At 64.2% G+C, this 57671-nt stretch carries 49 protein-coding genes, 1 tRNA gene and 2 pseudogenes (2 of these 52 only partly in view); 37 read left to right on the top strand and 15 right to left on the bottom strand.

The window, feature by feature from the left end:
* Positions 1-895, top strand: partial view of a LysR family transcriptional regulator gene (locus X742_RS157960; RefSeq protein ID WP_023771774.1) — the 3' portion only. Its footprint begins 11 nt before the window's first position; 895 of the gene's 906 nt are visible here — the last part of the coding sequence; its start codon lies off the left edge, out of view; the stop codon is at positions 893-895.
* A 62-nt stretch (positions 896-957) separates the two neighbouring features.
* On the opposite strand, the gene X742_RS157965 is transcribed toward X742_RS157960, so the two are convergent.
* The 4 genes from X742_RS157965 to X742_RS157980 all read right to left on the bottom strand — a co-directional run bounded on the left by X742_RS157965 (position 958) and on the right by X742_RS157980 (position 3548).
* On the bottom strand, positions 958-2007 hold the full coding sequence (locus tag X742_RS157965; RefSeq protein ID WP_023771773.1) for an aldo/keto reductase: 1050 nt from the start codon (positions 2005-2007) through the stop codon (positions 958-960).
* A gap of 155 nt (positions 2008-2162) precedes the next feature.
* Entirely contained in the window at positions 2163-2564 is a 402-nt protein-coding gene (locus X742_RS157970) for a type II toxin-antitoxin system VapC family toxin (RefSeq protein WP_023771772.1), read from the bottom strand.
* A complete protein-coding gene (locus X742_RS157975; protein WP_023771771.1) occupies positions 2564-2818 on the bottom strand; it encodes a type II toxin-antitoxin system Phd/YefM family antitoxin in 255 nt (84 codons plus the stop codon). Before X742_RS157975 ends, X742_RS157970 begins: the two co-directional genes overlap by 1 nt.
* A gap of 67 nt (positions 2819-2885) precedes the next feature.
* The gene (locus X742_RS157980) at positions 2886-3548 is read right to left on the bottom strand and encodes a YggS family pyridoxal phosphate-dependent enzyme (protein WP_023771770.1); all 663 of its coding nucleotides are present in this window, start codon (positions 3546-3548) and stop codon (positions 2886-2888) included.
* Between the two features lie 153 nt (positions 3549-3701).
* Between X742_RS157980 and leuS the strand changes: the two genes are divergently transcribed.
* From leuS to X742_RS157995, 3 genes are all read left to right on the top strand, one after another.
* A complete protein-coding gene (gene leuS, locus X742_RS157985) occupies positions 3702-6326 on the top strand; it encodes a leucine--tRNA ligase (protein ID WP_023771769.1) in 2625 nt (874 codons plus the stop codon).
* The gene (gene lptE, locus X742_RS157990) at positions 6313-6891 is read left to right on the top strand and encodes an LPS assembly lipoprotein LptE (RefSeq protein WP_023771768.1); all 579 of its coding nucleotides are present in this window, start codon (positions 6313-6315) and stop codon (positions 6889-6891) included. The genes leuS and lptE overlap by 14 nt, the downstream gene beginning before the upstream one ends.
* 274 nt (positions 6892-7165) lie before the next feature.
* Positions 7166-9622 (top strand): DNA translocase FtsK, encoded by a 2457-nt coding sequence (locus X742_RS157995; protein WP_023771767.1) that lies wholly within the window; start codon positions 7166-7168, stop codon positions 9620-9622.
* 67 nt (positions 9623-9689) lie between these two features.
* On the opposite strand, the gene fsa is transcribed toward X742_RS157995, so the two are convergent.
* Positions 9690-10346, bottom strand: coding sequence for a fructose-6-phosphate aldolase (gene fsa, locus X742_RS158000; protein ID WP_023771766.1), 657 nt, complete (start codon positions 10344-10346; stop codon positions 9690-9692).
* A 2424-nt stretch (positions 10347-12770) separates the two neighbouring features.
* Here fsa and X742_RS158005 point away from each other — a divergent pair.
* The 7 genes from X742_RS158005 to X742_RS158035 all read left to right on the top strand — a co-directional run bounded on the left by X742_RS158005 (position 12771) and on the right by X742_RS158035 (position 19407).
* Positions 12771-13466: an aspartate/glutamate racemase family protein gene (locus tag X742_RS158005; protein WP_023771765.1), complete on the top strand. Its 696-nt coding sequence runs from the start codon at positions 12771-12773 to the stop codon at positions 13464-13466.
* A gap of 96 nt (positions 13467-13562) precedes the next feature.
* The gene (locus X742_RS158010; protein WP_023771764.1) at positions 13563-13958 is read left to right on the top strand and encodes a DUF4345 family protein; all 396 of its coding nucleotides are present in this window, start codon (positions 13563-13565) and stop codon (positions 13956-13958) included.
* A gap of 246 nt (positions 13959-14204) precedes the next feature.
* On the top strand, positions 14205-14765 hold the full coding sequence (locus X742_RS158015; protein ID WP_023771763.1) for a F0F1 ATP synthase subunit delta: 561 nt from the start codon (positions 14205-14207) through the stop codon (positions 14763-14765).
* Positions 14765-16294 (top strand): F0F1 ATP synthase subunit alpha, encoded by a 1530-nt coding sequence (gene atpA, locus X742_RS158020; RefSeq protein WP_015315171.1) that lies wholly within the window; start codon positions 14765-14767, stop codon positions 16292-16294. Before X742_RS158015 ends, atpA begins: the two co-directional genes overlap by 1 nt.
* A 46-nt stretch (positions 16295-16340) precedes the next feature.
* Positions 16341-17225, top strand: coding sequence for a F0F1 ATP synthase subunit gamma (locus X742_RS158025; protein WP_023771762.1), 885 nt, complete (start codon positions 16341-16343; stop codon positions 17223-17225).
* 70 nt (positions 17226-17295) lie between these two features.
* On the top strand, positions 17296-18888 hold the full coding sequence (atpD, locus tag X742_RS158030; protein WP_023771761.1) for a F0F1 ATP synthase subunit beta: 1593 nt from the start codon (positions 17296-17298) through the stop codon (positions 18886-18888).
* Between the two features lie 111 nt (positions 18889-18999).
* Positions 19000-19407, top strand: coding sequence for a F0F1 ATP synthase subunit epsilon (locus X742_RS158035; protein WP_023771760.1), 408 nt, complete (start codon positions 19000-19002; stop codon positions 19405-19407).
* Between the two features lie 112 nt (positions 19408-19519).
* Here X742_RS158035 and X742_RS158040 read toward each other — a convergent pair whose 3' ends face one another.
* The gene (locus tag X742_RS158040; RefSeq protein ID WP_023771759.1) at positions 19520-21052 is read right to left on the bottom strand and encodes a mannitol dehydrogenase family protein; all 1533 of its coding nucleotides are present in this window, start codon (positions 21050-21052) and stop codon (positions 19520-19522) included.
* 301 nt (positions 21053-21353) lie between these two features.
* On the opposite strand from X742_RS158040, the gene uxaC reads away from it, so the two are divergent.
* From uxaC to X742_RS158080, 8 genes and pseudogenes are all read left to right on the top strand, one after another.
* Positions 21354-22766, top strand: a complete 1413-nt coding sequence (gene uxaC, locus X742_RS158045; RefSeq protein ID WP_031247835.1) for a glucuronate isomerase — start codon at positions 21354-21356, stop codon at positions 22764-22766.
* Positions 22767-22799: 33 nt separating this feature from the next.
* Positions 22800-23777, top strand: a complete 978-nt coding sequence (locus X742_RS158050) for a TRAP transporter substrate-binding protein (RefSeq protein WP_023771757.1) — start codon at positions 22800-22802, stop codon at positions 23775-23777.
* Positions 23778-23839: 62 nt separating this feature from the next.
* Positions 23840-24364, top strand: a complete 525-nt coding sequence (locus tag X742_RS158055; protein WP_023771756.1) for a TRAP transporter small permease — start codon at positions 23840-23842, stop codon at positions 24362-24364.
* Between the two features lie 3 nt (positions 24365-24367).
* Positions 24368-25602: pseudogene (locus X742_RS158060) on the top strand (TRAP transporter large permease); the annotation flags it as partial.
* Positions 25603-25677: 75 nt separating this feature from the next.
* Positions 25678-26391 carry a FadR/GntR family transcriptional regulator gene (locus X742_RS158065; RefSeq protein ID WP_245273870.1) on the top strand — a complete coding sequence of 238 codons (714 nt, stop codon included), beginning with the start codon at positions 25678-25680 and terminating at the stop codon, positions 26389-26391.
* A 22-nt stretch (positions 26392-26413) separates the two neighbouring features.
* The gene (gene kduI / locus X742_RS158070; RefSeq protein WP_023771753.1) at positions 26414-27265 is read left to right on the top strand and encodes a 5-dehydro-4-deoxy-D-glucuronate isomerase; all 852 of its coding nucleotides are present in this window, start codon (positions 26414-26416) and stop codon (positions 27263-27265) included.
* Positions 27262-28026 (top strand): 2-dehydro-3-deoxy-D-gluconate 5-dehydrogenase KduD, encoded by a 765-nt coding sequence (kduD, locus tag X742_RS158075; RefSeq protein WP_023771752.1) that lies wholly within the window; start codon positions 27262-27264, stop codon positions 28024-28026. Before kduI ends, kduD begins: the two co-directional genes overlap by 4 nt.
* 10 nt (positions 28027-28036) lie before the next feature.
* Positions 28037-28375, top strand: coding sequence for a cupin domain-containing protein (locus X742_RS158080; RefSeq protein WP_023771751.1), 339 nt, complete (start codon positions 28037-28039; stop codon positions 28373-28375).
* Positions 28376-28529: 154 nt separating this feature from the next.
* On the opposite strand, the gene X742_RS158085 is transcribed toward X742_RS158080, so the two are convergent.
* Positions 28530-29951, bottom strand: a complete 1422-nt coding sequence (locus tag X742_RS158085) for a coniferyl aldehyde dehydrogenase (protein ID WP_023771750.1) — start codon at positions 29949-29951, stop codon at positions 28530-28532.
* A 237-nt stretch (positions 29952-30188) separates the two neighbouring features.
* Here X742_RS158085 and recQ point away from each other — a divergent pair, with 237 nt between their 5' ends.
* Positions 30189-32024, top strand: coding sequence for a DNA helicase RecQ (gene recQ, locus X742_RS158090; protein ID WP_023771749.1), 1836 nt, complete (start codon positions 30189-30191; stop codon positions 32022-32024).
* Between the two features lie 56 nt (positions 32025-32080).
* Here recQ and X742_RS158095 read toward each other — a convergent pair whose 3' ends face one another.
* The 3 genes from X742_RS158095 to X742_RS158110 all read right to left on the bottom strand — a co-directional run bounded on the left by X742_RS158095 (position 32081) and on the right by X742_RS158110 (position 34446).
* Positions 32081-33424 carry a phospholipase D-like domain-containing protein gene (locus X742_RS158095; RefSeq protein ID WP_023771748.1) on the bottom strand — a complete coding sequence of 448 codons (1344 nt, stop codon included), beginning with the start codon at positions 33422-33424 and terminating at the stop codon, positions 32081-32083.
* 1 nt (position 33425) lies between these two features.
* A complete protein-coding gene (locus X742_RS158100) occupies positions 33426-33869 on the bottom strand; it encodes a low affinity iron permease family protein (RefSeq protein WP_348524172.1) in 444 nt (147 codons plus the stop codon).
* Between the two features lie 487 nt (positions 33870-34356).
* Positions 34357-34446, bottom strand: a tRNA-Ser gene (locus X742_RS158110).
* A gap of 402 nt (positions 34447-34848) precedes the next feature.
* On the opposite strand from X742_RS158110, the gene X742_RS158115 reads away from it, so the two are divergent.
* The 3 genes from X742_RS158115 (at position 34849) to X742_RS158125 (ending at position 36597) form a co-directional block, all read left to right on the top strand.
* The gene (locus X742_RS158115) at positions 34849-35520 is read left to right on the top strand and encodes a 50S ribosomal protein L21 (RefSeq protein WP_023771745.1); all 672 of its coding nucleotides are present in this window, start codon (positions 34849-34851) and stop codon (positions 35518-35520) included.
* Positions 35521-35620: 100 nt separating this feature from the next.
* On the top strand, positions 35621-35890 hold the full coding sequence (gene rpmA, locus X742_RS158120; protein WP_015315190.1) for a 50S ribosomal protein L27: 270 nt from the start codon (positions 35621-35623) through the stop codon (positions 35888-35890).
* A 119-nt stretch (positions 35891-36009) separates the two neighbouring features.
* Positions 36010-36597, top strand: a complete 588-nt coding sequence (locus tag X742_RS158125) for a GNAT family protein (protein WP_023771744.1) — start codon at positions 36010-36012, stop codon at positions 36595-36597.
* A gap of 99 nt (positions 36598-36696) precedes the next feature.
* Here X742_RS158125 and X742_RS158130 read toward each other — a convergent pair whose 3' ends face one another.
* Positions 36697-37566, bottom strand: a complete 870-nt coding sequence (locus X742_RS158130) for an endonuclease/exonuclease/phosphatase family protein (RefSeq protein WP_023771743.1) — start codon at positions 37564-37566, stop codon at positions 36697-36699.
* Between the two features lie 132 nt (positions 37567-37698).
* Here X742_RS158130 and obgE point away from each other — a divergent pair, with 132 nt between their 5' ends.
* From obgE to X742_RS158155, 5 genes are all read left to right on the top strand, one after another.
* Positions 37699-38730, top strand: coding sequence for a GTPase ObgE (obgE, locus tag X742_RS158135; protein WP_023771742.1), 1032 nt, complete (start codon positions 37699-37701; stop codon positions 38728-38730).
* Positions 38731-38734: 4 nt separating this feature from the next.
* Entirely contained in the window at positions 38735-39871 is a 1137-nt protein-coding gene (gene proB, locus X742_RS158140; RefSeq protein ID WP_023771741.1) for a glutamate 5-kinase, read from the top strand.
* Positions 39872-39874: 3 nt separating this feature from the next.
* Positions 39875-41161: a glutamate-5-semialdehyde dehydrogenase gene (locus X742_RS158145; RefSeq protein ID WP_023771740.1), complete on the top strand. Its 1287-nt coding sequence runs from the start codon at positions 39875-39877 to the stop codon at positions 41159-41161.
* A gap of 27 nt (positions 41162-41188) precedes the next feature.
* Positions 41189-41821, top strand: a complete 633-nt coding sequence (locus X742_RS158150) for a nicotinate-nucleotide adenylyltransferase (RefSeq protein WP_023771739.1) — start codon at positions 41189-41191, stop codon at positions 41819-41821.
* A 71-nt stretch (positions 41822-41892) separates the two neighbouring features.
* The gene (locus tag X742_RS158155) at positions 41893-43191 is read left to right on the top strand and encodes an MFS transporter (protein WP_023771738.1); all 1299 of its coding nucleotides are present in this window, start codon (positions 41893-41895) and stop codon (positions 43189-43191) included.
* Here X742_RS158155 and X742_RS158160 read toward each other — a convergent pair whose 3' ends face one another.
* Complete coding sequence (locus X742_RS158160) at positions 43192-44037, bottom strand: mechanosensitive ion channel domain-containing protein (protein ID WP_023771737.1); 846 nt, start codon at positions 44035-44037, stop codon at positions 43192-43194. It lies immediately after the preceding gene.
* A gap of 242 nt (positions 44038-44279) precedes the next feature.
* Here X742_RS158160 and rsfS point away from each other — a divergent pair, with 242 nt between their 5' ends.
* From rsfS to X742_RS158200, 8 genes are all read left to right on the top strand, one after another.
* Positions 44280-44657: a ribosome silencing factor gene (gene rsfS / locus X742_RS158165; protein ID WP_015315198.1), complete on the top strand. Its 378-nt coding sequence runs from the start codon at positions 44280-44282 to the stop codon at positions 44655-44657.
* Between the two features lie 82 nt (positions 44658-44739).
* Positions 44740-45222: a 23S rRNA (pseudouridine(1915)-N(3))-methyltransferase RlmH gene (gene rlmH, locus X742_RS158170; RefSeq protein WP_023771736.1), complete on the top strand. Its 483-nt coding sequence runs from the start codon at positions 44740-44742 to the stop codon at positions 45220-45222.
* Positions 45223-45379: 157 nt separating this feature from the next.
* Positions 45380-46729: a murein hydrolase activator EnvC gene (locus X742_RS158175; RefSeq protein WP_023771735.1), complete on the top strand. Its 1350-nt coding sequence runs from the start codon at positions 45380-45382 to the stop codon at positions 46727-46729.
* Position 46730: 1 nt separating this feature from the next.
* A complete protein-coding gene (locus X742_RS158180; RefSeq protein WP_015315201.1) occupies positions 46731-48062 on the top strand; it encodes a S41 family peptidase in 1332 nt (443 codons plus the stop codon).
* 184 nt (positions 48063-48246) lie between these two features.
* The gene (locus tag X742_RS158185) at positions 48247-49428 is read left to right on the top strand and encodes a divergent polysaccharide deacetylase family protein (RefSeq protein ID WP_023771734.1); all 1182 of its coding nucleotides are present in this window, start codon (positions 48247-48249) and stop codon (positions 49426-49428) included.
* Positions 49429-49465: 37 nt separating this feature from the next.
* Positions 49466-49987, top strand: a complete 522-nt coding sequence (locus tag X742_RS158190) for an RNA pyrophosphohydrolase (RefSeq protein WP_023771733.1) — start codon at positions 49466-49468, stop codon at positions 49985-49987.
* 72 nt (positions 49988-50059) lie between these two features.
* Positions 50060-51205 (top strand): alanine racemase, encoded by a 1146-nt coding sequence (gene alr / locus X742_RS158195; RefSeq protein ID WP_023771732.1) that lies wholly within the window; start codon positions 50060-50062, stop codon positions 51203-51205.
* 91 nt (positions 51206-51296) lie between these two features.
* The gene (locus X742_RS158200) at positions 51297-52553 is read left to right on the top strand and encodes a D-amino acid dehydrogenase (protein WP_023771731.1); all 1257 of its coding nucleotides are present in this window, start codon (positions 51297-51299) and stop codon (positions 52551-52553) included.
* 48 nt (positions 52554-52601) lie between these two features.
* Here X742_RS158200 and X742_RS158205 read toward each other — a convergent pair whose 3' ends face one another.
* The 3 genes and pseudogenes from X742_RS158205 to X742_RS01000000169975 form a co-directional block, all read right to left on the bottom strand.
* Positions 52602-54746, bottom strand: a complete 2145-nt coding sequence (locus X742_RS158205) for a phosphatidylserine/phosphatidylglycerophosphate/cardiolipin synthase family protein (protein WP_023771730.1) — start codon at positions 54744-54746, stop codon at positions 52602-52604.
* Complete coding sequence (locus tag X742_RS158210) at positions 54743-55186, bottom strand: hypothetical protein (protein WP_023771729.1); 444 nt, start codon at positions 55184-55186, stop codon at positions 54743-54745. Before X742_RS158210 ends, X742_RS158205 begins: the two co-directional genes overlap by 4 nt.
* Positions 55187-55374: 188 nt before the next feature.
* A pseudogene (locus tag X742_RS01000000169975) lies at positions 55375-56332 on the bottom strand (LysR family transcriptional regulator).
* A gap of 159 nt (positions 56333-56491) precedes the next feature.
* Between X742_RS01000000169975 and X742_RS158215 the strand changes: the two are divergent.
* Positions 56492-57671: the 5' portion of a CoA-acylating methylmalonate-semialdehyde dehydrogenase gene (locus tag X742_RS158215; RefSeq protein WP_023771728.1), read on the top strand. 317 nt of this gene lie beyond the right edge of the window; the window shows 1180 of its 1497 coding nt (coding positions 1-1180); its start codon is at positions 56492-56494; the stop codon falls past the right edge of the window.

The following is a 57671-nucleotide window of genomic DNA, read 5'->3' as shown; positions in this document are numbered from 1 at the left end:
CGAAATCAACCGTTCCGGCGAGATCGAAGTCTTCGTGCGCGTCGTCGAGGCAGGCAGTTTTTCGGCCGCGGCGCGGCGGTTGCGGATGACGCCATCGGCGGTGAGCAAGCTGATAGCGCGGCTCGAAACCCGGCTTGGGGCGCGGCTTGTCAGCCGCTCGACGCGCAAACTCCAGCTCACGCCGGAAGGGACGGCGTTCTACGACAGCGGCGTGCGCGTGCTCGCCGACATGGATAAGGCCGAGCGAGAAGCCGCGGCAGGAGCCGCGCCGCGCGGCAGGCTGAGGGTTAACAGCTACGTGCCGTTCGGCCAACACCGGCTGATGGACCTGCTGCCGCGCTTTCTGGAGCGCTATCCCGAAATTTTCGTCGAGGCTGTGCTGACCGACAGCGTGATCGACCTGCTGGAAGAGCGGGCCGACGTCGCGATCCGCGCCGGGCCGCTGCGCGAATCGAGGCTGGTGGCGCGCAAGCTCGGTCAAAGCCGAATGGTGGTGGTCGCGGCACCTTCCTATCTCGAAGCACACGGCACGCCGCGCACGCTGTCCGATCTCGGGCGTCACAACATGCTCGCTTTCGGTTTCGCGCGGCATATCGACGGCTGGCCCTTTATCGATACGGCAGGCGCGCCGGTGATCACCCCGGTTGTCGGAAACCTGACGTTGACCGATGGCGAGGCGATGCGCCAAACGACCGTCGCCGGGGCCGGCATTGCCCGACTGGCGCGCTGGCATGTCGAGCCCGACATTGCCGCCGGCCGGCTGGTGCCGCTGCTGGAAGATTTCAACCCCGGCGACGAAGAGCCGACGCATGCCGTCTATGTCGGCCAGGGCAAACACCTGCCGGCACGTGTGCGGGCTTTTCTCGACTTTCTTGCCGAGACCGTTCGGCTGTAATCGAAGCCGCGCGTCGATGCGACGCGCGGCGTTGAAAAGGACTGGCTTGCCAGCGGTACGAGTTATGCCTTCGGCACGAAAGGCGCCGGACGACGGCCGGCGCCCTGGCGTTCGACCATCCAGCCGGGATATTCGGCGGGTAGTGCGCTCACTTCGTCAAGCTTGGCGAGATCGTCGGCATCGAGCTTGAGGCTGGTGGCGGCAAGGTTCTGCTCGAGCTGGTCCATGCGGCTGGCGCCGATGATCACGCTCATCACGAAAGGCTTGGCCAGGACATAGCCGAGCGCCACGGTCGCGACGCCGACATCATGCTTCTCGGCGACCTCGCGCATGACGGCGACCGCCGCCCAGGCACGCTCCTCGTTGACCGGCGGGAAGTTGAAGGACGCGCGGCGGCCCTCGCCATTGCCCGGCGCGCCGGGCCCGTATTTGCCGGAAAGCAGCCCGCCGGCCATCGGCGACCACACCATCAGGCCGAGCTTCTCCTCGTTGATCAGCGGCACGATCTCGCGTTCGAGGTCGCGGCCGGCGATCGAATAATAGGACTGGATAGTTTCGAAGCGGGCAAAGCCCTTGCGGTCAGCGATGCCTAGCGCCTTGGCGATGCGCCAGGCCTGCCAGTTGGAGACACCGACATAGCGGACCTTGCCGCTGCAGACGAGATCATCAAGTGCCCGCAGTGTCTCGTCGATCGGCGTCACCGCGTCGGTGCCGTGCAACTGATAGAGATCGATATGGTCGAGCTGCAGCCGCTCCAAGCTGGCGTCGACCGAATCCATGATATGGCCGCGCGAGGAGCCGCGCTGGTTTGGTCCCTCACCCACGGCGCCGTGGACCTTGGTGGCGATGACTACGTTTGACCGGGCAACACCGAGATCCCTAAGCGACTGACCAAGCAGACGTTCGGACCCACCGACGGAATAGACGTCGGCCGTGTCGAAGAAGTTGACGCCGACGGCGATCGAGCGGCCGACGATCTCGTTGACGCCCTTCTGGTCGAGGCTGGCGATCAGGCCCCATTGGGTGTTTTGGCCGGCGGCGCCGAAGGTCATGGTGCCGAGGCAAAGTTCGGAGACGAATAACCCCGTGTTTCCAAGCTGATTGTAACGCATCTGAGACTCCAAGAGGCTGTGTGGCGACATCAAAGCAAATGGGAACGGTACGTTTCGTTTCAAGTGCTGGTATAGCGCTGGTATAATGGCGCTTGTGGATCAGGCCCAGCGATATGCCATGGCGAAAATGGCGCGCTCCGGGCAGATAGGGACGCTTAGACGGCCCAGGGGTTGAGCACCGTCAAGCCAATGTCTTCAAAGTCGGCGACATTGCGAGTCACCAGAATGAGATCATGGACAAGTGCGGTTGCCGCGATGAGCGTGTCAGCGCTGCCTCGTGTTCGGCCGGCGGTGATGCGGCCCCAAGTGAGTGCCACATCTTCCGTGACAGCAAGAATACGGTCGGCGTTGTCATGCCGAAGCTCCCGTAGCCAGAGATCGAGGCGTGCCGCCTTTCCGGGGTCGACCTTGCCCAGCTTGACGATCCCACGCTCGATCTCACCAAGGGTAATGACGCTGAGGTTCACTGATGTTGGATCCACCGAAGCCAGCCATTCAGTCGGCCTGGGTTGCTGCCTCCGCAGATCGGAAATAATGTTCGTGTCGAGCAGATACATCAGAGATCGACGTTCCGGATCATCGTTTCCGGACGCCGGTTGACCTCCTCGGCGAAATCATCGTCCCAAACCGGACCTGTCAAAAGATATTCGGCCAAGGATTTCTTCTTTCCAGCCAGGCGGTCGTAATCCTCGGCGGAGAGTACCACCGCGGCACGCTCGCCGCGCAGCGTTACCGTCTGCGGTCCCTCGCTGCGCGCGCGTTGGACCAGCTTGGAGAAATTGTTTTTTGCGTCCTGAAGGTGCCAGTTCATGGAATGCTCCTAGCTAGCCTGGCTAGATATAGTATTGACGCATGACGCGGCAAGCTTGAAATTCGGGCTACCGGCTTCCAAAAATCGCCGAACCCACCCTGACGCTGGTGGCGCCAAAGGCGATCGCGGTCTCGTAGTCGCCGGACATGCCCATCGACAGCTTGGCGACACCGGCTTCCTCGCCGAGTTTCTCCAACAAGGCGAAGTGGGGGCCGGGGTTCTCGTCCGCGGGCGGGATGCACATCAGGCCTTCGATGCCGAGGCCGTGCACTTCCCGGCAGCGTCTGACGAAGGCGACCGCCTCGCGCGGTTCGATGCCGGCTTTCTGCGGTTCGGAACCGGTGTTCACCTGGACATAGAGTTTTGGCGCACGGCCTTGCCGGATAATTTCCTTGGCGAGCTCCACGGCGATCTTGTCGCGGTCAACCGTCTCGATGACCTCGAACAGCGCCACCGCTTCCTTCGCCTTGTTCGACTGCAGCGGGCCGATCAGGTGCAGTTCGATGTCGGGGAAAGCTTCCTTCAGGTCAGGCCATTTGCCTTGCGCTTCCTGCACGCGGTTTTCGCCGAAGACGCGCTGGCCGGCCTCGATGACCGGGCCTATGTCGGCGGCGTCGAAGGTCTTGGAGACCGCCACCAGCGTCACCGCGCCGGCTTCACGGCCCGCCTCCCGCTCGGCGGCGGCGATCTTCGCCTTGACCGTGAAAAACTGCTGAACGGTGTCGCCCATATGCAAATCCCGCTGTTTTGACCCGCGTTTTTGTCAGCCGCGATGTCCATATGGTTGACGGGTTTGCCAAACCATGGTGAACACCCGGACCACATTTCATGAACTGCCGGGCTCTTGCCCGCAGTCCGCATGCTTTTAAGTGAAAAACGTCCCATGGCAACCGAACGATACAACCCGCGCGCGTCAGAACCCAAATGGCAGAAGGCCTGGGCCGAGAAGAAGCTTTTCGAAGCGCACAATGACGATCCGCGCCCGAAATACTACGTGCTGGAAATGTTCCCCTATCCGTCGGGTCGCATCCATATCGGCCATACCCGCAATTACACGATGGGCGACGTGGTGGCCCGCTACAAGCGCGCCAAGGGTTTCAACGTGCTGCACCCGATGGGCTGGGACGCCTTCGGCATGCCGGCTGAGAACGCCGCGATGCAGAACAAGGTGCATCCCAAGGAATGGACCTACCAGAACATCGCCGCCATGCGCGAGCAGCTCAAGGTGATGGGCCTGTCGCTGGACTGGGCGCGCGAATTCGCCACGTGCGACGTCGACTACTACCACCGCCAGCAGATGCTGTTCCTCGACTTCGTCGAGAAGGGGCTGGTGACGCGCAAATCCTCCAAGGTCAACTGGGATCCGGAGGACATGACGGTGCTCGCCAACGAGCAGGTCATCGACGGGCGCGGCTGGCGCTCCGGCGCGCTGGTGGAACAGCGCGAGCTGACGCAATGGTTCTTCAAGATCACCGACTTTGCCCAAGACTTGCTGGATTCGTTGGACGGTCTCGACGAGTGGCCCGAAAAAGTGAAGCTGATGCAGCAGAACTGGATCGGCCGTTCGGAAGGCCTGCTGATCCGTTGGCCGCTGGCCTCGGAAATCGCCGGCGAGCATGAGCTGGAAGTCTACACGACAAGGCCCGACACCATTTTCGGTGCCTCGTTCATGGCAATCGCCGCCGATCATCCGCTGGCCAAGAAGGCCGCGGAGACCAATCCGGCCCTGGCGAAGTTCATTGACGAAGTACGCCATATGGGCACTTCGGTGGCGGCGCTCGAGACGGCCGAGAAGAAAGGCTTCGACACCGGCATCCGCGTTGTCCATCCTTTCGACGATAGTTGGACGCTGCCTGTCTACGTCGCCAATTTCGTGCTGATGGAATACGGCACCGGCGCCATCTTCGGCTGCCCGGCGCATGACCAGCGCGACCTCGATTTCGCCAACAAATACGGCCTGCCGGTGGTGCCAGTGGTGATGCCTGACGGAGCCGATCCCAAGACGTTCCAGATCGTCGACGAGGCCTATGTCGACGATGGCGCGATGATCAATTCGCGCTTCCTCGACGGCATGCCGCCGGACAGCGCTTTCGATGAAGTCGCCAGGCTGCTGGAGCAAAAGACCATCGGCAACCGGCCGATGGCCGAGCGCAAGGTGAATTTCCGCCTGCGCGACTGGGGCATTTCGCGCCAGCGCTACTGGGGCTGCCCGATCCCGATGATCCATTGCGAGGATTGCGGTGTGGTGCCGGTGCCGAAGGCCGATCTGCCGGTCAAGCTGCCCGACGATGTCGATTTCGACCGGCCAGGCAATCCGCTCGACCGTCACCCGACCTGGCGGCATGTGAAGTGCCCGCAATGCGGCAAGGACGCGCGGCGCGAAACCGACACGATGGATACGTTCGTGGATTCGTCCTGGTATTTTGCCCGCTTCACCGCGCCCTGGGCGCATGAGCCGACCGATCCTAAGGCAGCGAACGAGTGGCTGGCGGTCGACCAATATATTGGCGGCATCGAGCATGCGATCCTGCATCTGCTCTATTCGCGCTTCTTCACCCGCGCCATGCGCGAGACCGGCCATGTTGCCTTGGCCGAGCCGTTCAAGGGCCTGTTCACGCAAGGCATGGTGGTCCACGAAACCTACCGTGTCGGCTCGGCGTCGAATGGGCGCTGGCTGGCGCCGACCGAGGTGCGTCTGGAAGACGTCGACGGCAAGCGCCGCGCCATCGACGTCGCCACCGGCGAGGCGGTCACCATCGGGCCGCTCGAGAAGATGTCGAAGTCGAAGAAGAACACGGTGAGCCCGGAAGACATCACCGATGGCTACGGCGCCGACACGGCGCGCTGGTTCATGCTGTCGGATTCGCCGCCCGAGCGCGATGTCGAGTGGACCGACGACGGTGCCGCCGGCGCGCATCGTTTCATGCAGCGCATCTGGCGGTTGGTGTCGACGGCGGCCGAGACGCTGGCAGGGGTCACGCCCAAGGCGGCCAATGATGGCGAGGCCGGGGCGGTTTCCAAGGCCGCGCACAAGATCCTGAAGGCGGTTGGCGAAGACATCGAGAAGCTCGCCTTCAACCGCGCCATTGCTCGCATCTATGAACTGGCCAACGCGCTGACAGCCCCGCTTAACGAAGTGGCGGAAGGCAAGGCCGTTCCGGCGCTGAAAAGCGCCTGCCGCGAGGCCGTGGAGATCATGGTGCATCTGATCGCGCCCGTGATGCCGCACCTGGCTGAAGAGTGCTGGGAGACGCTGGGCGGCGTCGATCTGGTGGCCGAACGGCCCTGGCCGGTCTTCGATCCGGCGCTGGTCGTGGACAACGAAGTCACCTATCCGGTGCAGGTCAACGGCAAGAAGCGGGGGGATTTGACAATTGCCCGCGACGCGGACCAAGGTGCGGTCGAAAAAGCGGTCTTGGCTCTCGACTTCGTGCAGAAAGCACTTGAAGGTAAGGCTCCGCGCAAGGTGATCATCGTGCCGCAGAGGATCGTCAATGTCGTTGCCTGACCGGGAAAAGACAGAGCTGGGCCGTCTGCTGCGCCGCATCGCGCTTGCCGGCCTCGTCGGGTCGCTGGCGTTCATTTCGGCCTGCCAGGTGCGGCCGCTCTATTCGAGCGCGCCGTTGTCGACGGGCTCGACCGCCAATGCGGAGATGGCATCGATCGCCGTCAAGCCGGTCCGGACGCGCTATGCCCAGCAGGTGCGTAACAATCTGATCTTCGGGTTCGGGCGCGGCGCCGGCGAGCCAGCCTCGCCGCTTTATTCGCTCGACCTCGGCGTGACCGAAGGCGTTGAATCCTCGGCGCTGGTACAGAATGGAACCGATCAAGACGAGCCGACGGCTGGGTCGGTGACACTGACCGCGGGCTACACACTGACCGATGCGAAAACCGGCGCGGTGATCGCCGTCGGCAAGCGGGCGATCACCTCGTCCTTCGACAGGCCGCGTCAGGAGTTTGCCTCCTACCGGGCGCAGATCGACGCCGAGAACCGCGCCGCGCGCGAGCTGGCTGAAGCCCTGCAGCTGTCGATCGCCCAGGATCTGGCCCGGCACGGCAAGGCGGCCAGCTAGCACGGTCGCCGTCTCAAAAGAGGGCCGAACGCCCTCTCTCATTCTCTCGATATCCCTATCCTGTGTCAGGGTGATGGAAACGCGCCGGCAGCCGGGCTTTGGTGCCATGCGAAGCCTGACCGCGGGTTTTCACGTGGCCAGGGTTAGCCCGCTTTTCAGCCAAGCGCTTCGCCGCGAAAGATGTGCCTCGATCGCTCCAGCGACGCTGACAGGAAGCAACTGTTAACCACTCGCTCCCTATTGCTCGGCAGTCGTTTCACAGTGAGTCTTGAGCATGGAAGCCAGGCGTTTTTCTCGGATCAATTCGTTGCACACAGCTGCGCCCGATGACCCCCAAGGAGAGCGTTCCGGCGGCCCGCGCGGCAAGGTCGACGTCCGCCAGTCCGGCGCTTCTTTCCCGCAGGGTGGCGACACCGAAAGCCCTGCCTGGCAAGAGTATTTTTTCCTTGCACCCAATGTGCGTTTTACACGCACGCCGGACTATGAGCCAAAGCACCGCCAACCGCAGGACGAAGTTGCCGGGCAGGACGACCCGCTGGCGCTCCCGACGCAGCAGGTCGGTCCTGGCGTCATGCATCGCGGACCGGCATCGGCCGGGCCCGCTCAGCCGGCGCGTAGCGGGGAGACGGCGAAAGGCGTTGCGCCGGCGGCTCTAAAGGCGCCAGCAACGGCACGAGCGGCCACGCGCCCGGCGCCCGTTGTCGGGAATGGCGCGCCGGTCAAAGCAGCCCCCGCTGAAAAAGCCCGGCGGCCCTATCTTTCGGATCATGCTTTCTTCGAGGGCTTGGCGCCGCTTCTGGTCGACGTGACACCGGCCCGCCAAGTCAGCCCGGTCCCACGTGCACCGGTCACGGCTCCGCCGGTTGCCGCCGTGCGGGCCGGTGACTCCGGACCGGCGGTGGCCGATGTCACCGCCTTGTTCCGTGTCATCGAATGCCTTCCTGGCCAGGTTCCACCCGCCCTGCCGGACGTCTTTCCGGCCAACTCCAACAAGGTCGTGGTCGAGCCGTCCGTCCCGGCAGGCAGGACCGTCCGGCTGGCTCGGACAACGGCCGCGACGGCGCCTGCCGCAGCCAGCGCCGCCCGGGCGCCATTTGCGCAACGTGTGGAGGAAACCAATCTCGCCGTGCGTCCGTCGCTGCCCATGGCTGGCAAGGTTGTGCAGCCGGTGACGGGCGAAGGCTACGAGCTTCCCTCGGAGGAGCTGCTGCAGCAGCCGCCGGAAGGGCAGGGCTTCTACATGTCGCAGGAGCGGCTCGAGCAGAATGCAGATCTCCTGGAAAGCGTGCTGGAGGATTTCGGCGTGCGAGGCGAGATCATCCATGTTCGCCCTGGTCCGGTCGTTACCCTCTACGAGTTCGAGCCGGCGCCCGGCGTCAAATCCTCCCGTGTCATTGGTCTCGCCGACGATATCGCTCGCTCCATGTCGGCGGTCTCGGCGCGCGTCGCCGTGGTGCCCGGCCGCAACGTCATCGGCATCGAGCTGCCGAACGAGACCCGCGAGACCGTCTATTTCCGTGAACTGATCGAATCGCAGGGCTTCCGCAAGACCAGCTGCAAGCTGGCGCTTTGCCTTGGCAAGACGATCGGCGGCGAACCTGTCATCGCCGAGCTGGCGAAGATGCCGCATCTGCTTGTCGCCGGCACCACGGGATCCGGCAAGTCGGTCGCCATCAACACCATGATCCTGTCGCTGCTCTACCGGCTGAAACCGGAAGAATGCCGGCTGATCATGGTCGACCCGAAGATGCTCGAACTGTCGGTCTATTACGGTATCCCGCACCTTCTGACGCCCGTCGTCACCGATCCGAAGAAGGCGGTCACCGCGCTCAAATGGGCGGTGCGCGAGATGGAGGACCGCTATCGCAAGATGGCGCGGCTCGGCGTGCGCAACATCGACGGCTACAACGAGCGCGCCGCCACCGCCCGCGACAAGGGCGAGACGGTCGTCATGACCGTGCAGGCCGGCTTCGAGAAGGGCACCGGCGAGCCGTTGTTCGAACAGCAGGAGATCGACCTCGCGCCGATGCCCTATATCGTCGTCATCGTCGACGAGATGGCCGACCTGATGATGGTCGCCGGCAAGGAGATCGAAGGCGCCATCCAACGCCTGGCGCAGATGGCGCGCGCCGCCGGCATCCACCTGATCATGGCCACGCAGCGGCCTTCCGTCGACGTCATCACCGGCACTATCAAGGCCAACTTCCCGACCCGAATCTCATTCCAGGTCACCTCCAAGATCGACAGCCGCACCATTTTGGGCGAGCAGGGTGCCGAGCAGCTGCTCGGCCAGGGCGACATGCTGCACATGATGGGCGGCGGGCGCATCGCCCGCGTGCACGGCCCCTTCGTGTCCGACGCAGAGGTCGAGCATGTCGTGGCGCATCTGAAGGCGCAGGGCCGCCCGGAATATCTGGAGACCGTTACGGCCGACGAGGATGAAGAGGAAGAGGAAGACGACCAGGGAGCGGTCTTCGACAAGGGAGCCGTTGCCGCGGAGGATGGCGATTCCAGCTATGACGAGGCGGTCAAGGTGGTGTTGCGCGACAAGAAATGTTCGACGTCCTACATCCAGCGCCGCCTCGGCATAGGCTACAACCGCGCCGCTTCACTGGTCGAGCGGATGGAGAAGGAAGGTCTGGTCGGCGCACCGAACCATGTCGGCAAGCGCGAGATCATGGCGGGCAAACGCCAGCCGGCGGCGGTGCCTGACACTGACGACGCGGATTGAGCGGAGGCTGTCATGACGCCAACAAAAAGGCCGGTTGCCCGGCCTTTTTCATTGGAGCTGAATAGTCTCAGCCGATTTTCTGGCCGGTCTTGGCCCAGTCGGCGGTGAACTGCTCCAGACCCTTGTCCGTAAGCGGGTGCTTCACCAATGCCTTCAGTGTCGCCGGCGGTGCGGTCACGACGTCGGCGCCGATGAGCGCCGCCTGCTTGATATGGTTCACCGTGCGCACCGAGGCGACAAGGATCTCGGTCTGGAAATCGTAATTGTCGTAGATCTGGCGGATCTCCTGGATCAGTTCCATGCCGTCCGCGCCGGTATCGTCGACGCGGCCGACGAAAGGCGAGATGAAGGATGCGCCGGCCTTGGCCGCGAGCAGCGCCTGATTGGCCGAGAAGCACAGCGTGACATTGACCATTCGGTTCATCTCGGTGCGGATCGTCTTGCAGGCTCTCAAGCCGTCCAGCGTCAGCGGCACCTTGATGCACACATTGGGCGCGATCTTGGACAGCACCTCGGCCTCGGCCATCATCTGCTTGTACTCGCTCGCCACGACTTCCGCCGAGACCGGACCTTTGACGATGTCGCAGATCTGCTTGGTGACCTCGGCGATCTTGCCGCCGGATTTCAGGATCAGCGACGGATTGGTGGTGACGCCATCGAGCAGCCCCAGATCGTTCAGCTCACGGATATCCTTGACGTCGGCGGTGTCGACAAAAAATTTCATGGCGGGTCTCCTGACGATTTCGTCGTGCTTGGGAAGGCACGTTCAGCCTTGCTCTTTGATCTAGACCAAAGTCGGGGCAAGGTCACGCCTCATGATCGAAGATTCGCCCTTTGTCGCAGCCGCACCGGTGCTGGTGCCGATGCCGGCCGAACGCCCCTACACTTATGCCGTGCCGGCCGGCATGCGGGTGGTGCCGGGCTCGATCGTGCGCGTGCCGCTTGGGCCGCGCCAGGTCGCCGGCATCGTCTGGGACGGCGTGGTCGAGCAGGTCGATGCCAGGAAATTGCGCCCGATCGAACAGGTTTTCGACTGTCCGCCGATCGACCGCGCCATGCGCCGCTTCGTCGACTGGGTGGCGCAATACACGCTGTCGGCGCCGGGCATGGTGGCGCGCATGCTGTTGCGTGCGCCGGAAGCTTTCGATCCCGAACCCTGGATCGAAGGGCTGCAGCGGACACTCGTCATGCCGGATCGGATGACCGATGCGAGGACGCGGGTGCTGGAGACAGCCGAAGGAGGGCTTGCCTGGACGCGCTCGGGGCTGGCGCACGCCGCCGGCGTGTCGTCGACCGTAATCGAGGGGCTGAAAGCGCAAGGCGTGTTCGAAACGGTGATGATCCCGCCGCGCCCTGTGGTGGCCGCACCCGACCCAAGCTATGCCCTGCCGGACCTGATGCCGGACCAGAACGACGCCGCGTCGATGCTGCGCGCCAATGTCGCGGCCGGCGCGTTCAATGTCTCGCTGCTCGATGGTGTTACCGGTTCGGGCAAGACCGAGGTCTATTTCGAGGCGGTGGCCGCCGCGCTCGATCAGGGCAAACAGGTGCTGATCCTGCTGCCGGAAATCGCGCTGACGCATGCTTTCCTCGAACGGTTCCAGGGGCGCTTTGGCGCCAAGCCGGCCGAGTGGCATTCCGACCTGCCGCCCAGGATGCGCGAAAAAGTCTGGCGGCAAGTGGCGGAAGGGGGCGTGCGTGTCGTCGCCGGCGCGCGCTCGGCGCTCTTCCTGCCGTTCAAGCAGCTCGGCCTGATCGTCGTCGACGAGGAGCACGACCCGGCCTACAAGCAGGAAGACCGCGTTTTCTACAATGCGCGCGACATGGCTGTCGTGCGCGGCCATATTGGCGGCTTTCCCATCGTGCTGGCGTCGGCAACGCCTTCGGTCGAGAGCCGGGTCAACGCCAGCCAGGGCCGCTATGCCAGGGCTGTGCTTTCCGCCCGCTTCGCCGAGGCGGCACTTCCCGATCTCAAGTCGATCGACATGCGCCGCGCGCCGCCGGCGCGTGGCGGCTTCCTGTCGCCGGTGCTGATCGACCATATGCGCAAGACGCTGGAGAAGAAGGAGCAATCGCTGCTGTTCCTCAACCGGCGGGGCTATGCGCCGCTGACGCTATGCCGGGTCTGCGGCCACCGTTTCGGCTGCCCGGTGTGCTCGGCCTGGCTGGTCGAACACCGCTTTCGCGGCCAGTTGGTGTGTCATCACTGCGGTCACAATGAGCGCCGGCCGGAAGCCTGCCCCGAATGCGGCACGCTCGACCATCTGGTCGCTTGCGGGCCGGGGGTGGAGCGCATCGCCGAAGAGGTCGTCACGCATTTCCCGGACGCGCGCACCATCGTGCTGTCGTCGGATATCATGGGGGGTGTACGGCGGTTGCGGCTGGAACTGGAGGCTATCGCCAATGGCGAGGCCGATATCGTCATCGGCACGCAACTGGTCGCCAAGGGTCACAATTTCCCGAACATGACGCTGGTCGGCGTCGTCGATGCCGACCTAGGCCTTGCCAATGGCGATCCGCGTGCCGCCGAGCGCACCTTCCAGCTGCTCAGCCAGGTGACCGGCCGTGCCGGCCGCACCGGCAAGAAGAGCCTTGGCCTGCTGCAGACCTTCCAAGATCGGAAGAGCGTCGTGTAGGGAAANGCTGCTCAGCCAGGTGACCGGCCGTGCCGGCCGCACCGGCAAGAAGAGCCTTGGCCTGCTGCAGACCTTCCAGCCCGACCATCCGGTGATGCGGGCGATCGTCTCCGGCGATGCCGAGTCTTTCTACCAGCGCGAGATTTCAGAGCGCGAACGCGCTGCCTTGCCGCCCTTCGGCCGGCTGGCAGGCGTCATCGTCAGCGCGGTGACGCGGGCGGAAGCGGAAGCCCATGCACGCGGCCTGCGCCGCTCCGCACCGGAGGCGTCGGATCTGTTCGTGCTAGGGCCGGCGGAAGCGCCATTATCGTTGCTCGGCGGTCGCCACCGCTTCCGCCTGCTGATCCAGGGCGAACGGCGCGCCGACATGCAGGGGTTCATCCGCACCATGCTGGCCAACGGTCCGAAACAGCGCGGCTCGGTTCGGGTGCAGGTCGACATCGACCCGCAGAGCTTTTTGTAGGAACACAAATTCAGCTCCAGCTGTCACGACGAGAGAAACGGAAGATCTGATGAAAACCTTAGGCCTGCTCGGCGGCATGAGTTGGGAATCGACCGCCATCTACTACCGCCTGCTCAACGAGATCGTGCGCGAGCGGCTGGGCGGCCTGCATTCGGCGAGGCTGCTGCTCTGGTCGTTCGATTTCGCCGAGATTGCCGAACGGCAGCATGATGGCGACTGGGACGGTGCCGGCGCGCTGCTGATCGATGCCGCGCACAAACTTGAGGCCGGCGGTGCGGAGGGCCTGCTTCTGTGCACCAACACCATGCACAGACTGGCCGACCAGGTGCAGGCGGCTGTGTCGATCCCGCTCATCCATATCGCCGACGCAACCGCGGCCACGGTCAGGCAGGCCGGCCTGCGGCGGCCAGCGCTGCTGGCAACGCGGTTCACCATGGAGCAGGACTTCTACAAGGGCCGGCTTGCCGACAAATATGGCTTGTCGCCAGTGGTGCCAAATTCGGCCGGGCGCGACATGGTGCATCGCGTCATCTACGAAGAACTCTGTCAGGGCATCGTCACAGAAGCCTCGAAGGCGGCCTATGTCGCCGAGGCAAACCGCTTGCGCCGCGACGAAGCCGCCGACAGCCTGATCATGGGCTGCACCGAGATCACCATGCTCATCGGCCAGGAGGATTTCGACATTCCGGTTTTCGACACGACGCGCATCCATGCCGAGGCGGCGGTGGAATTCGCACTGAGTTGATGCGCGTCTCCTAAAGTGGCTGAAGCCATCTGGCGCCGGGTCTTTCCTTCGCTAGAATGTCGGTGATTTTCAAAACAGGGCATTTCGAGGGACACGATGGATTTTGCGCTTCCATGGCCGACGAGCCAGGGCGAATGGCTGGCCTGGTCGAGCGCGGTCTTCACCGTGCTGCTCGGCCTTCTGTTTTTCCTGGCGCCGGGGCTGGCGTTCCGTATCCTGCGCCTGCAGGCGAAACCCGAGAAGGCGGCGGCGATCGCCGAGGGGCGCGGCCGCATGTCGGGCTTTTATCTCGGAGTCGGCCTGTGCTGCATCCTGCTCGCGCAGCCGCTGGTCTACATGGCGCTCGGATTTTCATGGCTGTTCACTGCCTTCGGCCGGCTGCTGTCGATGATGTCGGATGGCGCCAATACACCTTTCAATTGGATTTCCATTGTGGTGGAATTGGCGCTCGCGGCCTTGCCGCTCGCCTTTGCCTTCGGCTTTGTGCCCTGAATCCTGGGGTATTCAGGCGCGCGGGACGCTGATCTTTCGCCGGATGCGACAATAGTGCCTGAAAACCATGCGGAACGACGCATTGCGGTCTTAAAATGCCTGTGCTAGACGGCAATCGACTTTCGGCCGGGGATAGCGGAAGCCGCGCCTCCGTGCTTGAAAAAATGCAGTAAGGTCAAAGATTTAGCCAGAGTTTTTGCTCGCGCCAACAATCTGCGGCCTGTCAGACAAGAGAAAAGACGGTCCGTGGCTCAATCGTCATCGCCAATCTCAGGTGTCGCAGAACGCTATGCCGGTTCGCTGTTCGAACTGGCATCGCAGGCAAATTCCGTCGCCAAGGTCGAGGCCGATCTCACCAGTTTCGAGGCCATGCTCGCGGGCAGTGGCGACCTCACCCGGCTGATCAACAGCCCGGTATTCTCCAGCGAGGACCAGGCCAAGGCCATCGGGGCGATCGCCGACAGGGCCGGCATCATCGGTCTGACCGGCAATTTCCTGCGCGTCGTCGCCAAGAACCGCCGCCTGTTCGCGGTGCCCGGCATGATCAAGGCATTCCGCCAGATCGCCGCTGAGCACCGTGGCGAGGCTGCCGCCGAGGTGACGTCGGCTCATGAGCTGACCGCGGCCCAGCAGACCGAACTCAAGGCCGCGCTGAAGGGCGTTGCCGGCAAGGACGTGGCCATTTCCGTCACCGTCGATCCATCGCTGCTCGGCGGGTTGGTGGTCAAGATGGGCTCGCGCCAGATCGATACGTCGCTCAAAACCAAACTCAATTCGCTCAAGCTTGCACTGAAAGAGGTCGGCTGATGGACATCCGCGCCGCGGAAATTTCCGCAATTCTGAAAGATCAGATCAAGAATTTCGGCAAGGAGGCCGAGGTCTCCGAAGTCGGACAGGTGCTGTCCGTCGGTGACGGTATCGCCCGCGTCTATGGCCTCGACAATGTCCAGGCCGGCGAAATGGTCGAATTCCCAGGCGGCATCCGCGGCATGGCGCTCAACCTCGAAGCCGACAATGTCGGCGTCGTCATCTTCGGCGCCGACCGCGACATCAAGGAAGGCGACATCGTCAAGCGCACCGGCGCCATCGTCGACGTTCCTGTCGGCCCCGGCCTGCTCGGCCGCGTCGTCGACGCGCTTGGCAACCCGATCGACGGCAAGGGCCCGATCAAGGCGACCGAACGCAAGCGCGTCGACGTCAAGGCACCAGGCATCATTCCGCGCAAATCGGTCAACGAGCCGATGTCAACCGGCCTCAAGGCCATCGACGCCCTGATCCCGGTCGGCCGCGGCCAGCGCGAGCTGGTCATCGGTGACCGCCAGACCGGCAAGACCGCCATCATCCTCGACACGATGCTCAACCAGAAGTCGGTGCACGATAACGGCCCGGAAAAGGAAAAGCTCTACTGCGTCTACGTCGCCGTCGGCCAGAAGCGTTCGACCGTCGCGCAGTTCGTCAAGGTTCTGGAAGAGCGCGGCGCGCTCGAATACTCGATCATCATCGCCGCCACCGCTTCCGACCCGGCGCCGATGCAGTTCCTGGCGCCGTTCGCCGGCTGCACCATGGGCGAATATTTCCGCGACAACGGCATGCATGCGCTGATCAGCTATGATGATCTGTCGAAGCAGGCCGTCGCTTATCGCCAGATGTCGTTGTTGCTGCGCCGCCCGCCAGGCCGCGAAGCCTATCCCGGCGACGTCTTCTACCTGCACTCGCGCTTGCTCGAGCGCGCCGCGAAGCTCAACGACGATCTGGGCGGCGGATCGCTGACCGCCCTGCCGATCATCGAGACGCAGGCCAACGACGTGTCGGCCTATATCCCGACCAATGTGATCTCGATCACCGACGGCCAGATCTTCCTCGAAACCAACCTGTTCTTCCAGGGCATCCGTCCGGCCGTCAACGTCGGCCTCTCGGTCAGCCGCGTCGGCTCGGCCGCGCAGATCAAAGCGATGAAGCAGGTTGCCGGCTCGATCAAGGGCGAGCTCGCGCAGTACCGCGAAATGGCGGCCTTCGCGCAGTTCGGCTCGGATCTCGATGCCGCCACGCAGCGCCTGCTCAACCGCGGATCGCGCCTGACCGAACTCCTGAAGCAGCCGCAGTTCTCGCCGCTGAAGACGGAAGAGCAGGTCGCGGTGATCTTCGCCGGCGTCAACGGCTATCTCGACAAGCTGCCGGTCAACCAGGTCGGCAAGTTCGAGCACGGCCTGCTCAGCCACATGCGTGCGGCGGGCAAGGACGTTCTCGACGCCATCCGCAAGGAAAAGGCGCTTTCGGACGATCTGCGCGCCAAGCTCAAGGCCGAGATCGACGCCTTCGCCAAGACCTTCGCCTGAGCGAAGCGCCAGTCCGGATGAGACAAGACGGGATCAGGTTTGAAGCATGCCTTCATTAAAAGACCTTCGTAACCGTATCGCCTCGGTCAAGGCGACGCAGAAGATCACCAAGGCGATGCAGATGGTCGCCGCGGCGAAGCTGCGCCGTGCGCAAGAGGCGGCGGAAGCGGCGCGCCCCTATTCGGAGCGCATGGGTTCCGTGCTGGCCAACATCACCCAAGCGATCGGCGGTGGCGGCGATGCGCCGGCGCTGATGACGGGCACCGGTAAGGACGCCGTGCATCTGCTCGTGGTCTGCACCGCCGAGCGCGGCCTGTGCGGCGGTTTCAATTCGCAGATCGCCCGTCTTGCCCGCGATCACATCCGCCGGCTTCTGGCCGATGGCAAGCAGGTCAAGATCATCTGCGTCGGCAAGAAGGGTTTCGACATCCTGCGCCGCGACTATGCATCGATGATCATCGACCGCGTCGATTTGCGCGAGGTCAAGACGCTCGGCTTCGTCAATGCCGACGCGATCGCCAAGAAGGTCATTCATCTGTTCAACGAGGGCGCCTTCGACATCTGCACGCTGTTCTATTCGCAGTTCAAGTCGGTGATCAGCCAGATCCCGACCGCGCAGCAGATCATCCCGGCCGGCGTCGCTTCGGCTCCGGCCGCGGCGGTGGATGGCGGCAGCGCCGTCTATGAATATGAGCCGGAGCCGGGCGAAATCCTCTCCGACCTCATCCCGCGCAACATCTCCGTGCAGGTTTTCCGGGCGCTGCTCGAAAACGCCGCCGGCGAAATGGGCGCCAAGATGAGCGCCATGGACAATGCGACGCGCAACGCCGGCGAGATGATCAACAAGCTGTCGATCACCTACAACCGCCAGCGGCAGGCGCAGATCACCAAGGAACTGATCGAAATTATTTCGGGCGCCGAGGCGCTCTAGGCGCGGTCCGCGGGTGACTTTCCCGCGAACCGGACCGCGTGAGAAACAAAGGACGAAAAGGGTAAAGACGATGGCGAAAGCAGCGACCCCCCAGAAGGCAACTCCGAAGACGGCAGCCCCCAAGGCAGCAGCCCCCGTGAAGGCGGCCAGGGCTCCGGCGGCGGCAAAAGCTGCTCCGGCCAAGGCAGCAGCAGCGCCGGCCAAGGCCGTGGTTGCCAAGACGCAGGCCGTGGTCACGAAAGCCACCGGCGTTGTCGGCAGGGTTCGGCAGGTCATCGGCGCCGTTGTCGACGTGCAATTCGGCGATCACCTGCCGGCGATCCTGAACGCGCTCGAGACGACCAATGTCGGCAACCGCCTGGTGCTCGAAGTTGCCCAGCATCTGGGTGAAAACACCGTGCGCTGCATCGCGATGGACTCCACCGAAGGTCTGGTGCGCGGCCAGGAAGTGCGCGACACCGGCGCTCCGATCACCGTGCCGGTCGGCCCGGGCATGCTCGGCCGCATCATCAACGTCATCGGCGAACCGGTCGACGAAGAAGGCCCGGTCGACGCAATCGAAATGCGCTCGATCCATCAGCCGGCGCCGACCTATGTCGAGCAGTCGACGGAAGCCCAGATCCTGATCACCGGCATCAAGGTGCTCGACCTCTTGGCGCCTTACGCCAAGGGCGGCAAGATCGGCCTGTTCGGCGGCGCCGGCGTCGGCAAGACCGTGCTGATCCAGGAACTGATCAACAACATCGCCAAGGCGCATGGCGGCTACTCGGTGTTCGCCGGCGTCGGCGAGCGCACCCGCGAAGGCAACGATCTCTATCACGAGTTCATCGAATCCGGCGTCAACAAGAAGGGCGGCGGCGAAGGCTCCAAGGCAGCGCTGGTGTACGGCCAGATGAACGAGCCGCCGGGCGCGCGCGCCCGTGTCGGCCTGACCGGCTTGACGGTCGCCGAATATTTCCGCGACCAGGGCCAGGACGTGCTGTTCTTCGTCGACAACATCTTCCGCTTCACGCAGGCGGGTTCCGAAGTGTCGGCGCTGCTCGGCCGCATCCCGTCGGCCGTGGGCTACCAGCCGACGCTCGCCACCGACATGGGCGCGCTTCAGGAACGCATCACCACCACCACCAAGGGCTCGATCACCTCGGTGCAGGCGATCTACGTGCCGGCCGACGACTTGACCGATCCGGCACCGGCGACCTCGTTCGCTCACCTTGACGCGACGACGACGCTCAACCGTTCGATCGCCGAGAAGGGCATCTATCCGGCCGTCGATCCGCTGGACTCGACTTCGCGCATGCTCGACCCGCTGGTCGTCGGCGACGAGCATTATGGCGTCGCCCGCCAGGTGCAGTCGATCCTCCAGCGCTACAAGTCGCTGCAGGACATCATCGCCATCCTCGGCATGGATGAGCTCTCGGAAGAGGACAAGCAGACGGTGGCCCGCGCCCGCAAGATCGAGCGCTTCCTGTCACAGCCCTTCTTCGTCGCCGAAGTGTTCACCGGCGCGCCTGGCAAGCTCGTCGACCTCGCCGACACCATCAAGGGCTTCAAGGGCCTCTGCAACGGCGACTACGACCACCTGCCGGAAGCCGCCTTCTACATGGTCGGCGGCATCGAGGAAGCGGTCGAGAAGGCACAGCGCCTCGCGGCAGAAGCGGCGTAAATCAAGCGAATAGGGAGTAGTGGGCAGCGAGAAGAGAATAGCGGCGTGACCTGGGCGTTTCGTGCTCCCATCACTATCGACTACTCACTATTCCCTACCCGCTAAATTGACATGGCTGAAGCTTTCAAGTTCGAACTGGTTTCGCCGGAACGCCTGCTGGTTTCCGCCGAGGTCGAATCCGTCGTTATTCCAGGCGCCGAAGGCGAGATGACCGTCATGGCTCATCACGCGCCGGTCATGACCACGATCAAGCCGGGTGTCGTCACGGTGAAGAGCGCCTCGGGGAGCGAGGAACGCTATGTCGTGTTCGGCGGCTTCGCCGACATCGTCCCGGCCGGCTGCACGCTGCTGGCGGAATCGGCTGTCGCGGTGAAGGACGTCGACCGCGCCGATCTCACCCGCCGCATCCAGGAAGCCAGGGAAGATGCCGCGGACGCCAAGGACGATCAGTCGCGCAGCAAGGCCGAACAATTCCTTAGCCAGCTCACCACGCTGGAAGGCGCGATCCTGCCGGCCTGAAACTCGTCTCAAGGTGACGGATTGGAGCGGGGCCTTGCCCCGCTTTTTTTGTTTGTCGGGCTATTGTGGCGTGAGAGTTGGTGTGGCGGCGGTGCTGGAGGTGCACGACGAATCAAGGTTCTGTACCGCTCGCGCCTTGCTGTCCTTCAGCTTCTATGCCGAGCGCGGCGAAGGCCAAAGTCGGGCCGTCTCGTCGCAGGTGGACGAGATGGACGGCCACGAGTTCCATCAGCGTCTGGCGCTCGGCGTGATCCCGGGCGAAGCCGGCCATGTCAAACACCGCCGTCACGGTTTCGTTCGCCGGCAGCTGCTGGTCCAAAAGCGCGGTCATCGGCGCATCGAGCGGATCGGTGAAATGGCCTTCCGGCAACGCCTTTCCGCGCGCCGCGCAGGCGGCGATCCAGGCAGCCACCACCAGCGTGAGATGGACCAGCTCGGTGCCGGCTTCGAGGCACTCGACAGCCGAGGCGATAATGCGCTGCGGCAGTTTCTGGCTGCCGTCATTGGCGATCTGCGCCGTGCGGTGGGCAAGTGCCGTGTTTGAAAAACGCTCCGCAAGCTCAGCCGTATACGCTGATGGGTCGAGGCCGGCATCGTCCGGCAACGTTGTTATGGCCTCTTGCCATAGCGCGTCGACGAACCGCCGGATCGCCGGATCGGCGAAGGCGCTGTCGACCGTCGCGTGGCCGCTGAGCAGGCCGAGATAGGCGATGCCCGAATGCGCGCCGTTGAGCAGCCTCAGCTTCATGTCCTCGAAGGGAGCGACATCCCCAACCATGGTGACGCCGAATTTTTCCCAGGCCGGACGGCCCGTCGGGAAATCGTCCTCGATCACCCACTGGCGGAAGGGTTCCGTCATCACCGGCCAGGCGTCGTCGACACCAAGTTCGCCCGCTATCCGCGCCCTGCCGGCATCGGTCGTGGCTGGCACGATGCGGTCGACCATGCTTGACGGAAATGCGACGTGACCGGCGATGTGGTCGGCCATTCCGGCATCGGCCGCCGAACCGGCACCGGCATCGCGCCGCGTGGCGAATTCGATCAGCAGCCGGTGCAAGGTGGCGCCGTTGGCCGGCAGGTTGTCGCAACAAAGCACGGTAAAGGGCGGTGTGCCAGCAGCCAGCCTCCGGGCGAGCGCTTCGGTCAGAAAACCATGCGCCGTCTTCGGTGTTCGCGGGTTGTCAAGGTCGTGGACGATGTCGGCATGCGCCGCGTCCAATCCGCCTCCGGCCGCCCGCAAATAGGCTTTCTCGGTGATCGTCAGCGTCACGATGCGGGTCCGCGGATCGGCCAGCACCGCCAGAACCGCTTCCGGGTCTTCCGGCGCCACCAGCAGCGAGCCGATCGAGCCGATGACATGCAGCTTCTCGCCGCCGCTGCCGCGCACCGCCAAGGTGTATAGCCCGTCCTGCGGCGCCAGCGCGTCGCGCGTATCGGCGCTGCGCAGCGACACGCCTGATATGCCCCAGTCCGTTTCGCCGGCCGCCAGGCATTCATCGATATAAGCGGCCTGGTGGGCGCGGTGAAAGGCGCCGACGCCCAGATGAACGATGCCCGGCGTGATCGCGCCACGATCATATCGAGGCGCGGCGACCTTGACCGGCAATGCCTGCGCCGTGCGGTTGGAAAGGCGGCGGTCTGTCATCAATTCGGCACTCATCTCATGGAACGGTTTGCGGGGTAACACTGACGGCGTCCGCCGACAATGCTTAGCTTCGCTTAGGAGTCATCATACAACANCGACCTTGACCGGCAATGCCTGCGCCGTGCGGTTGGAAAGGCGGCGGTCTGTCATCAATTCGGCACTCATCTCGTGGAACGGTTTGCGGGGTAACACTGACGGCGTCCGCCGACAATGCTTAGCTTCGCTTAGGAGTCATCATACAACAACCAGATTTTTGTATGTTGACATTATTTCTGACCGATCCTACCCATGGAGCCGGAGGATGGCCGTGGCACTGACCAATGCGGATTTGCTGTTTTCAGCCGAGGCGCGTCCGCTGTCGATCGCCCGCGCTCTCTACGCCGGCATCAAGGACCTGCCGATCATCAGTCCTCACGGCCATACCGACCCGCGCTGGTATGCGTTGAACGAGCCGTTCCCCGATCCCGCGCAACTGCTCATCGTGCCGGACCACTATATTTTTCGCATGCTGTTCAGTCAGGGCGTGCGGCTGGAGGCTCTCGGCGTGCCGACCCTCGATGGTGCGCCCGTCGAGACCGACGGCAGGGCGATCTGGCGGCTGTTCGGCGAACACTATTACCTCTTCCGTGGCACGCCGACCCGGTTGTGGTTCGACCATGTCCTTGCGCATCTGTTCGGCATCGAAGAGCCTTTGAGCGCCGCGACCGCCGACCGTCATTACGATACGATCGCAACGCTGCTGCAGTGGGAGAACTTCCGCCCTCGGGCGCTGTTCGAGCGCTTCAACATCGAGGTCATCGCGACGACCGAAGGCGCGCTCGACGATCTCAAATGGCACCAGATGATCCGCGACAGCGGCTGGGAGGGCCGTGTTGTCACCGCCTATCGGCCGGACGCCGTCGTCGATCCGGATTTCGAAGGCTTTTCGGCCAATCTCGATCGGCTCGGCGAGATCACCGGCTGCGACACCGGGACCTGGGCCGGTTATCTCGACGCGCATCGCCAGCGGCGCGCCTTCTTCAGGAGCTTCGGCGCGACGTCGTCGGATCACGGTCATCCGACGGCGGAGACCGCCAATCTTTCCGACGCGGCGGCGCAGGAGCTGTTCAACCGGGTCCGCGCCGGCTCGCAGGATGAGCGCGAGCGAAAATTGTTTCGCGCGCAGATGCTGACCGAGATGGCCAAGATGAGCCGGGACGACGGGCTGGTCATGCAGATCCATCCCGGCTCCATGCGCAATCATTCGGCTTCTGCTTTCCAGAAATTCGGCAGGGACAAGGGTTTCGATATCCCGGCCCGGACCGACTATGTAACGGCATTGAAGCCATTGCTGGACTGCGTCGGGCTGGAGCGTGACCTGACCGTCATCCTGTTCACGCTGGATGAGACCAGCTATGCGCGCGAACTGGCGCCGTTGGCCGGCGTCTATCCGGCGCTGAAGCTCGGGCCGGCCTGGTGGTTCCACGACAGCCCGGAAGGCATGCGCCGGTTCCGCGAGATGACCACCGAGACCGCCGGCTTCTACAACACGGTCGGCTTCAACGACGACACCCGCGCCTTTCCGTCGATCCCGGCCCGCCATGACGTGGCACGGCGGGTCGACTGTGCGTTCCTGGCGCGTCTCGTCGCCGAGCACAGGCTGCGTGAGGAGGAGGCGCATGAACTCGCGAAGGAGCTTGCCTACACGCTTGCCAAGAATGCGTACCGGCTCTGAGCCGGGCGTTTCGATTTTCAATGGGAGGAAGTCATGTTGCATTTTTCGAAATTGACGGCCGCGACATTCGCCATCGGTTCGCTGCTGATCGGCGCTGCCAACGCCGAAACCGTGCTGCGATCCTCGGATACCCATCCAGACGGCTACCCGACCGTCGAGGCGGTCAAGTACATGGGCGACCTGCTCAAGCAGCGCACCGCCGGCCGCTATTCGATCGAGGTCTATCACTCGGCGCAACTCGGCGAGGAAAAGGACACGATCGAGCAGACCCAGGCCGGCGTCATCGACCTCGACCGTGTCTCGATGGGACCGTTCAACGGCATCGTGCCGGAGACCGCCGTGCCGTCGCTGCCCTACATGTTCCGCTCCGTCGAGCACATGCGCCACGTCATGGACGGCGGTGTCGGCGACCAGATCCTGAAGGCCTTCGAGGCGCATGATCTCGTCGGCCTCGCCTTCTACGATTCCGGTGCTCGGTCCTTCTACAACACCAAGAAGGACATTACCTCGATGGCGGACATGAAAGGCATGAAGTTCCGCGTCATCCAGTCCGATGTGTTCGTCGACATGGTCAACGCGCTAGGTGCCAACGCCACGCCGATGGCCTATGGCGAAGTCTATTCGGCGCTGCAGACCGGCGTCATCGACGGCGCCGAAAACAACTGGCCGAGCTTCGAATCCGCCAAGCACTACGAAGTGGCCAAGCATTACACGATGGACGAACACCAGATCGTGCCGGAAGTGCTGGTCATGTCGAAGGCAAGCTGGGACAAGCTCTCGCCCGAAGACCAGGCGATCGTGCGTCAGGCAGCCAAGGACAGCGTCGTCAAGATGCGCGAACTGTGGGACGCGCAGGAGAAGAAGTCGCGCGGCATCGTCGAGGCCGCGGGCGTCAAGGTCAGCCAGATCGACAAGCAGCCGCTGATCGACGCGATGAAGCCCGTCTACGACAAGTACTTGTCGACGCCTGAATTGAAGGACCTGGCCGCCCGCATACAGGCCGAGAAATGAACGGCAGGGGCAATGGATCGAGCGGCGCGGAGACCTCCGCGCTGCCTTCGGACGCGTCGGCCATGCGAGGATTCTGGCTGGGTGCGGAGCGGGTCCTGTCGGGACTTGCCAGGCTGGCGCTTTGGATCAGCGGCGCCGGCTTGACGCTGATGACGATCATCATCTTCTGGCAGGTCTTCTCGCGTTATGTGCTGAACCGTTCGCCAAGCTGGACGGAACCCTTCTCGGTACTGCTGATGGGCTGGTTCATTTTTCTCGGCGCCGCCGTCGGCGTGCGCGAACGCACCCATCTCGGCTTCGACGTGCTGCTCTATGTCCTGCCTGTTTCGGCCAAGGCGGTGCTGCGCAGCATTTCCGACCTTGTCGTGCTGGCCTTCGGCGCCGGCATGATCGTCTATGGCGTGCAATTGGCCAGGCTAACCTGGAACACGGTCATGCCGTCACTTGCCCTGCCGGGCGGCGCCAGCTTCCTGCCGGTCATCCTGGGTGGGGCGCTGGTCTGCCTGTTTTCGCTGGAACGGCTGGCCGGGCGCTTTGCCGGCCTGCCCGTCGACGCCGACATTCATGCAACCGGCGAGGAGCCCTGAACCATGGCCCTGATCGTCCTGTTCGGCACCTTCGTGTTCCTGCTGGTCATCGGCACGCCGATCGCCTTCTGTCTCGGCGTCGCCAGCTTCGCCACGATCCTCACGCTTGGCCTGCCGCCGGTCGTCGTGTTCCAGCGGCTCAATTCCGGCGTCGCCGTGTTTTCGCTGATGGCCATCCCGTTCTTCATCTTCGCCGGCGACCTGATGGTGCGCGGTGGTATCGCCGCTCGGCTGGTCGCGCTGGCAGGCTCCCTGGTCGGTCATTTGCGCGGCGGTCTGGGGCAGGTCAACATCGCCGCATCGACCATGTTCGGTGGCATCTCCGGCTCGGCCGTGGCGGATGCGTCGGCGGTCGGCGGGCTGATGATTCCGCAGATGAAGGCGCGCGGCTACGGCATCGACTATGCCGTCAACATCACCTCTGTCGGGGCCATCATCGCCCTTCTCATTCCACCGTCCCACAACATGATCATCTATTCGATCTCCGCCGGCGGCCGTATCTCGATCGCCGACCTGTTCACGGCTGGCGTGCTACCGGGTCTGCTGCTGGCGCTGTCGCTGATGATAACGGCCTATTGGGTCGCCAGCCGCCGGGGATATCCGACGGAGCCCTTCGCCGGCTTCGGCCGGGCCTTGCAGCTCCTTGTCGCCGCCATTCCCGGGCTCATCCTGATCGCCATCATCTTCGGCGGCGTCAGGTCCGGTGTCTTCACCGCGACCGAGAGCTCCTGCATTGCCATCGTCTACGCGTTCCTGGTGACGCTGATCATCTACCGCTCGATGAGCTGGGGCGATTTCGTCGCGGCGACGACGGCCTCGGTGCGCACCACGGCCATGGTGCTGATGATCATCGGCTGCGCGGCGGCCTTCGGCTGGCTGCTCGCCTATCTCAGGGTGCCGGCGGCGCTGGTCGCCTTTCTGCAGTCGGTGTCCGACAACAAGCTGGTGATCCTGCTGCTGATCAACGTCGTCCTGCTCATCCTCGGCACCTTCATGGACATGTCGCCGCTGATCATCATCACGACACCGATCTTCCTGCCGGTGGTCATGGCCTATGGCGTCGATCCCGTGCATTTCGGCGTCATCCTCATCCTCAATCTCGGCATCGGGCTTTGCACGCCACCGGTCGGCGCGGTTCTATTCGTCAGCTGCGCGATCGGCCGCATTCCGATCTGGACCGCGATGCGCTCGATCTGGCCATTCTACGGCGCCGCCTTCGCCGTGCTGATGCTTGTCACNAGGAGGTCACCGAGGTGTCCGATACCGCAAACGACCTCAGGGTCGAGAGAAAACCCAAGCTGTCGGAAACCGTCATGGGGGCGATCCGCAAGCAGCTGCAGGCGGGCGAGATCCTGCCCGGCCACAAGCTGCCGACCGAGGGCCAGCTGACCGAAACCTTCGGCGTCAGCCGCACAGTCATCCGCGAGGCGCTGGCCAAGCTTGCCGCCGACGGTCTGGTCGAGCCGCGGCAGGGCGCCGGGGTGTTCGTCACCGAGCATATTTCGACCATGTTCGGGGCGCTGGCCGCCGACATGGGAGCCAAGGATTCGGTCGCGCTCAACGTGCTCGAGGTGCGGCTGGCGATCGAGATCGAATCGGCTGGGCTCGCCGCCATCCGCCGCAACGCCGCGCAGGAGGCGGCGATCCAGGAAGCCTTCTTCGAGTTCGAGCGGCTGCTGCTCGGCAGCCAGCCGACCGGCCCGGCCGACCTGGCCTTCCATCGCGCCATCGCCAGCGCCACCAACAACCCGTTCTATGTCGAGATGCTCGACGTGCTCGGCCGGCGCGCCATTCCATGCGACGTGACCTCGCCCTGGTCGACCGAACTGGCGCAGTCCGACAGCTACCAGCGCGGGCTACAGCGCGAGCATCTGGTGATCCTGAACGCGATCACGGCCGGCGATGCCGAAGCCGCGCGCGAGGCGATGCGCGCCCATCTCGGCGCCAGCCAGCAGCGTTATCGCGCGCGCCTGCAGGCGCGACAGGCCTATTACGCCAGTTCGGTCAAGGCGGCCGCGGGCGAATGATCCACCGAAAGCCAGGACAGAGATGAGCCAGAACCACATCGACTATACATCGCGCTTCGCCATCGACCCGGCGGCCGCCGCCGCCATGGGAACGGACGAGCTGCGCCATAATTTCCATATCGAGGACCTCTTCCAGCCCGGCCGCATCAGCCTGACCTACACGCACTACGACCGCATGATCGTCGGCGGCGCCATGCCCGTGGGAACGGCATTGCCATTGGAAGCGATCAAGCCGACCGGCACCAACGGGTTTCTCGACCGGCGCGAATTGATCGCCGCCAACATCGGCGGCGCCGGCACGATCGAAGCCGGCGGCCAGTCCTTCGACCTGCGGGCGCGCGACATGCTCTATCTCGGCATGGGCGCTGACACGGTTTCCTTCGCTTCCGCCGATAAGAACGACCCCGCCAAGTTCTATCTGCTCAGCGCGCCGGCGCATCAGGCTCATCCGAGCCGGCTGATCCGCCTCGATGACGCCAAGCGCCTCGATCTCGGCAGCAAGGAGGCCTGCAACGAGCGCTCGATCTTCCAGTTCATCCATGCCGGGGGAACAAAAACCTGCCAGCTCGTCGTCGGCATGACCCAGCTGGCGCCGGGCTCCATCTGGAACACCATGCCGTGCCATGTGCATGACCGGCGCATGGAGGCCTACCTCTATTTCGACCTGCCCGAGGCGGCGCGCGTCTTCCACTTCATGGGCGAGCCGGACGAGACACGCCACATCGTCATGCGCAACGAGGAGGCGGTGCTGTCGCCGGGCTGGTCGATCCACTCTGGCGCCGGCACCTCCAACTATGCCTTTATCTGGGCGATGGCCGGCGACAATGTCGACTACACCGATCTCGATCCGGTGGCGATGGACATGCTGCGGTGAGCGACCTCACAGCCTTCAGCCTGGCCGGCAAGCGCATCCTGGTGACCGGCGCCAACACCGGCATCGGCCAAGGCATCGCGGTCTCGATCGCGCGCGCCGGTGGCGCCGTGATCGGCGTCGGCCGCTCGTCGATGGACGACACCGTGAGCAAGGTCGGCGCGGTGGGCGGCCAATTCGAGGCGATGAGCATCGATCTTGCCGACACGGCAGCAGTCGGACCGATGCTGGACCGCGTCTGGGACCAAAACGGTCCGATCGACGGGCTGGTCAACAATGCCGGCATCATCCGGCGAGCCGATGCCGTCGATCTCGGCGAAGCCGACTGGGACGACGTGATCGACGTCAATTTGAAGTCCGTCTTCCTGCTGTGTCAGTCCTTTGCGCGGCGCGTCCTTGCCGGTGGACGCCAGGGCAAGATCGTCAACATCGCCTCGGTGCTGAGTTTCCAGGGCGGCATCCGCGTCGCGTCCTACACGGCCTCCAAGCATGGCGTGCTCGGCCTCACTAGGCTGCTCGCCTGCGAGTGGGGGGCGAAGGGCATCAACGTCAACGGCATAGCGCCGGGCTATATCGACACCAACAACACACAGGCGCTGCGCGCCGATCCCGACCGCAGCGCGGCCATCCTTGGGCGCATTCCCGCCGGCCGCTGGGGCGAGCCCGGAGACATTGGCGATGCCGCCGTCTTCCTGCTGGCGCCGGCCTCGAACTATATGCATGGCGCGGTGGTGCCGGTGGACGGGGGATGGCTTGCGCGATGAGGAGAAGACAATGACCGAGCCGAAGATGTTCGCGCATGCCGGCCAGGGTGCCTGGACCCCGACCCCGGACGGCAATCGCCGGCGGGTTCTCCTCTCCACCGACGAACTGATGATGGTCGAATTCGGTTTCGATAAGGGTGGTGTCGGCGCCCTGCATTCGCATCCGCATGTGCAGGCGAGCTATGTCGCCGAAGGCCGCTTTGAGGTGACCATCGACGGCCGGACCGAAATCGTCGAGACCGGCGGCAGCTTCATCGTGCCGTCCGGCCTGGTGCACGGCGTCAAGGCGCTCGAGGCGGGGCGGCTGGTCGACAGTTTTACGCCGCACCGCGCCGATTTCCTCGCCTGACCGCGTCGCCGACGATTTCTCGGCCAACGAAAAAACCCGCGCCTCCAAGGAAGCGCGGGTTTGTTGCCTGGGCGCCAACGGAGCCCGCGGTACTCCAAACATCACCGCAGGTGCGAAAGCTACCGCATCATGGTGAAGATAGACTTAATGAACGTCAGGTGATGCGCCTGAGCAGGCCGAAAAGCCGTTCGAACGTCTTGCCATAGGGCGGCCGCAGAAGGCTCCCCGCGCTCAAGCGCGACTGCAGGAACACCGGTTTCTCCTTGCTGAAGGTGCGGAAACCCCATTCGCCGTGATAGGCGCCCATGCCGCTGGCGCCGACGCCGCCAAAGGGCTGGTTCTCCTGCACCAGATGCAGCATGCAGTCGTTGATGGTGACGCCACCGGCGACCGTCTCACGCAGGATGCGCTGGCGGTTGCCGCTGTCGTTGCCGAACCAGTAGAGCGCCAGCGGCCGGTCGGCCCGGTTCACATGGCCGATCGCATCGTCGACCGTGGCGTATTCGACGATCGGCAGCACCGGGCCGAAAATCTCCTCGCGCATCAGCCGCAGATCGGGGCCGGCGTTGCTGACCAGGGTCGGCAGGAGCTTCCGGCTCGTGGCGCCGAACGCTTCGCCGGCCGGATTTATTTCGGTGACGTCGGCGCCGGCCTCGCGGGCTTCCGCGACCATGGCGCGCAGGCGCTGGTAATGCCGGTCGCTGATGATGGCGGTATAGTCGGGGTTGTCGCGCAGCGAGGGGTAGAGCCGCGCCATGGCGATGGCGAGCTTCGCGGCGACCGTACCGGCTTGTCCCTTCGGCACCAGCAAATAGTCCGGCGCGATGCAGGTCTGCCCGGCATTCAACAACTTGCCATAGGCGACGCTGGCGACCGCAGTGTCGAGATCGCAGGAGGGATCGAGGATCGCCGGCGACTTGCCGCCGAGTTCGAGTGTGACGGGGGTCAGGTTGGCGGCGGCGGCGATCGCGACCTGGCGGCCGACCGCGGTCGAACCGGTGAACAGCAGATGATCGAACGGCATCGAGACGAAGGCCTTCCCCGTATCGGCATCACCGGAAATGACGCTGAGTTCGTCCGGAGCGAAATGTTCGCCGGCCAGCTTGGCCAGCAACCCAGAGAAGGCCGGCGTCAGTTCGGACGGCTTGACCAGCACGCGGTTGCCGGCGGCAAGCGCTGCCGTAACCGGCGCGACGGCGAGCTGGAAGGGATAGTTCCAGGGCGACACGATGCCGACGACCCCGAGCGGCTGCGGCACGAGGCGGTTCCTGCCTGGCAGGAACGGCAAGGTGGTGGCAATCCGGCGCTCCCGCATCCAGCCGCCGACATGGGCGAGCGCATGGCGAATGCCTGCGCGCACGACGAACAGTTCGGCCAGGCGGGTTTCATGCGCCGAGCGGCCGCCGAAGTCGGCGTCGATCGCCGCGCAGATTTCAGTCTCGTGCCGCTCGGTCAGCGCCAGCAGGCGCCTCAGCCGATCCTTGCGGACGCCAAGGTCGGGAAATGGTTGTGCCTTGAAGGCGGCGCGCTGCAGCCGGAACCGTTCGTCCAGCAAATCCTGTCTCACCTGCAGCATCGCGCCCCTCCTGGCGTGTCGGCGAAGGCAAGCTTACATCGCAACGCGGCGGAATCCATCAGGGGTGCGTTTGCCGCTGGGGAAGGCGGCGCCGGCAGTGTTGCCGAGGGCATTGAAAGGGCGGTTGTGATGGGATGAGCGGTGGGCTACTCCAATGCCTCACAAGGAGTTGCCCTTGACCATCTTCCCCGATCTCTCCCGTACGCGAAATATCGCTTGCCGCCAGGTGGCCGCCTGATGCCGGCACAGGCGGCGAGCATGCTGGCCGGCGATTCCAAGCGGCGCGTCCTGAAGGACGTGTTCGGCTTCGACGATTTTCGTCCCGGCCAGGCCGACGTGATGGATGCGCTGCTGGCCGGGCGGCATGTGCTGGCCGTCATGCCGACGGGCGCGGGCAAATCGCTCTGCTACCAGGTTCCGGCGCTGGTTTTGGGCGGGCTCACTCTCGTCGTCTCGCCGCTGGTGGCTCTGATGCAGGACCAGGTCGCGGCGCTGCGGCTTGCCGGCGTGGCGGCCGATACGATCAATTCCTCGCTCGACCGCGAGGCCAACGTCGCCGCCTGGCGCCGTGTGGCATCTGGCCAGACGCGGCTGCTCTATCTGGCGCCGGAGCGGCTGATGACCGAGCGCATGCTGGACGCCCTCTCCAGGCTCCACGTCAGCTTGATCGCCATCGACGAGGCGCATTGCATCTCGCAATGGGGTCCGGCGTTCCGGCCCGAGTATGAGGATCTCTCCCGGTTGCGCGGTATCTTTGCCAATGTGCCGATCGTCGCGGTGACGGCGACGGCCGATGAGAGTACGCGCACCGACATCGCCGCCCGCCTGTTCGCCGAGCAGGTCGAAACGCTGGTGCTGGGTTTCGACCGGCCCAACATCAAGCTGGCCATCGCGCCCAAGCAGGACAGCAAGCGCCAGCTGCTCGGCTTCATCGAGCGCCATGCGGGCAAGAGCGGCATCATCTATTGCTTGTCGCGCAAGAAAACCGAAGAGATGGCGGCCTTTCTGAAGCGCAACGGCGTCACCGCGCTCGCCTATCACGCCGGCATGAACAAGGAGGCGCGTGAAGCCAATCAAAACGCCTTCATGACCTTGTCCGGCGTCGTCATGGTGGCGACCATCGCGTTCGGCATGGGCATCGACAAGCCTGACGTCGCCTATGTCTTCCACACCGATATGCCGGGCAGCTTGGAAGCCTACTATCAGGAAATCGGCCGAGCCGGCCGCGACGGACGCGAGGCCGAGGCGCATATGCTTTACGGCCTTGGCGACATCCGCATGCGCCGGCTGTTCATCGACGACGAGGATGCCTCGTCAGAGCACAAGAGGCGGTCGCACCGCCGGTTGGACACGCTGATCGGCTATTGCGAGACCGCGCAATGCCGCCGCCAGGTGCTGCTCGGTTATTTCGGCGAAGAGGCTCAAGCCTGCGGCAATTGCGACAACTGCCTCGATCAGGCGCCGCGCGCCGATGGCAGTACCGAAGCACGGAAGATCCTCGCGGCAATTGCAGAGAGCGGTGAGCGCTTCGGCGCGTCCCATGTCACCGATATCCTGCTTGGCCACGAGACCGAGAAGGTGCTGGCGAGAGCTCATCAAACACTCAGCAGTTTTGGCGCCGGCGCCGCGCACAGGAAAACAGTGTGGCTGTCGCTGATCCGGCAACTGGTGGCCGGCGGGTTCCTCATGCCGGATCCCGAGGGCCATGGCGGTCTCGCCATCTCCGAAAGCGGCCGCGCGCTCGGCCGTGGCGAGATTGCATTCCAGTATCGCGTCGAGGCGCGGGATCCTTTCGTGCGGGGCAGGAAGCGTCCCGGGGAAGGCGCCGCCGCGGAAGCCGAGGGCGTCGATGCTTCGCTGCTGGCGGCGCTCAAGTCGCTGCGGCTGCGGCTCGCCAAGGAGCGCCAGGTGCCGGCCTATGTGGTGTTTTCCGACCGCACGCTCATCGACATGGCCGCCCGCCGCCCGCGCGACCTCGATGCGTTTGCCGAAGTGAATGGCGTGGGAGGGGCGAAGCTCAAGGAGTTTGGCGCGATTTTTCTGGCCGCGATCGCGGCGCAACAGGCTGGTTGAAAGCTTGACGGCGAGGGCTGATCTGGCTGATCCAACGAGCAGTATAGGCTAGGTTATCAAAGTTGGGAGCGCAGCCTGCTGGCCAGCCAGTCCGAAATTTTTTCCCGCAGGGGACGCGCTTCCCATTCAGCCAGGGTGATCCGCCGGGATCTCCCAAGGTCCTGGTTGAACAGGTCGATCTGCGTGTTTGCGAAATCCCTGCCGTAGACGTTCAGACTGGCTTCATCGTTCAGCCGCAAGGAGCGTTCGTCCAGATTGGTGGAACCAAAGCTCGTCCAGACGTCGTCAACGATCAGCAGCTTGGGATGATACATGGTGGGCTGAAACTCGTAGATATGCACACCGGCCCTAAGCAAGTCGCCCCAGAAATAGCGCGAGCCCTTCCGAACCAATGGCACGTCCGTCAGCGCGTTCGGAACGATCACATCGACAGACACGTCTCGCTTCCTGGCGTCCAGAATCTGCTGGAGGGCGATGTCGTCGGGGACGAAATAGGCCATTCCGATCCGCAGGTGATCCTTGGCGGCGGCTATCGCGGCCAGCATCATCAATTCCATGTTCTCCGAGCCATTTGGCTGCGAAGAAAGTATCAGCTGGGCGCCGAGCGACCCCGCGGGTTCGGGCGGAGGGTAGAACTTTTGACCTTGCAATGCCTCACCGGTCGTCTCCAACCAATTTTCGGCAAAAGCCGCCTGGAAAGCAGGCACGGCGGTCCCTTCGATCCGATAGTGCGTATCGCGCCATTCATCCGGATTGCGGGCGTCTCCGCGCCAATTGTCGGCGATGCCGACGCCACCCGTAAAAGCCACCCGTCCGTCGACGATGAGCAGTTTGCGATGGGTCCGGTTGTTCACACGGTCCAACGTATACCAATGGATCGGCCGGTAGCGTTGGAACCTCACGCCGGCTCCTGTCATGATGTGGATGAGATCTTCATCGAAAGGCAGACTGCCGACCCAGTCGACAAGCACCCGGACCTCGACACCTTGCCGCGCCTTGGCCGCCAAGGCTTGTGCGAATTCATTTCCGACGTCCCCAGACCAATATATATAGGTCTCAAAATCGATGGTGGACCGGGCCGCGCCGATCGCCTGGAGCATCGAAGGAAAAATCTCGTCGCCGTTCACAAGGGTCTGCACCGCGTTCGCGTTTGACATCTGTCCCAGCGAGTAGCTGCTCATCGACCTGGCGAACTGGGGGTCCGATGCGTCGAAACGATGCGCGACGATCGTCCGCAAAACGCGCGGTTCAGGGGTCAGGTTTATGGCCGCCAACGTGACCAGACCGGCGACAACCGCAACGGCCACATAGCTTAGTGTCTTGAGCAGCGGGCTGAACTTTCGGCCCAACCGCGTTGGCTTCGCGCCTCTCAGCAACGCCACGAAACCGGTAGCGCGCATGTCAGTCGCCCTGCTGCTTGCGATCGCGATGTTTTTCGATGTCCTCGGGCTCTTCATCGTCGATGCGGGTGATGGTCGAAGCAGAATTGTTTGATCTCAGCATTTCGTCCAACTTGGCATGAATGGCCTGGGTATCGCGATGTTCAGCCCGCTGAATGAAGAGCGTCATGGCCCAGGTGAGGAGTGTGGCCGCGCCATGCCAGTTCAAGCTTTGCCGATCGAAAACGATCCAGAAGATCGCATAGGCCAGCAGAACCAGGAATGCTGCCGGACGGGAGGTCCACGTGCCGATCGAGGTGAGGGCGCCGGTAATGGGGTGATTTGCCATCAGCAGGAACTTTCCACGGTAACGCAGGTTCCCGCGAGCGCGTCGGCGAAGGCTGCCGTGCAGCACGGTTGTCTGGCGGGAGCCATCAGGCCCTGACCATCCGTATTGGTTGGGCATTGTCTCGAATGGCTGAAGCGTCAGAGGTTGCAATGGGAGCCTTGCGATCGCGGGCCTTTCTCGGAGCGCCCCAGCGTCGGGACGTTCTCAAGGCAGCCCGGCGAGTACTGCGCCAATACCCTTTCCAGACGCGCGAGCAGAACTTTCCTGGACTTTATCTCGTACCCCAACCGCAATGTGCCTCCCACGCTTTTGCGGTTGGTGGTCAGCTCCTGCTGCAGAATGCCGATGTGGAGGCGAACCTCATCGGCCTGTGCTCGAAGTGCTGCCTTGATTGGCCCTCGACCTTGCATGCTGAACTCGATCTCCGTGGAAACGGATATCGAACTTGAGGGACATGCTTTGGTTCCTCGGCATCGCTTCTTATTTTCCGATCCGCGACAGCCGGTCGCGTCCCGCCGCACGCATGCCAGCGCCTGTCTCCAATCGGGGACAAGCCAGCGAATTGGCGTGAGCCGATGCCGGCGGCATTTTTAACTTGGGGGAATGGCGGAGAGGGAGGGATTCGAACCCCCGATGGGCTTGCACCCATGCCGCATTTCGAGTGCGGTGCATTCGACCACTCTGCCACCTCTCCGCGGTCATGGTCGGCCGTTGCCGGCGCGGCGCACTAGATAACGGCTGAACGGGCAGGTTACAAGGCCAAATCCGTGAGTTATTTGGCTTCCCGGAAAAGCCGCGGATTCACAGCGGTGCTTGCGGCGGGGCCGGTGCGGATTTCCCGCCGTCCCGCATCCTCGCGCTGCTGGCGACGGGAGCGTCGTGCGGTCTTCTCGACCCGGCCCGTGCTTGGCCGCCAATAACAGTTCCGCGCGGCTGTCTGCCTTGACTCCCACGCAACCTTCGGTTAGGGACAGCGCGCAATCGGCGTGGAGGGTTCTTCCACGCCGCTTGTTTTTTGAACCCGCAGACTGACAAAAAGACGGCCGAACCGCTAGAGGCGGTTCATCAAGGCCGACCGAACAGCGAAAGGCAAAAAATGTTCGCAGTCATTAAAACGGGCGGTAAGCAGTATCGCGTTGCCGCCAACGATCTCCTGAAGATCGAAAAAGTCGAAGCCAATGTCGGCGACATCGTCGAGATCGGCCACGTGCTCGCCCATGGCGAGGGCGAGAATGTCACGTTCGGCGCGCCGTTCGTCGATGGCGCCCTGGTGACCGCCGAAGTCGTGGAGCAGGGCAAGAACCGCACGGTCATCGCTTTCAAGAAGCGTCGCCGCCAGAATTCGCGCCGCAAGATCGGCCATCGCCAGCTTTTGACCACCGTGCGGATCTCCGAGATCCTGCTGGGTGGCGCCAAGCCCGCCAAGAAGGCGGCCGTCAAGGCGGAAGCCAAGGCTGAGGTCGCTCCCGAGGCGGCGCCGAAGGAAGCCAAGGCCAAGAAGGACGCCGCCCCCAAGGAAGACGCGAAGGCCGAGGCCGTCGCCGCGCCGCTGTTCAAGGCGCCGAAGGGGGAACCGGACGACCTGACCGTGATCAAGGGCATCGGCCCGGTCGCCGCCAAGGATCTCGCCGAGCAGGGCATCATCACCTTCGCGCAGCTCGCCAAGCTGACCGAGAAGGACGTTGCCAAGATCGACGAGAACATGCCGTTCAGCACCGACCAGATCAAGGACTGGCGCGAGCAGGCCAAGGAACTGGCTAAGAAGTAAGGCGAACCGGCGCGAAACGTCGCCGGATCGGACTTGAAACGGAACGCGAACGCGTTCATAAGACCATTCAAGCGCCCATGGGCGCATCGGAGTTAGTTAGATGGCACACAAGAAAGCTGGCGGCTCGTCGCGCAACGGTCGCGACTCGCATTCCAAGCGTCTGGGCGTGAAAAAGTTCGGCGGCGAAGCCGTCATCCCGGGCAACATCATCATTCGTCAACGCGGCACCACCTGGCATCCCGGCGTCAATGTCGGCATGGGCACGGACCACACCCTTTTCGCGCTCGAAACCGGCGCCGTGACGTTCAACAAAAAAGCCAACGGCCGAACCTACGTATCGGTCAACCCGATTACCAAAGCCGCGGAGTAGCCGGTTCCGCACTAGAAACACCGGCGCCCATCTCGGGACCGGTGTCTGGCAAAACCAGGAAAAGGATCAGGGGAGATGGGTTTCCATCTCCCCTTTTTCTTGTGCCTGGAGGACTTCAAATGGTTGCCGAAGCGGAAGACTCAGAAGACGAAAGTTACGCGATAGATTGCCCGGTGCTGGTCACCGAGCGGCTGGTGATGCGCGCTCCCGATGAGCGGGATATCGCGCAACTGGTCGAGCTTGCCGACAACCGTCACGTTGCCGAGATGCTGGCGCGCATGCCGCACCCCTATGGGGAGGCCGAGGGACGTGCTTTCCTCGCCATGACCAAGGCGCGGCGCGCCGGCATCGCCTATGCGCTGACGCTGGCAGGCACCGACACTTTCGTCGGCTGCGCCGGGCTGAACACCACCGATCGCGGCCTTGAGCTCGGCTACTGGATCGGCGAGCCCCACTGGAAGAAGGGCTACGCGACGGAGGCAGCGCACGCACTGGTCGACCTCGCCTTCCAGAAGACGTCGATCCAGGTGCTGCAGGCCTCGACGAGGGTCATCAATCCGGCTTCACGCCGCGTCATCCACAAATGCGGTTTCCAATATGCCGGCCAGGGCATGCTGAATTCGATCGTTGCCGGCCAGGTGCCCGTCGAGCGTTATCGGCTCGACAGGAAAACCTGGACGAGCCTGCGCAATTGGATCCACTTCTAGGTGCGTCGATATTCAGGTGAGGCCGGCCTGACCTGAATCTCGGCACTCTTGGCACATGGGGCGGAACAGGACAAAATCAGCTGGGGAGCAGACTTGGGCTTAGCCCAGTTCGACCCAGACCGGCCGGTGGTCGGAACCGACTGACTGCCTGTCGACCCACAGGCGCTTCAGCGACCGAGCAAGCGATGCGCTGGTGAAGACGTAGTCGATGCGCTTGTGGCGGCTGGCGTTGGTGGGGTCCTTGGGATCGACCCAAGAGACGAGATCGTCGCCAGCGACATCGAGGCGCAGGGCGGCATCGACGGCGAAATCGGCGGTCAGCGGCATGCCGAATTCATGGTCGGGCCGGCCGGCAAGTTCGACATATTCGGGCGAGCCAGCCAGCATGTTGAAATCGCCCATGCCGACAAAGGCTTCCGGATGCGGCAGTTCCGGCAGGCCGATCTCGGCAACGCCGGACAGCGCGCCGCCTTCGAGCGCGTAGTTCAACAGGCGCCGGCGCAGGAACTGGATCTGGCTGGCGCGTTCGATCGGGCTGCGGTGATCGAGATGGATGGAATAGAAGCGGATGAACCCAAGCGGCGTCTCGATCAGGGCTTCCAGCGCGCCGCGCTGGAAGTTCATCATCTCGAAGCTGCGGCTGCGCGGCAACAACAGGTTGCGCGACAGATGAATGGGCGTTTTCGACAAGACCATGTTGCCGAGCTGGAAGGTCGTGGTGATGGCGCGGCCGTCCTCGATGCCCGAGCCGATATTGGCCTCGAAATTGCTGCCATAGACGGCGAAATAATCGGGCAGCGCCTCGCCGATCTCGGCCACCATGTCGCGGCTGCCGTTCCGGGGATTGTTGCGGGTGACCTCCTGCAGCGCGATGACGTCGGCGCCGCGCACCGCGTCGGCGATGCGCCCGACATCGTAGCGTCCATCGAGACCGATGCCGTACTGGATGTTGTAGGTTACAAGCTTCATTCCGACGTCTCTCCGGCCAACCCCGCGCGGCCATCGTCACAAAACGGCCTCGCCCTTCGCCGCGCCTTGGTTTAGAGCAAGGCCCAAGGTTTAGAGCAATGCCGCAAGGCCAATAAAAGAAACCGCAGTCCCATGAAATTTCTCGATCAAGCCAAGGTCTATGTCCGCTCCGGTGACGGGGGCGCCGGTTCGGTGTCGTTCCGGCGCGAGAAGTTCATCGAGTTCGGTGGGCCGGATGGCGGCGATGGCGGCCGCGGCGGCGATGTCTGGCTGGAAGCGGTCGACGGGCTGAACACGCTGATCGACTATCGCTACCAGCAGCATTTCAAGGCCAAGACCGGAGTCCACGGCATGGGCCGCAACATGACCGGCGCCAAGGGCGCCGATGTCACGCTGAAAGTGCCGGCCGGAACGCAGGTCTTCGAAGAGGACAATGAGACGCTGATCTGCGACCTCACCGTCGTCGGCCAGCGCTTTCTCCTGGCCAAGGGCGGCAATGGCGGCTTCGGCAACCAGCATTTCAAGACCTCGACCAACCAGGCGCCGCGACGCGCCAATCCCGGCCTTCCCGGCGAAGAACTCAATATCTGGCTCAGGCTGAAGCTGATCGCCGATGCCGGGCTGGTCGGGCTGCCGAATGCCGGCAAGTCGACATTCCTGGCCGCGGTCACCGCGGCCAAGCCGAAGATCGCGGACTATCCGTTCACGACCCTGCATCCGGGCCTCGGTGTCGCCCGCATCGATGCGCGCGAATTCGTCATCGCCGACATTCCAGGTCTGATCGAAGGCGCGCATGAGGGCGTCGGCATCGGCGACCGCTTCCTCGGCCATGTCGAGCGCACGCGCGTGCTTTTGCACCTGGTTTCGGCGCAGGAGGAGAATCCGGGCAAGGCCTACAAGACCGTGCGGGCCGAGCTCGACGCCTACGGCCATGGCTTGACCGATAAGGCCGAGATCCTGGCGCTGAGCCAGGTGGACACGCTCGACGCAGACGCGCGCAAGAAGAAAGTCGCCTCGCTGAAGCGTGCCGCCGGCCGCGCGCCGATGCTGCTGTCGGCGGTCACCGGCGAAGGCGTCGAGGCGGTGCAGCGGGCGTTGATGGCTGTCATCGCGGAGGCGCGCGCGCAGACCACACCCGTGGTCGAGACGCGCTGGGAAAAGTAAGGTCATGCAGCCGCTCAGGAAATACCGGCGCATCACCGTCAAGATCGGCTCGGCGTTGCTCGTCGACCGCGCGAGCGGCCTGAAGCGCGACTGGCTGGCCTCGCTCGCCGACGACATCGCGGTGCTTGCCCAGGGAGGAGCCGAAATCCTCGTCGTGTCGTCGGGCGCCATCGCGCTCGGCCGCACCATCCTTGGCCTTGGCAAGCGCGCCCTGAAGCTCGAGGAGAGCCAGGCCGCCGCCGCCGTCGGCCAGATCGCGCTCGCCGGCGCATGGTCGGACGCGCTCGGCAAGGGTGCCTTGAAATCGGGCCAGATCCTTTTGACGCTTGGCGATACCGAGGAGCGCCGGCGTTATCTCAACGCGCGGGCCACCATATCGACGTTGCTCAAGATGAAGGCGGTGCCGGTCATCAACGAGAACGACACGGTGGCGACCTCCGAAATCCGCTATGGCGACAATGACCGGCTGGCGGCCCGTGTCGCCACCATGATGGGCGCGGACCTTTTGGTGCTGCTCTCCGACATTGACGGGCTCTACACCGCGCCGCCAGCATTGGACCCCGGTGCGAAGTTCATTCCGGTGGTCGAGCGCATCACATCAGACATCGAAGCGATGGCCGGAGCCGCCGCGTCCGAGCTGTCGCGCGGCGGCATGCGTACCAAGCTCGATGCGGGCAAGATCGCCACCGCGGCGGGCACGGCGATGATCATCACCTCCGGCACAAGGCTGTCGCCGCTGATGGCGATCGAGCGCGGCGAGCGCGCGACATTCTTCAAGCCCAGCGCCAATCCGGTGAAGGGCTACAAGACCTGGATCGCCGGCCAGCTCGAACCGGCCGGGCGGCTGACCGTCGATGCCGGCGCCATCGGCGCGCTAATTTCGGGCAAGTCGCTGCTGCCGGCCGGGGTCAAGCTGGTCAGCGGCAATTTCTCCCGCGGCGACACGGTGGCGATCCTGTCGCCCGAGGGCCGCGAGATCGCGCGCGGGCTGGTTGCCTACGATGCCACCGATGCCGTAAGGATCGCAGGCCTGAAGACGGGCGAGATCGAGACCGTGCTCGGTTACGAGGCGCGTTCGGCGATGATCCACCGCGACGATCTCGTCGTAAGTCACGCCGGCGACGACACAGGCGGAGGATGAGCCATGCTGAAGCTGCATGAAAAATCCGGGGACGACACCGTGGCGCTGATGGCCGATATCGGCCGCCGCGCTCGCGCTGCCGCCCGACCGCTGGCCATCGCCACCGCCGCCGGCAAGAACGCCGCGCTTGTCGCTATGGCCGACGCGATCATTTCCCGCGAGCGGGACATTCTCGACGCCAACGCCATCGATGTCTCGAATGGCCACGAATCCGGACTTTCCGGCTCCTTCATGGATCGGCTGAAGCTCGATCCGGCACGCATCCGCGCGATGGCGGACGGCATTCGCGAAATCGCTGCCCTGCCCGATCCAGTCGGTGATGTCATCGCCGCGTGGGAGCGGCCGAACGGTCTGCACATAGAGCGCGTGCGCACGCCGCTCGGTGTCGTCGGCGTGATCTATGAAAGCCGGCCGAACGTGACGGCGGATGCCGGCGCGCTCTGCCTCAAGGCTGGCAATCCGGTGATCCTGCGCGGCGGCTCGGATTCGCTCAATTCCTCCTCGGCGATCCATGCGTGCCTTGTCGAAGGACTGAAGGCGGCCGGTATGCCTGAGGATGCCATCCAGCTGGTGCCGACCACCGATCGCGCCGCGGTCGGCGAGATGCTCAAGGGCCTTGGCGGCACGCTCGACGTGATCATCCCGCGCGGCGGCAAAAGCCTTGTCGGACGGGTGCAGGGCGAGGCACGGGTGCCGGTCTTCGCCCATCTCGAAGGCATCTGCCATCTCTATATCGACCGCTCCGCCGAGCTCGACATGGCGGTGCGGGTCGCCGTCAACGCCAAGATGCGGCGCACCGGCGTCTGCGGTGCCGCCGAAACGCTGCTGGTCGACCGTGCGGTCGCCGCCACCCATCTGATGCCGATCCTCGACGCGCTTCGCGCCGCCGGCTGCGAGATCCATGCCGATGCCGAAGTGATGAAAATGTTTTTCGACGCCAAGCCGGCGACCGATGCCGACTGGGTGACCGAATATCTCGACGCCATCATCGCGGTGAAGCTGGTCGACGGCATCGGTGGCGCGATCGAGCATATCGAAACTTTCTCCTCGCATCACACGGAGGCGATCGTCGCCGAGAATGCCAACACCGTTGAGCGCTTCTTCAACGAGATCGATTCGGCGATCCTGCTGCACAATGCCTCGACGCAGTTCGCCGATGGCGGCGAGTTCGGCATGGGTGCCGAAATCGGCATCGCCACCGGCAAGATGCACGCGCGCGGGCCCGTCGGCGTCGAGCAATTGACCTCGTTCAAATACCGCGTGCGCGGGTCGGGACAGGTGAGGCCTTGACGTCTTTCGTTGCTAGAGCCTGAGGCGATGCTGGCGTCTTCTGAACCGGCAATATCCTCCGCTTATCTGAAAATGCCGCATGCCGAGAAGGGCCTTGCCGTCGGCCTGTTCGGCGGTTCGTTCAACCCGCCTCATGCCGGCCACGCATTGGTCGCCGAAATCGCTTTGCGGCGTCTGGGGCTGGACCAGCTTTGGTGGATGGTGACCCCAGGCAATCCGCTGAAGAGCACACGCGAGCTGGCGCCGCTGGGCGAGCGCATCGCGTTTTCCGAGAAGGTCGCCAAGAACCCGAAGATCAAGGTCACAGCCTTCGAGGCGGCACACAATGTGCGCTACACCGCCGACACGCTGGCGCTGGTCAAGGCGCGCAATCCCGGCGTCGACTTCGTCTGGATCATGGGGGCCGATTCCCTGCGGGACTTCCATCGCTGGCAGCGCTGGCGCGAGATCGTCATGACCTTTCCGATCGCGGTCATCGACCGACCGGGCGCCACGCTGTCCTTTCTGTCGTCGGTTGTCGCCAAGACCTTCGATTACGCCCGCATCGACGAAGGCGACGCGCCAAGGCTGGCGCGGATGAAGGCGCCGGCCTGGACCTTCATTCACGGGCCGCGTTCCTCGCTGTCGTCGAGCGCCATTCGGCAAATGACGAAGGGTTGAGCGTCTCGTCCATCCGGCCATGTCGTTTTTACAGCGGCGTCCGCCTGACCCATGGGCGATGCTGATCAGCCATGGCGATTCAGAAGCAAACCCATCCCACGATCGGCCCCGACCAGGGCAACACGCCTGCGCCGCTGATCGCGATTGCCAGTGTCATCGTGTCGATGGCGCTGATTGCTATCGGCAACGGGCTGATGTTCGCCTATATCCCCGTCCGGCTCGGCATCGAGGGATTCGATCCAGTCTGGGCAGGGCTGATCGTCACCGGCCTGTCGGCCGGCGGCCTCGCCGGCTGTATCCTGACCGGCCCGCTGGTGCGCAGGGGCGGCCACGCACGTGCCTTCATGGTGTTGTCGGCGCTGATCGCGCTGTCCAATGCCGCCATCGGCGCCGGCCCGCACCCGCTGCTGTGGATCGTGGCGCGCGCACTTTACGGCTTTGCGATATGCGGCCTGTTCATCGTCGCGCAGAGTTGGCTCAACGATGCACTGCCGAACGCCGTCCGCGGCCGGGTGATGGCTGTGTTCTATGTCGCCTACATTGCCGGTCTTGGCGTTGGTTATGCGACGCTTGCCGTGATCGACATTCACACGGCCGCCGCGTCGCTGATCGGCATCGCCTTTACCGCTCTGTCGATCCTGCCTGTCGGCATGACACGCCTTGCCCAGCCGCCGGCGCCGCAGGCTGCTTCGGTGGCGTTGCGCCAAGCCTGGCGGATTTCGCCGGTCGGCGTCGCCGGCATGCTGGCGGTCGGCGGCCTGTCGATGATCATTTCCGGCTTCGCGCCCATCCACGCCACGGCCAAGGGCTACAGCGAAGCCGATGTCGCGCTGCTGCTGTCGGCAATGCCGGTCGGCACGCTGATCCTGCAGATACCGCTCGGCTGGCTCTCCGACCGTACTGATCGGCGCTACGTGCTTGCCGGCGCCGCGGCGCTGGCGGTCGTTGCCAGCGTGCTCGCCATCGCCTTCGACGGCGGTGCGCTGATGGCTCTGGTGGTGATCTACCTGATCTGGGACGGGGCGGCGGAATCGATCTATGCGCTCTCCAGCGCACATGCCGCCGACCGCGCCAGGAAGGATGAACTGCTGGCGCTGTCGAGCTCGATGCTGTTTGCCTGGTCGCTCGCCGGCTTCATCGTGCCAGGCATCGTCACGGCGCTTTCCGCCGTCTTCGGCACGGCAACCTTCATCTATGTCGGCATCGTCATCGCCTCGGTATTCTGCCTTTTCGTGCTGTGGCGGGTGATCGCGGCTGGCCGCGTTCCGGCGGCCGCCACGGGCAGTTTCGCGCCGATGTCGGCGCATGCGCCCTTGCCGGTCGAACTCGCCTTCGCGCCGGACGAAGCGGTCCGCCACAGGGGCGACTGATTACTGCTTGCGGGCCTCGGGTGGCGGTGCCTCCGGAGGCGGCTGCGGGATCGAGATGCCCTCGCTGTCGAAGGCCTGCTTGGCGCGTTTCGTCATGTCGGTGGCGAAATGGTCCGCCGCCGCGGTCCAGTAGCGCAAGGTGAGCGAAACGGTCGTATCGCCGAGCCCGGCCACGAAGGCGATCGGCGCCGGTTCGCGGCGGATGCGCTTCTCGGCACCGGCAATGGCAAGCAATGTCTTCTGGGCGCCGTCCATGTCGTTCCAGGAGCCGATGCTGAGTGTGATGTCAGTGCGGCGCACGCCGTTGCGGGTGAAATTGCGCACCGGCTGATTCCACAGCGTCGAATTGGGCGCCAATATGTAGATGCCGTCGGCGGTTCTGAGCTTGGTGGCGAATAGGCCGATTTCCTCGACCGAACCGGCAATGGAACCGACCTCAACGGATTCGCCAATGCGGAATGGCCGCAGAGCAAGCAGCATGATGCCGGCGGCGATGTTCTGCAGCGTGCCTTGCAGGGCCAGACCGATGGCGAGGCCGATGGCGCAGATCGCGGCGATGATCGATGCCGTCTGCACGCCGAACTGGCCTAGCACCATGATGACGACGAGGATCAGAATGGCGTAGCGCGCGATCTTCGAAAAGAAATGCCGCAGAGTCGCGTCGAAACCATGGATATGGCCGAGGCCAGCCGAGATCGAGCGCTCGGCAAGGTTGGCAACGCTGTAGCCGACCACCAGGAGGATGACGGCGCCGAGGGCGGAAAAGGAATAGGAGACGATCAGCGTACTCAGCTGCGCGAGCCCGGTCTGGACGGTGAGAAAGGTGTTTTGTGGGTCGATCGGCATGGCGGGGTTCCGGTTGGTCGGTCAGCCGGTAATCGCTGCGGAAGGGCTGGGTTCCGATGTTTTTGCGTCTCGCGTGGAACAACATTCCAGTCGGCGAGTTCGCGTCGATCGGGGCTCCGTCTTGAAACTGCAACGGAACTCTGCCTATCTAAGTGGTGTCACCTGCTTTAAGGGGTGATTTGGTTGTTCTTGCTGCGAAAGGAAATACACTGAGAACAGCACTGCGGAAGAAGGCCGACATCGTGCCTTCGCCGGCCAGGATCAGCGTAGACGACGCCGTGTCCCGTGCCATCAAGACAGTCCTTGCCAGTCTGGAAGACTCCAAGGCCGAAAACATTGTCTCAATCGACATTCAGGGGAAATCGAGCCTCGGCGACTACATGGTCGTTGCGTCGGGCCGATCGCACCGTCATGTCGCGGCTGTCGCCGATCATCTCCTCAAGGCGCTCAAGGATGCCGGTCTCGGCACCGCGCGCGTCGAGGGACTGTCCGGCGCCGACTGGGTCCTGATCGATTCTGGCGATATCATCGTCCATGTCTTCCGTCCCGAAGTCCGCGAATTCTACAATCTCGAAAAGATGTGGCAGGCGCCGGATCTCGAGGAAGAGACCCTCCACTAAGCCGATTGTGTTCGATGCATGTCGTTGCCGTAAACCGGTTCCCTCTGTCGGGTGACATGCATTAGCGGCTATAGAGGCGAGGATGAAGATTTCAGTTCATGCCGTGGGCCGAATGAAAGCCGGCCCCGAGCGGGAGTTGGCCGACCGCTATTTCGAGCGCTTCGCCAAGAGCGGCCCCGGCGTGGGGCTCGAATTCGCCGGGATCACCGAGATCGCCGAGGGCCGCGCGCAGAGCGCCACCGAGCGCCAGCGCGACGAAGGTTCGCGGCTGCAGGCACAGCTGCAGCCAGGCACGGCCCTCATCCTGCTCGATGAGCGAGGCAAGAGCCTGTCTTCACAGGATTTCGCCGGCCGTCTCGGACAGTTGCGCGACGGCGGGCGCAAGGCGCTGGTCCTCGCCATCGGTGGCCCCGACGGCCATGATCCGTCGCTGCGCGGCCAGGCCGAGCTGGTGATGTCGTTCGGGGCGCTCACCTGGCCGCATCAGCTGGTGCGGGTGATGCTGGGTGAACAACTCTACAGGGTAGCGACGATCCTGTCGGGTCATCCCTATCACCGATCCTGAAAGCCGCCGGATCGCACCGAATTTGGCCCCAAATGCCGCGCAAGATTCGACGTGGGCCTGTTTTTCCGTTGCATTGCGTTATTGCGAACCCTTTGGGCGACAGGCGCTAACATGGTTGATGATTCGTTAACGAAGGCGCGGATAGAATCGATCGCGAATGTCTGAAGGCTGGAAATCGACGACGGGCTCATCGACGGGGGGCTCCTGGCGCGTGCGCTGCGGTATCGCCGCCGCGGCGGCGCTTCTGTCGCTGCATGCGGTGCGGGCCGAAAATACGCTCGATATGGCGCCCGATCCGGACCAGAGCCGTGCCGAATACGAGCAGGTTTCGAAGGAAATAACGCTGTCGTCCGAACGGCTGGCCAAGCTCGCCGCCGATATCGCAACGGTCAAGAAGGACCACGCCTCGATCACGGCGGCACTCATCCAGTCGGCGATGACCGAGCAGAAGCTCGGCCAGGACATCGAGGACATCGGCGCCAAGCTGGAAGGGCTGAAGGGCCAGCAGCAGAAGATTCGCGCTTCGCTGGCGGCGCGACGCGACGTGCTGGCCGAAGTGCTGGGTGCCCTGCAGCGCATGGGGCTCAACCCGCCGCCGGCGATCCTGGTGAAGCCGGAAGATGCGCTGTCGTCGGTGCGCAGCGCCATCCTGCTCGGCGCCGTGGTGCCGGAACTGCGCCAGCAGACCGACAGCCTGCTGGCCGATCTCAAGGAGCAGACCCGGGTGACGGCTTCGATCGAGGCCGAACGGGCGCGGCTGACGGCGGCGGTCGGCGATCAGACGGCGGAAAAGAAGCGGCTCGGCATGCTGCTCGAAGCCAAGCAGAAGCTCGAGACCGTCACGAAGGCGCAGATGGCGGCCGAACAGCAGCGTTCCGAGCAATTGGCGGCCAAAGCCAGTAGCCTGAAGGATCTGATCGCCTCGCTCGAAGCGCAGGCGGACAAGAACCGCAGGGCCGCGGACGCCGCGAAGACAGCCGCCGCTGGCCAGGCCGGCGGCACCGAGCCCGGCGGCGACCAGACGGCATCGCTGCCGGTTCCCGAAGGCAACAGGTTGACCGCCGCGGCGCCTTTCTCGGCGCTGCAAGGACAGGTCGCCCTGCCGGTCACCGGTCGCATCAAACGCAGGTTTGGCGCCGACGACGGTAACGGCGCCTTGATGCTTGGGGACATGGTTGCGACACAATCGGGAGCCATCGTCACCGCGCCGGCGGATGGGAATGTGCTTTATGCGGGGCCGTTTCGCTCCTACGGTCAACTCTTGATCCTCAATGCCGGCGACGGTTATCATGTCGTCTTGGCTGGGATGAGCAGAATCAGCGTCGCGACTGGCCAGTCGGTGCTTGCAGGAGAGCCGGTCGGCGCGATGGGAGAAGCCCGGGTGGCAAGCACCTCGGTTTCGAAGAATGGAAATGCCACGCCGGAGCTCTATGTCGAGTTCCGCAAGGATGGAAAACCCGTCGATCCGGCCCCATGGTGGGCGGACCGTTTTTCTGGAAGGACGTGAAATGATGCGGAAACTGTCGCTTCTGTTTGCCGGTGCGCTGATGGGCGCGTCCGCCATGAGCCTTGTCTATGGCGCACCCGGCTCGGCGGCGAACGCTGCGGGGTCGGAGACCTACAAGCAACTGGCGATCTTCGGCGACATCTTCGAGCGGGTGCGGGCGCAGTATGTGACCCCGCCCGACGACAAGTCGCTGGTCGAGAACGCCATTAACGGCATGCTTTCCTCGCTCGACCCGCACTCCTCCTACATGAACGCCGAACAGGCGCAGGACATGCGCGTGCAGACCAAGGGCGAGTTCGGCGGCCTCGGCATCGAGGTCACCATGGAGAACGACCTGGTCAAGGTGATCACGCCGATCGACGACACGCCGGCCGCCAAGGCTGGTGTGCTGGCCGGCGACTATATCGCCAAGATAGACGGCGAGGAGGTTCGCGGCCTGACGCTCAACGACGCGGTCGACAAGATGCGCGGCCTGGTCAACACGCCGATCAAGCTGACCATCCTGCGCCAGGGCGCCGACAAGCCGATCGAGCTGACGGTGGTGCGCGACATCATCAAGGTCAAGGCGGTCAAGTTCCGGGTCGAGAACGATATCGGCTACATGAAGATCACCTCCTTTACCGAAAAGACCTATGACGACCTCGAGAACGCCATCGAGACCATCAAGAAGCAGGTGCCGGACGACAAGCTGAAGGGCTATGTGCTCGACCTGCGCCTCAATCCGGGCGGCCTGCTCGACCAGGCGGTGAGCGTGTCGGACGCCTTCCTCAAGCGCGGCGAGATCGTCTCGACGCGCGGACGCGATCCAAAGGACGTCACCCGCTTCGACGCCAAGCCGAAGCAGACCGACGACATCAACGGCAAGCCGATGATCGTGCTCGTCAATGGCGGCTCGGCCAGCGCTTCGGAAATCGTCGCCGGCGCACTGCAGGACCTGCGCCGCGTCACGGTGGTCGGCACGCAGTCCTTCGGCAAGGGCTCGGTGCAGACCATCATCCCGCTCGGCGAGAATGGCGCGCTCAGGCTGACGACGGCGCTCTATTACACGCCGTCGGGCAAATCGATCCAGGGCAAGGGCATCACGCCCGACATCAAGGTCGACCAGCCGCTGCCGCCCGAACTGCAGGGCAGGGACCTGACGCGCGGCGAATCCGATCTCAAGGGCCATATCAAGGGCGCCGACGAGAGCAAGACCGGCTCGGGTTCCGCAGCCTATGTGCCGCCGGATCCGAAGGACGACCTGCAGCTCATCTATGCCGAGCAGTTGCTGCGCGGCCAGAAGACCGATCCGGCCTTCCCGCCCAATCCGGAAAAGGCCGTGCTCAACCAGTAAGGCAACCGGTCTGGCCGGTTGAACGAAGCAATGCGATGCTGCCGGGACCGAAAGGTTCCGGCAGTTTGATTCGGGGGGCAGGACCAAGCCTCCAGATACGGCGCCAAGGGGCGCCAGGATTGATGAATTCGTGCATGTGTTGCCGAAGGAGGTCGCCTTCGGAACCGTGCATCGGGGACAGGGCTTGGCTGATATCGGCAAGGACATCGAACGCCCGCTTGGACAGGCCGTCCGGGCGCCTCGCGCCGCCGGCAAGATCAGCGTCGGTGTGATCGCGGCGAGCGCGATCGTGCTTGCCGTGGTCGGCGTCTCGGCCGCGATCGCGCTCAGGGAAAAGCCGTTTCGAAAGCCGCAGGAAGTCGCCGTCTCGACGCCGAAAGTGACCGCGGCGGCCGAGCCCGCCGCGTCGCCTCCCGCATTGGCCCCGGCGGCGACGTCAAAAGTGGAGATGCCGGCCAAGACGGGCGGTCCGCAAATCATTCATGTGCAGACCGAAGAAGGCGACAGCCCGCCAAAGGCGGCAATCGTCATTCGCGATCCATCGACCGTCGGCCAGAACCTCAAGATCGCGCATATTCCCGACAGGGCGCTGATAGAAACCAGTGAAACCGGGCCCTTGCCGATGCGCTCCGCCGACGGAAGGCGACCCTTCGACGTCTATGCGCGGCCATGGTCCGGCACGCGTGGCGCACGTGTGGCGATCATCATCGGCGGGCTCGCGGTTTCACAGACGGGCACCCAGGCGGCGATCGCCAAGCTGCCGGCGGAAGTGACGCTGGCTTTCGCGCCACAGGGCAATAGCATCGGCCGTTGGATGCAGGCCGCAAGGCAGAGCGGGCACGAAGTCGTCATGCAGGTGCCGCTCGAGCCGTTCGACTATCCCAAGGTCAACCCCGGCCGCAACACGCTGACGGTGGCGGCGAGCGCGGAAGAAAACCTGAAAAACCTGCACTGGGCGCTGTCGCGGACGACGAACTATACCGGTGTCATGAACTATATGGGCGCGCGGTTTTCCGCCGACTCCGCGGCGATGGAGCCGTTCATGGCCGAACTTGGCAAAAGGGGCCTCGCCTATATCGACGACGGCTCGTCGGCGCGCAGCCTGGCTCCGGACATGGCGCTGAGGGATGGTGTGCCTTTCGTCGCCGGCGACACGGCGATCGACGCGGTGCAGGATCGCGGCGCCATCCTGAAGAAGCTCGACAGTCTCGAAGCGACCGCGCGTGCCAAAGGCACGGCCGTCGGCATCGGCTCGGCTTTCGACCTGACGGTCGACACGGTGTCGTCATGGGTGGCCGAGGCCAAGAAGCGCGGCATTGAGATCGTGCCGATTTCAGCGGTGGCCGTCGATCCGCAAAAGGGTTAGCCAAGGCCTTCGGAAAGGCGACTGGAGAGACTGAGTGATGCCGCAGACGAAAAAAGTCGACCGCGAAACGCTGCCCTACCGACCCTGTGTCGGGCTGATGATCCTCAATGGCGAGGGGCTGGTCTGGGTCGGGCATCGCATTGCCGAACCCGACAGCGAGTTCGCCGGCACAACGCAGCTCTGGCAGATGCCGCAAGGTGGCATCGACAAGGGCGAGGAGCCGTTGCAGGCCGCCGAGCGCGAGCTCTATGAGGAGACCGGCATGCACAGCGTCTCGCTGTTGGCGGAAGCGCCGGACTGGATCAACTATGACCTGCCGGACCACCTGGTCGGTATCGCCTTCAAGGGGCGGTATCGCGGCCAGACGCAGAAATGGTACGCCTTCCGCTTCCATGGCGATGCCAGCGAGATCCAGATCAATCCGCCGCCGGGCGGCCACACAGCCGAATTCGACAAATGGTCATGGCGGCCGATGCAAGACCTGCCCGACCTGATCGTGCCGTTCAAGCGCAAGGTCTATGAAGATGTGGTGGCGGCGTTCAGACATCTGGCGCGATAGCCGCGCGGCCCTGGCCGAGGTTGCCGCGCCGGTGCGGTGGTCGTATTGGTCGTCGATGCAACGAGGCTCGCCATGAACGACGCCGTCAACGGGGATGCTTCGAAAACCGCCACCGGTGGGCCAGTCAGCGAAGCGGCAGCCGGGGCGATTCTGACCATCGATCTCGGTGCGATCCGCGAAAACTACCGGCGGCTGAATGCAAGGCTGGGTGGCGTACGCTGTGCCGGCGTGGTCAAGGCCGACGGCTATGGTCTAGGTGCGGGCCAAGTGGCTTCGGCGCTGATGAAAGAAGGCTGCGACATCTTCTTCGTCGCTCTGCTGGCCGAAGGAATTGCGCTCCGCAAGGCGATCGGGACCGGACCCGAGATCTATGTGCTGAACGGTCTGCCGCCAGGCTCCGAGGGGGAAGCGGTCGCGTCTGGTCTCCGCGCGGTCATCAACAGTGGCGCACAGTTGAGAGCCTGGCGCGCGGCGGGACACCGTGTTGGCCAAAGACTTCCGGCCGCGATCCAGGTCGACAGCGGCATGTCGCGACTTGGCATGGCGCCGCCCGAAGTCGAGGCGATGGCCGGCGACACCGCCGCGTTCGATGGCATCGGCGTCAGATATGTGATGAGCCACCTGGCTTGCGCCGACGAGCCGCACCATCCCGCCAACGAACAGCAGCGGCGGGCCTTCGAGCGGTTGCGTGCCATNCTGCCCGGGGCACCCGCCTCGCTCGCCAATTCCTCCGGCATCTTTCTGGGACCATCCTATCATTATGATCTCGCTCGCCCTGGCGCCGCGCTCTACGGCATCAATCCGACGCCTGCCGAACCCAACCCGATGCTGCCCGTGGTGCGGCTGCAGGCCAAGGTGGCGCAGACGCGCGGCGTCGAAAAGGGCGCCGGCATCGGCTATGGCCACACCTACCATGCGGAAGGGCCGCTCAGCCTGGCGACGATCTCGTTCGGCTACGCGGATGGCTGGCTGCGCCGGTCCGCGTCGGCCGCCTGGTTCGAGGGCACGCGCCTGCCCTTCCTCGGACGCGTGTCGATGGATTCGATCATTCTCGACATCTCGGCCCTGCCGCCCGGCAAGCTTCGCGAAGGGGATCTCGTCGAACTGCTCGGCCCTTCGCAAAGCGTCGACGACGCCGCCGGCCATGCCGGCACGATCGGCTACGAAATCCTGGCCAGCCTCGGGACGCGGTTTCACCGGCGCTATGTCGGCGGGTAACCCTTGGGACTAACCCCTTGGCGGGTGCGGCAAAATCCGGCAGACAGTGGATGGCATGCCCGGTGTCCGTGGCGGCGTGGAGCGTGATGCGATGAAGATCATGGTGCTGGGCGGTGGCGTCATTGGGGTGACCACGGCCTATTATCTTGCCGAGGCCGGCCATGAGGTGACTGTGATCGACCGGCAGAAAGGGCCGGGGCTGGAAACCAGCTTCGCCAATGCCGGTGAGATTTCGCCCGGCTATGCCTCGCCCTGGGCCGGCCCGGGCATTCCGCTCAAGGCGATCAAGTGGCTCTTGATGAAGCATGGCCCGCTGGTGGTGCGGCCGGCGTTCGACCCGCACATGTGGACCTGGCTGGTCAAGATGCTGCGCAACTGCACCGCCGAGCGCTACGCGATCAACAAATCGCGCATGGTGCCGCTGGCCGAATACAGCCGTGACACGCTTAAGGCGCTGCGCGAGGCGACCGGCATCGCCTATGACGAGCGGACGCAGGGCACGCTGCAACTGTTTCGCACGCAAAAGCAGCTCGACGGCACATCAGGCGATGTCGAGGTGCTGAAGAAATATGGCGTGCCCTATGAGGTCCTTGATCCCGACGGCTGCATCGCGGCGGAACCGGCGCTGGCCGGGGTGCGCGAGAAATTCGTCGGAGGCCTGAGGCTGCCGCATGACGAGACCGGCGACTGCAAGATGTTCACCGACAGGCTGGCCGAGCTCTGCGTGGCGCGCGGCGTCAAGTTCGAATACGACACGACGATATGGCGCGTCATCCGCAGCCGCAACCGCGTCAACAGTATGAGCACCAGCAAGGGCTGGCTGACCGCCGACGCCTATGTGATGGCGCTGGGCAGCTATTCGGCGGACTTCATGCGCCGGATGAAGCGACCGATCCCGGTCTATCCGGTCAAGGGCTACTCGATCACGGTGCCGATCAAGGACGCCGCCGCCGCACCCGTGTCGACCGTGATGGACGAAACCTACAAGGTCGCGATCACCCGGCTCGGCGATCGCATCCGCGTCGGCGGCACGGCCGAGATTTCCGGATTCGACCTCAGGCTGCATGAATCGCGCCGGCGCACGCTCGAACACTCGGTCGGCGACCTTTTTCCGGGCGCCGGCGCGATGCGGGAGGCAACGTTCTGGTGCGGGCTGCGGCCGATGACGCCGGACGGACCGCCGCTGATCGGCCGCACGGAGCTGTCCAACCTCTATCTCAACACCGGCCACGGAACGCTCGGCTGGACCATGGCCTGCGGCTCGGCCAAGGTGCTTTCCGACATCATCTCGAACCGGGTGCCTGACATCGACGTGCGTGCCTTGGCGCAGGAGCGTTACCTGAAATAGCAGCCGCGCCTTTCGTGCTTGTATCGTTGCCCCGGAACCGGGGCGATATCAGAACGCCTGGCTGACCCACGCCTCGTCGAACAGCAGCCGGTACGCCCACGGGATCGTCACATTGGTGGCGACCGGGTTCGAGTGGGCGAGGTAGTCGTCATAGACCGGCTTCATCCTGGCGTAGAAGGCGGGGTCGAGCACCATCATGCCGTTCTCCGAATCGTGGAAGAAGCTGCGGTTGTTGAGGTTGACCGAGGATATGGCGACCAGCCTTTCATCGATCATCATGATCTTGGAATGCAGGACCACGTCAGGCGCCTTGAACTCGCGGATATTGATACGGTCGCCATATTTCTCGACGAACAGCTTGTTGAGCGCGGTGAGGAACTTGCCGCCGATATCGCCCTTGAGGTCGATGCGGCCGACAATGTCGATCCTGACGCCGCGGGCGAGTGCCCGGTCAAAAGCCTTGGCGAGGCTCGGCGTCGGATTGAGGTAGGGGTTGACGATCTGGATATGGTGCCGGGCGGCATCGACCAGCTCGACGAAATAGGCCTCCAGCGCATGGTCATCCTCATAGGGCACCGAGATGAAATGCCGGGCATTGCCCCGAGGGCCATCTCCGCGGACCGGGATGGAGAAGGGGCGCGCCAGGTTGGTGTCTGCGTCGCGCAGCCATATCGTCGACAGCTGCGCGGCGAGCGTCTCGACCGTCGCCCGGTCGGCGAACTCGATGTCGAAGTCGCTCCAGTTCGAATAGTAGTTCAGCGAAAACCCGTCGGTCTTGCCGTATTGCTCGAGATCCGGATAGCGCGTCAGATCGATCGGCTGGTGGAACAGGAAACCGTCATGGATGTTGCGGCCGCCGATGATGACGCGCGAGCGCGCGGGGTCCTGCGCCAGCGTCGCCAGCATCTTGACATGATGCACCTTGTGCAGTTGTGAAATCTGCTCGTCGATCGGCGCGCCGTGGTCCGCCCGCCAGCGATATTCCTTCAGCTCCACATTGGGGAATTCGGCGGCCAGCCGGTGCAGCATGGCGTCGTCCTTGTCGCGCTCCAGCACGTCGGTGACCATGATGCGCACCTTGGTGCCAAGCGCTGCATGATGGCGGATCAGCCGTTCGATGACCCGGCCGGAAAAGTCAGCCTTGAATTCCAGCGAGGACAGATAGATCAGCTTCAGCCTCGGCGCCTTCGAGAAATCGAGCGGCAGTTCCGGATCGCCTCTGTCTATTGCCGCATCTGACAGCGGGGCGCCCATTAACGCCTCGACCTTGGCGTTGAAGCCGTCGCGCGACTTGCGCAGCAGCCTGGGCTCGCCGATCGGCATGGCGCAGGTCTGCGACAGCCAGCGGCTGGCATAGAAGGCGCGCTCGAGCGCATCGAGGCCGGCATCGCCGGGGACTGGGCAGCGCTGGTAGCGGCTGTCCAAGCTGGCAAGCGCCGGATCCGCGGTTTCTTCGCGCCGGATGGTGAGCGGTGTACTGGCGGGCGCAAGGCTGGAGCGGATCCTCGCCGTGCACCGGTTGAGGCCGTCGCCCGGGAACAGGCTGACCGTGTCGTCCTCGCCGGAGAGGTGAAAGCCGAATGCCGCGCCGGCGGCGATGGTGCGTGAGCCCGCGCCAGCGCGGAGCGCCAATGCGCCGTCGCAACTGCCTTCGATGTCGGCCGGCTGTTTGCCCGACTGGCGCACGACGATCTCGGTGCTGTGTGCCTGCAAGCCGGAGAAATCGAAAATCCTTGGGGCCGAGGGCCGCGCCGCCGCATCGATATAGAGCGTCTGCCGCGACACCCGCCAGCGGCCCTCGAAATAACCGTCGCCGCTGCCTCCACCGGCCGGCGGCAGATGAGCGTTGGCGACCGGTCCGGCCAGGTGCTGGAGCGTCGAATAGGTCGCCTGGAAATCGCGGTTCTGGACATCGAGGCGGTTGCGCCCGAAGGGGCCGGTGCCGTTGGCACGGTCCATGGCGCCGAGCTGGTTGCGGGCGAGCAGTGCCAGGAACCGTCTTTCATAGTCGCTGCCGCCGTCATTGCCGAAGAACTGCTCAGCCGCGATCCGCGACCCGGGCGTGCCAGCCGACAGCGAGGGCCGCGCGCAAGCCTCCTGCCCAGCCGGGAGCTCGCAGGCATTGCGGCCCGCACCGCAGCCGGCAAGGGCGGCCAACCCGAACAGGGCGAGGATGGCCGTGCGGATATTCACCCCGTCGCCCCGGTCTTCATGACGCTCAACTGCGCCGGGTCGCGGGGCGGCATGAAACCTTGCGGGAAAACCTTGCAGACAGGGATGGCGAAGGTGGCGATCAGCAGTTCCGCCTCGCTGCGCATCTTGCGCGGCGACGTCATGTCATCGCGGATCGCCCTCGCGGAGGCGACAAGGGCGCCGTCGCAGTCGCAATGGTTGCGGCGGGCGATGTAGCAGGCGTCATGAGTTCGGCAAACGGCGTCGAGGCGATCGACAGGTCGGGCCGACAGATCGCCGGTGCGGGTGCCGGGACCGCAATAATTGCCGATGACGAAAGGCGAGGGACGCGCCATGGCGAAGCGGATCGGTTTCGGAAATTCGGCTTCCGGCACTTTTGTCCACGGGTTGGCGCATGCGGAAACGAACAGCAGCGGCAGGATGGCAAGAACGGCTCGCATGTCTATCCGCGCCAGCTTTCTGAAAGATGCCCCACCCCGACCTGTCCCATGGCCGGGGACCGCACGCCTGATGCCACACTGGTCGGTTTTGTGGCAAGGAAAAGGCGGCGTGCGTGATCCAGGCCCGCGTTATTGTGATGTCGGCACCCTGCCTGAAGGGCGCGAAACCCGCAGGCATTTGAGGGAAATCAGGTAAACAACCCCCGCTCCCGTTCCACCGCCTTGGTGATGAAGCCGGCGACGATCTGGACGCGGCGCAGCGGCCTCACCGATTCGTGATAGACCAGCCAGTAGGCGCGGCGGATGGGCGCGACCACATCGACGGCCACCAACTCCGGCATCGAGCGGGCGACGAAGGTGTGCAGGATGCCGATGCCGGCGCCCGAGCGCACGGCTTCGGCCTGGCCAAGTGCGGAGGAGATGGCAAAGCTGGTCCGCCAATCGGCGCTGAATTCGGCGGCGTAGTCGAGCGACGGGCTGACGATCAGGTCAGGCACATAGCCGATAAGGGTGTGCTGGCCAAGTTCGGCGGCGGTTTTGGGCAGGCCATGCGCGTCGACATAGCCGCGGGAGGCAAACAGGCCGAGCGAGTAGTCGACCAGTTTCCCCGCCACCAGCCGACCTTCGGTCGGCCGCTCGACGGTTATGGCAATGTCGGCCTCGCGCCGCGACAGGGAGAAGGAGCGCGGCACCGGGACGAGTTGGATGGTGAGTTCGCGGTGCTGGGCGGTGAGTTCGCCCAGCCGCTTGGCCAGGAAGGCGACGCCGAAGCCGTCGGGTGCGCCGATGCGCACGGTTCCGGAAACATCGTCGCCTTCGCCCGATATGGTCGAGCGGGCGGCGATCATGTCGCCTTCCATGCGCTCGGCGATGTCGAGGAAGCGCTCGCCGNTCGCCCGATATGGTCGAGCGGGCGGCGATCATGTCGCCTTCCATGCGCTCGGCGATGTCGAGGAAGCGCTCGCCGGCCGGGGTCAGTTCGCTGCCGGTGGTCAGCCGGCGGAAGAGTTTCGTGCGTAACGCGTCTTCGAGGGCCGCGATGCGGCGCGAGACGGTGGCGTGGTTCAGCTCAAGCCGCCTGGCGGCGCCAAGGATCTGGCCGGCCCGCGCCACGGCGAGGAAGATGCGGACGTCATCCCAGTTCATGGCCTTCCCCTGATGGCGATCTCAGGCGAGTATTTGCGAGAATTGATGCTCACGCGTCAATCGATATCTATTTTACGCACAACGGTTGCGTTCTCCCTCGCGTTGCCATCGGCCAGCCAAAGGCGGACAATGCGACATCACAAACCAGGGAGAGAAATCATGATCGACTACGGTCATTTCATCGGCGGCAAGCGTGTCGCCGGCACCAGCGGCCGCAAGCAGGACGTCATGCAGCCGATGGACGGCACGGTGCGCGGCACGGTGGCGCTGGCCTCGCAGGCGGAATTGCGCGCGGCGGTCGAGAACGCCAAGGCCGCACAGCCCCAATGGGCCGCGACCAATCCGCAGCGCCGCGTGCGCGTTCTGATGAAGTTTCTCGAACTGGTCGCCCGCGACTATGACGAACTGGCCGAGATCCTCGCGCGCGAACATGGCAAGACCATCGCCGACGCCAAGGGCGACATCCAGCGCGGCCTGGAAGTGGTCGAGGTCTGCATCGGCGCTCCGCACATGATGAAGGGCGAGTTCACCGACGGCGCCGGCCCCGGCATCGATGTCTATTCGATGCGCCAGCCGCTCGGCGTCGTCGCCGGCATCACGCCGTTCAATTTCCCGGCGATGATCCCGTTGTGGAAGATCGCGCCGGCGATCGCCTGCGGCAACGCCTTCATCCTGAAGCCTTCGGAGCGTGATCCGGGCGTGCCGATGCGCATTGCCGAACTGTTCATCGAGGCCGGTCTGCCGGCCGGCATCCTCAATGTCGTCAACGGCGACAAGGATGTCGTCGACGCCATCCTCGACGATCCCGACATCAAGGCCATCGGCTTTGTCGGCTCGACGCCGATCGCGCATTACATCTATTCGCGCGGCACGGCGGCCGGCAAGCGCGTGCAGTGCTTCGGCGGCGCCAAGAACCACATGATCATCATGCCCGACGCCGACATGGACCAGACCGTCGACGCGCTGATCGGCGCCGGCTACGGCTCGGCCGGCGAGCGGTGCATGGCTATCTCGGTGGCCGTTCCGGTCGGCAACGACACCGCCAACCGGCTGATGGAAAAGCTGATCCCGCGCGTCGAAAGCCTGAAGGTCGGTCCCTCGACGGATTCGGCAGCGGATTTCGGCCCGCTGGTTACCGCCCAGGCGCTGGAGCGCGTCAAGGGTTACGTCGACACCGGTGTCAAGGAAGGCGCCAAGCTTGTCGTCGACGGTCGCGGCTTCAAGATGCAGGGCTATGAGGACGGCTACTATATGGGCGGTTGCCTGTTCGACAATGTCACGGCCGATATGCGCATCTACAAAGAAGAGATCTTTGGGCCGGTGCTCTCGGTGGTGCGCG

The organism is Mesorhizobium sp. LNHC229A00 (assembly GCF_000502415.1).
GTDB lineage: Bacteria > Pseudomonadota > Alphaproteobacteria > Rhizobiales > Rhizobiaceae > Mesorhizobium.
The sequence above is the reverse complement of the archived record's forward strand: the minus strand, read 5'-3'. Positions and strand labels throughout refer to the sequence as shown.

Excerpts from the sequence above, each read along its gene's own strand:
- X742_RS157965 (WP_023771773.1), bottom strand. The coding sequence starts at position 2,007 with ATGCGTTACAATCAGCTTGGAAACACGGGGTTATTCGTCTCCGAACTT.
- X742_RS157970 (WP_023771772.1), bottom strand. The coding sequence starts at position 2,564 with ATGTATCTGCTCGACACGAACATTATTTCCGATCTGCGGAGGCAGCAA.
- X742_RS157975 (WP_023771771.1), bottom strand. The coding sequence starts at position 2,818 with ATGAACTGGCACCTTCAGGACGCAAAAAACAATTTCTCCAAGCTGGTC.
- X742_RS157980 (WP_023771770.1), bottom strand. The coding sequence starts at position 3,548 with ATGGGCGACACCGTTCAGCAGTTTTTCACGGTCAAGGCGAAGATCGCC.
- leuS (WP_023771769.1), top strand. The coding sequence starts at position 3,702 with ATGGCAACCGAACGATACAACCCGCGCGCGTCAGAACCCAAATGGCAG.
- lptE (WP_023771768.1), top strand. The coding sequence starts at position 6,313 with ATGTCGTTGCCTGACCGGGAAAAGACAGAGCTGGGCCGTCTGCTGCGC.
- X742_RS157995 (WP_023771767.1), top strand. The coding sequence starts at position 7,166 with ATGGAAGCCAGGCGTTTTTCTCGGATCAATTCGTTGCACACAGCTGCG.
- fsa (WP_023771766.1), bottom strand. The coding sequence starts at position 10,346 with ATGAAATTTTTTGTCGACACCGCCGACGTCAAGGATATCCGTGAGCTG.
- X742_RS158005 (WP_023771765.1), top strand. The coding sequence starts at position 12,771 with ATGAAAACCTTAGGCCTGCTCGGCGGCATGAGTTGGGAATCGACCGCC.
- X742_RS158010 (WP_023771764.1), top strand. The coding sequence starts at position 13,563 with ATGGATTTTGCGCTTCCATGGCCGACGAGCCAGGGCGAATGGCTGGCC.
- atpA (WP_015315171.1), top strand. The coding sequence starts at position 14,765 with ATGGACATCCGCGCCGCGGAAATTTCCGCAATTCTGAAAGATCAGATC.
- X742_RS158025 (WP_023771762.1), top strand. The coding sequence starts at position 16,341 with ATGCCTTCATTAAAAGACCTTCGTAACCGTATCGCCTCGGTCAAGGCG.
- atpD (WP_023771761.1), top strand. The coding sequence starts at position 17,296 with ATGGCGAAAGCAGCGACCCCCCAGAAGGCAACTCCGAAGACGGCAGCC.
- X742_RS158035 (WP_023771760.1), top strand. The coding sequence starts at position 19,000 with ATGGCTGAAGCTTTCAAGTTCGAACTGGTTTCGCCGGAACGCCTGCTG.
- X742_RS158040 (WP_023771759.1), bottom strand. The coding sequence starts at position 21,052 with ATGACAGACCGCCGCCTTTCCAACCGCACGGCGCAGGCATTGCCGGTC.
- uxaC (WP_031247835.1), top strand. The coding sequence starts at position 21,354 with ATGGCCGTGGCACTGACCAATGCGGATTTGCTGTTTTCAGCCGAGGCG.
- X742_RS158050 (WP_023771757.1), top strand. The coding sequence starts at position 22,800 with ATGTTGCATTTTTCGAAATTGACGGCCGCGACATTCGCCATCGGTTCG.
- X742_RS158055 (WP_023771756.1), top strand. The coding sequence starts at position 23,840 with ATGCGAGGATTCTGGCTGGGTGCGGAGCGGGTCCTGTCGGGACTTGCC.
- X742_RS158065 (WP_245273870.1), top strand. The coding sequence starts at position 25,678 with ATGGGGGCGATCCGCAAGCAGCTGCAGGCGGGCGAGATCCTGCCCGGC.
- kduI (WP_023771753.1), top strand. The coding sequence starts at position 26,414 with ATGAGCCAGAACCACATCGACTATACATCGCGCTTCGCCATCGACCCG.
- X742_RS158080 (WP_023771751.1), top strand. The coding sequence starts at position 28,037 with ATGACCGAGCCGAAGATGTTCGCGCATGCCGGCCAGGGTGCCTGGACC.
- X742_RS158085 (WP_023771750.1), bottom strand. The coding sequence starts at position 29,951 with ATGCTGCAGGTGAGACAGGATTTGCTGGACGAACGGTTCCGGCTGCAG.
- recQ (WP_023771749.1), top strand. The coding sequence starts at position 30,189 with ATGCCGGCACAGGCGGCGAGCATGCTGGCCGGCGATTCCAAGCGGCGC.
- X742_RS158095 (WP_023771748.1), bottom strand. The coding sequence starts at position 33,424 with ATGCGCGCTACCGGTTTCGTGGCGTTGCTGAGAGGCGCGAAGCCAACG.
- X742_RS158100 (WP_348524172.1), bottom strand. The coding sequence starts at position 33,869 with ATGCCCAACCAATACGGATGGTCAGGGCCTGATGGCTCCCGCCAGACA.
- X742_RS158115 (WP_023771745.1), top strand. The coding sequence starts at position 34,849 with ATGTTCGCAGTCATTAAAACGGGCGGTAAGCAGTATCGCGTTGCCGCC.
- rpmA (WP_015315190.1), top strand. The coding sequence starts at position 35,621 with ATGGCACACAAGAAAGCTGGCGGCTCGTCGCGCAACGGTCGCGACTCG.
- X742_RS158125 (WP_023771744.1), top strand. The coding sequence starts at position 36,010 with ATGGTTGCCGAAGCGGAAGACTCAGAAGACGAAAGTTACGCGATAGAT.
- X742_RS158130 (WP_023771743.1), bottom strand. The coding sequence starts at position 37,566 with ATGAAGCTTGTAACCTACAACATCCAGTACGGCATCGGTCTCGATGGA.
- obgE (WP_023771742.1), top strand. The coding sequence starts at position 37,699 with ATGAAATTTCTCGATCAAGCCAAGGTCTATGTCCGCTCCGGTGACGGG.
- proB (WP_023771741.1), top strand. The coding sequence starts at position 38,735 with ATGCAGCCGCTCAGGAAATACCGGCGCATCACCGTCAAGATCGGCTCG.
- X742_RS158145 (WP_023771740.1), top strand. The coding sequence starts at position 39,875 with ATGCTGAAGCTGCATGAAAAATCCGGGGACGACACCGTGGCGCTGATG.
- X742_RS158150 (WP_023771739.1), top strand. The coding sequence starts at position 41,189 with ATGCTGGCGTCTTCTGAACCGGCAATATCCTCCGCTTATCTGAAAATG.
- X742_RS158155 (WP_023771738.1), top strand. The coding sequence starts at position 41,893 with ATGGCGATTCAGAAGCAAACCCATCCCACGATCGGCCCCGACCAGGGC.
- X742_RS158160 (WP_023771737.1), bottom strand. The coding sequence starts at position 44,037 with ATGCCGATCGACCCACAAAACACCTTTCTCACCGTCCAGACCGGGCTC.
- rlmH (WP_023771736.1), top strand. The coding sequence starts at position 44,740 with ATGAAGATTTCAGTTCATGCCGTGGGCCGAATGAAAGCCGGCCCCGAG.
- X742_RS158175 (WP_023771735.1), top strand. The coding sequence starts at position 45,380 with ATGTCTGAAGGCTGGAAATCGACGACGGGCTCATCGACGGGGGGCTCC.
- X742_RS158180 (WP_015315201.1), top strand. The coding sequence starts at position 46,731 with ATGATGCGGAAACTGTCGCTTCTGTTTGCCGGTGCGCTGATGGGCGCG.
- X742_RS158190 (WP_023771733.1), top strand. The coding sequence starts at position 49,466 with ATGCCGCAGACGAAAAAAGTCGACCGCGAAACGCTGCCCTACCGACCC.
- X742_RS158200 (WP_023771731.1), top strand. The coding sequence starts at position 51,297 with ATGAAGATCATGGTGCTGGGCGGTGGCGTCATTGGGGTGACCACGGCC.
- X742_RS158210 (WP_023771729.1), bottom strand. The coding sequence starts at position 55,186 with ATGCGAGCCGTTCTTGCCATCCTGCCGCTGCTGTTCGTTTCCGCATGC.